The following is a 56,209-nucleotide window of genomic DNA, read 5'->3' as shown; positions in this document are numbered from 1 at the left end:
CACCAGCGGCACGACCGAGAACGAAGTGGACAACCGGGATGAGACGCCCGGAACTCACCCCTGCCCGCAGCCGATCACACCGCGCCCATCACGCCGACGCCACCCGCCGAAGGCTCATCGGTGGATCGAGGTTAAGAAGCTCCGAGATCAGATCGATAGTCATTCCACCTGCCGGGCCTCACGGCACCCGGTGACCCGCCGCACGGAAGAGCTCATACCACTCTGCGCGCGTCAACGGGATGTCCGAGCCGCGAGCCGCGTCGGCGACCCGCTCAGGGGTCGTCGTCCCGAGCACCACCTGGATGACCGCGGGGTGACGGGTGATCCACGCCGTCGCGATGGCAATCGACGGGACGTCGTATTGGGCGGCGAGCCGGTCGATCACCGCGTTGAGCTCGGCATACTCCGGCGACCCGAGGAAGACGCCGGTGAAGAACCCCGCCTGGAACGGAGACCACGCCTGGATCGTGATGTCGTTCAGGCGGCAGTAGTCGACGACGCCGCCGCCGTCCAGGTCGATCGACTGGTCGACGCCGACCATGTTCGCGGCGATGCCCTGAGCGATCACCGGGGCGTGGGTGATCGACAGTTGCAGCTGATTCGCGACGATCGGCTGTCGCACGGATGCGCGAAGCAGATCGATCTGGCGCGGGGTGTGGTTCGAGACGCCGAATGCCCTGACCTTGCCGGCGCCTTCCAGCTCGTCGAAGGCCCGGGCGACCTCGTCGGGCTCCACCAGCGCGTCTGGTCGATGCAGCATCAGGACGTCGAGGTAGTCGGTCTGCAGCGCACGAAGCGACCGGTGGACGGACGCGACGATGTGCTCGTAGGAGAAGTCGAAGTACGGACCGGACGGGACGATGCCCGTCTTGGTCTGCAGCACGACGGAGTCCCGCTCCGAGGGAGAGAGGCGCAGCGCCCCGGCGAACCGCTCCTCGCATTCGTGCAGGCGCCCGCCGTACACGTCGGCGTGGTCGAAGAAGTCGATGCCCGCGTCGCGCGCGCTGGCGACGAGCGTGCGGATCTCGTCGTCGGTCTTGCCCGCGATCCGCATAACGCCGAGGACGACGTTGGGCACGAGCCGGCCGGTCGGGCCGAGGGGGATGGTGCGCATGGCGCTGTCCTTCCGTTGGTGGGTCTAGAGGTCGGAGCAGGCGCGCGATTCGTCGCGCGCATCCGGTCGTAGCTCGCCGAGAGTACCGGCGACCCGGGCGGCGAGGGCCGTACGGCCGGCACCGAGGTACAGTCGCGGGTCGGATCGACCCGGCGCATCTGCGAGCGCGCGCCGGACGCCGTCGGTGAATGCGATATTGAGCTGGGTCCCGACGTTGACCTTGACGATGCCGTTACGTGTCGCGGCGAGGAGGTCGTCGGGGCGCACACCCGACGAGCCGTGCAGCACGAGAGGCACGGGGACGGCTTCATCGATCCGCCGCAGGAGTTCTAGGTCGAGGGTCGCCGATCTGTCATGCATGGCGTGCGTCGAGCCGATCGCGACCGCGAGCCCGTCGACGCCGGTGTCCGCGACGAACGCAGCGGCCTCGGACGCCGAGGTGCGCGCGCCCGTCTGATGAGCCCCCTTGCCGCCCACCTCGCCCAGTTCGGCCTCGACCCACAGCCCTTCACCGCGGGCGAAGGCCGCGGCATCCGAGGTGACGGCGACGTTCCGTTCGTAGGGCAGGGCAGCCGCGTCGATCATGAACGAGCTGAATCCCAGGTCCGCCGTCCGGCGGCACAGGTCGGTCTGCGTGAGGTGGTCGAGGTGCAGCGCGACGGGAACCCCCGCCGACTCGGCGACCGCACGCATCCCCTTGGCGATCGCGCGCGGGCCGCCGTGGTAGGCGACCGTGTTCTCGCTGAGCTGCAGGATCACCGCATCGCCGGCCTGCTCCGCGCCCGCGACGATGCCCTGAGCGTGCTCCAGCTGGATGACGTTGAACGCGGCGACCGCCGTGCCGGATCGCTGCGCTGCCTCGATGAGCTGCCGTGTCGTCGAGAGGGTCATCGTCGGCTCCTTTCCGGCGCCGCGAGCATCGCCGCGCCCTTTCCGGACAGCTCGGTCTCCGAAGCGAAGGAGACGGGGACGGAGAGGGCCTCGCGCCGTATCCTCCGCCACGCGGGCTGAGTGGCGGGCAGCCCGCCGATCACCACCTTCCGTGTCGCGATGCCCGAGGCCTCCGCCTGTCGTGCGATGAGAGCGGCGGATGCGTCGGCCTGGCGATGGAGCTCGTCTTCGAGCTCGCTCGCCGCGTGACTGCGTCGGCTGCCGGCTGGATCGTCCAGCTCAAGGTATAGCGGGTCGAGGCTCGCCAGGCCGTGCCGGGTGAGCAGGCCGGCGATCCGCCGGCCTGATCGGCGTGATCCATGCAGGTAGCCCAGGCCCGGCGTGACGAAGAATCCCCGCTCCAGCCCATCAGCCGGCCATGCGGCGACAGCCTCACGGTCCACCAACTGCAGCACCGACTCGGACGTGCCGACCGAGACGAAGACGTCGCCGGGCTCGGCGGCGCCCGCGGCCAGCGCACCGCAGAAATGGTCGTGACCGCCGGCGTGCACGACGATGTCGTGCGGCAGGCCCCAGGACGCCGCAGCAGCGGGCGAGATCGGACCGAGCGGTTCGCCCGATTCCACGAGCCGAGGGAGGCGACCGACCTCCTCGACGCGGTTCTCGGCGACGGCAGCGGCATCCCACTCGCCCGTTGGCGCGATGAAACCGGTCCTCGAGGCGTGCGACCGATCCATCACCGAGAGTTCGGCGGCCAGACCCGCCAGGCGCATCGCGATGTGGCTCCCCACATCGGTGAACCCCACGGCCCGCGCGACCAGTCCCGGGTCGTTTCGCCGAAGGAAGGCCAGATGCTCGCGGCTCAGCTGCTCACCGCTGCGAGCGTCGTCAGCGCGATCCAGTGCGTACCAGCACGGGGTCGGGCCGACCGATCGACCGTCGTCCCCCAGCAGCGCGATCTCCTCGCCGATCGACGCGACCGACACCGCCCGAATGCCTCGACGCAACTCGTCGGGCAGCGTCCGTGCCATCGCCCCGAGCGCATCCCAGACCGCGGCGTGGTCGCGGCGTTCGACGGGGCCCGGTACGACGGGAGTCCGCACCGACGCACCGCTCACGAGGACGTCGGCCTCGGCGTCCCACACGACGAGCTTGGTGCGGGTGGACCCGACATCGACGCCGAGGTACAGCGTCACGAGCGCACCTCGGCTGCGGAGACCTCGAGCGCCGAGAAGCGCACCTGCGCGGCGAGGGCCGCCAGCTCGGCCCCGGGCTGTAGTCCCGGCTCGAGCTGCGACGCGTTCACGGCGCCGCCGGCGGCCGCAGCGGCGAGCGAGTCCGCGAAGCTCCCACCCTGGCTCGCGGTGGCCAGAAACGCCGCGAAGAAGGTGTCGCCGGAGCCGGTCGCGTTGACCACGTCCACGCCCGGCGCGGTCACCGACCACATGCCGTCCGCGGTCGCCGCGAGGAAGTCCTTCGGCCCCATCGTGACGACGACGATCGAGACGCCGCCCGAGATCAGCGCGGCGACATGGCCGACGAGATCGGGGACATCCGGATCGCCTGACGCGCCGTCGCCGATCGCGGCGCGGAATTCCTGCCCGTTGCACTTCACGAGCCACGGTGTCGCGGTGACCGCGGCGCGCAGGACTTTGCCGCTCGCGTCGATCGCCGAGTACGCACCGGCCGCGTTCGCCGCCGCCACGATCCGTCCGTAGGAGTCCGCCGGCAGGTCGGGCGGCAGGCTGCCCGTGCACGCGACGATGCGCTCCGCCCCCAGCCGCTCGCTCACGGCATCCCAGAAGGTCTGCCTCTCGTCGTCGGTCAGCGGCGGGCCGGGCTCGTTGAACACGGTGGACCGACCGGTCTTCGACTCGACGATGACCGCGGTGATCCGCGTGTCCGCGGCGATGGACGTGTGACGGTCGTCGATCCCGAGCTCCCGGCACTCGGTCCGGGCGAGCTCGCCGGCAGCGCCGCCGAGGAAGCCGAACATCTCGACGTCAGCGCCGAGAACACGGGCGCTTCGCCCCACGATGAACGACTTGCCGCCGGCTCGGGCGTGCACGCGCCGCACCCGATGGACAGACCCGGGTTCGAGCTGACCGATCACCTCGAGCCGGTCCATCGCGGGGTTTGGCCCCACGATCATGAGGGGGTCACGTGCGCCCGTCGGCCAGCGGCGGGGATTTGGCGGGATGTTAGTGCTCGTCACGGTGAATACCTTTGGTTCAAATGTAAAACAAGCAAAACATAAGAAACCAAAGCTCGTCAACTCGACGCAAACTGCCGGAATATGGTCGTCAGCGAGCCGACATCGCTGTGATCACGGCGTCCTGGCACTGCCGATGCGCGGCGAGAGGCTCGCGCGAGTAGGCCGCGCCGAAGATCTCGAACGACATCATCCCGGTGTATCCGTGGGCGTCGAGCACGCTCAGGTAATGCCCGAGCGGAAGATCGCCGTCGCCCCACGCCCGGTGGCCCGACGGCGCCCCGTCGACGAGGTGGACGTGCGTAATGCGATCGCCGAACGCCTCGTAATAGCCCTCGACCGTGTCGCCACCCGCCGCCATGGCGACCGTGTCGAGGGCGATCGTCAGGTTGGGGTGGCTGACGTCGCGATCCAGAGCCGAGAGTGATGCCAGGTCGTAGACCAGGTTCGACTCGCTGCGCTGCAGGGACTCCACGACGCACCGCACGCCGAGCGTCGCGGCGTAGTCGGCGACCTCGTGGAGACCGTCGATGCTGCGCTTCCACGCCTCGGCGACCTCCTCGTCCTCGCGTCCGCGCCCGGGCGTGAGGAAGAGGACCTCGCCGTCGAGTTCGGCGCAAAGCTCGGCCGCGCGGCGGAACATCCGCACGCTCGAGGCGCGCAGCCAATCGATCCCGGATGCGAGGTTCACCGGGTACATGACCTGTTCGGGCGTCAGGCAGTACAGCCGCTGGTCCCGCTCGCGCAGCTGCCCGCGAATACGACGCACGTCCTCCGCGGTGGCCTCCGGGATGTGGAAATGGGGCGCGATGCCCCACAACTCGATGCGACGACGGTCGAGCTCCACCATGTCGTCGAGGAACCGCTCGAATGCGAAGTTCTGATAGACGAAGTTCGTTCCGGTGATCTGCTGGGGGGCAAGTGCCATGGTTTGGTCCGTTTCGCGGGTGGGTCAGTCGGTGGGAAGCAGCACGGCGTCGGAGATGTCCCACTCGAGCCACGCTTGGTCGCCTACGCCGGGAGTCGACGCCGACCGTGGTCCGCGCACGAGACCGGTCGTTCCGTCGGGCAGCCGGACCGTATGACGCCATGCCGTCCCGAGGTACGTCTCGGTGAGGACCGTGACGCGGACGCGCTCTCCCCCGCTGGTCGCCGTATCGGGACCGCCGGCGGTGAGCCGCAGGTTCTCGGGCCGGACGAGGATCGCTGCGGCACCCCCGTCAACGCTTCCGCGCGCGCGGATCCGCGCCGAACCCGATGTCAGCTCGACCTCTTCCCCGACGCGGGACGTGATCGCCCCGTGGAACACGGTCGACTCACCGAGGAAAGTGCCGACGAAAAGCGTGCTCGGGCGCTCGTAGAGCTCCTCGCCCGTGCCGACCTGCTCGATCACACCGTTGTTGAAGACGGCGATCCGGTCGGAGAGCGAGAGGGCCTCCTCCTGATCGTGCGTGACATAGACGAAGGTCGACCCCACCTCCTGGTGAATGCGCTTGATCTCGGACTGGAGCCAGTCACGCAGCTTCTTGTCGAGCGCACCGAGGGGCTCGTCCATGAGGAGCACCTGCGGCTGATAGACGAGGGCTCGCGCGAGCGCGATGCGCTGCTGCTGACCCCCGGACAGCTCGGAGGGGAGGCGATCCGCGAATTCGCCCATCCGCACCATCTCGAGGGCGTCCCGCACCATCGTCGCCCGCTGCGCCTTCGGCAGCCGGCGGCGGCGCAGCGGGAACTCGACGTTGGCGAAGACGTTCATGTGCGGGAAGAGTGCGTAGCTCTGAAAGACCATGCCGATATCGCGCTTGTGGGGCGGGACGGCCGCGACCGACCGCCCGCCGATCTCCAGCCGCCCGCTGGAGATGGAGGTGAAGCCCGCGATCATGTTCAGCGTCGTCGTCTTGCCCGAGCCGCTCGGCCCGAGAAACGTCATGAACTCTCCCGGACGGATCTCGAGATCGATGGACTTTACGACCGCAGTCGATCCGTACTTCTTCTCGAGGCCGAGGAGGGTGATGCCGCGACTCGGCGGGACTCGGTCTGTCGCCGCGACGGGTGCGGAAGCGGCGGTTGTCGAGGTGGTGCTCATGAGCGAGCCTTTCTCTTGCTTCGCGACAGCGTTTGCGCGGTTCCGATGATGACCACGGACAGCACAGTGACCAGCACGGCGACCGCTGCCACCGTCGGATCGGTGTCCTGCGTGACGCTCCGGTAGATCTTTACGGGCAGGGTCTGCAGGCCCGGCGACTGGATGAACAGCGAGACGATGACCTCGTCGAACGAGGTCACGAACGCGAATACGGCGCCCGCGACCACGCCAGGCGCGATGAGCGGCAGCGTGACACGGAAGAACGTCGTGACCCGATCGGCCCCGAGACTTGCGGCGGCGAGTTCGAGTCGGGAGTCGAGACCCTGGATGCTGGTCCCGACGTTGAGGATGACGAGCGGCAGCGCAAGCGCGGTGTGGGCCAGGACGAAGCCGGGGAAGGTGCCGAGGAGCCCGTACTGAAGGAAGACCGAGTAGAGGCCGATCGCCAGCACCACGCCGGGAACCATCATCGGCGTGAGCAGGTAGTTCTCGATGAGGGATCGCCCGCGGATCTTGACCTTCGACAGGCCGAACGCCGCGAGCGTGCCCAGCACCACTGAGATGACCGTCACGGTGAGGCCGATCTGGATCGAGAGCACGGTGGAGCGGATCCACGAGCGGTCCGTGAAGAAGTTCTCGTACCACTGGAACGAGAACCCCTGCGCGGGGAAGTTGAAGGACGCCTTCTCGCTGAACGAGATGGGCACCAGCACGAGGGTCGGCAGGATCAGCCATGCGACGAGCACAACCGCGAAGACGGTGAGGACGATCTTGAGTCTCATCGGTTTTGCGCCCCCGGGACGGTGAAGCCGCTCTTGGTGAGCTTTGTGACGAGGAACAGGGCGAGCAGCGCGGCGGCGAGCAGGCAGACGCCGAGGGCGGTGCCGCGACCCCACTCGAGGAAGCCGCTGACCTGAAGCTGAATGAGCGACGGGAACATCGGATCCTGGGGCGATCCCAGCAGCGAGGGGATGATGTAGAAGCCGAGCGCGAGGATGAAGACGGTGATCGAACCAGAGAAGATCCCGGGCTTCGACAGGGGCAGGAACACTTTGAAGAACGCCACCACCGGGCGCGCCCCGAGGCTCTGCGCGGCCGGGACGAGCCGCGGTTCGATGCGGGAGATCGAGGAGTACAGCGGCATGACCATGAACGGCAGCAGTACCTGCGCCATGCCGATCGCGACCCCGAGCGGGGTGCGGATCAGCTGAACATGGCCGATGCCCACGGTCTCGAAGAACGCGTTGACGGGCCCGGTGTCCTGGAGCAGGACGACCCAGGCCAGCGTGCGGACGAGGATGCTCGTCCACAGCGGCACCATCACGAGCAGCGTCATGACGGCGCGGGTGCGCTCCGACACGATCGTCATCAGGTGGGCGTAGGGGTATGCCAGCAGCAGGCAGATCAGCGTCACCGACAGGGAGATAACGACTGTCGTCAGCGCGGACCGCAGAGCGAGCGGCGAGGTGAAGACCCAGGCGTAGTTCTGCAGACCCGGCACCGGGTCGGTCACGCTGACCACGATCACGACGATGATCGGAAACGCGAAGAACAGCGTGATGAGGAGGAACGCAGGAGCGGTCAGGGAGAGGTGACGCGCGGTCTCGCGCCACCTCTCCCCTCCACGCGGGGAACCTGCGTCAGCGCCGAGCTGGATGCGCTCGGTATCGCTCTGGTTCACCGTTGCAGTCACTGGATGTCAGCTCCCGGCGACCCACTCGGTCCACTCGTCGGAGAACGCGTCCCAGTTCTCGACCCAGTAGTCGATGGAGACGGCGTGCCCCGTGTCGAGGTGGCTCGTCACGAGCCAGTCGGTCAGCGGCTCGGAGACCGTCGGCTCGGAGTTGACGTTGACCGGCGCGTACGAGGTCTGCTCGCTCTGGGCGGCCTGCTGGTCGGCACCGAGCATGTAGTTGATCGCTGCGAAGGTCGCGTCGAGATTCGCCGAGCCTTTCGGCACCGCGATGCCATCGATGGCGAGCACCCAGTCTCCCCACATCGGGACGATCGGCGCGCCGGCGTTCGCCGCGCCGTACCCGCGGCCGCTCCACACGAGCGCCATGTCGACCTCGCCGCTCTCGAGCTGCTGCTGCGACTGCGCGCCACTCGTCCAGGGGATGAGGTCATCGCCGAGGCTCGAGTACGCCTCGAGACCCGCGGTGAAGTCCTCCGGGGTGAGGGCGTCGAAGTCAGCGCCGTTGGCAAGCATGGCGAACTCGACGGCAGGAGCTTCCATCCAGGGGGTCACCGGGACACCGCGCTTGCCGGGGAACTTCTCGGTGTCGAAGAAGTCGGCCGCCGTCTGCGGGGCGTTGTCACCATAGACGTCCTCGTTGTACGCGACGGTGTAGCCGTAGAAGATGTTCGGGACCATGCAGTCACCGGCGAGCGTGCCCTCAGGCACCTGCGAGAGGTCGACCTTGTCGGGGTCGATCTCCTCGTAGAGGTCACCGCAGAAGCGCTCGACCTCGATCGACGATGACACGACCATGTTCCAGTCGACGTTGCCCGAGTCCACCATCGCCCGGAGCTTCGACAGCTCGAAGGCATCCTGCTCGACGATGGCGCCCGACTCCTCCGAGAAGGGCTCCCAGACCGCCTTCTCCAGACCCTCCTGTGCGATGCCACCGTTGCCGGCGTACACCAGGGTGATCCCGTCGAGCGCGCCCGACTCGATCTCGCCGGCCACGGCAGGCGCGAGGTCGAGGTCTTCGCCCGCCTCTCCTCCGGCGTTTGACGCGCAGCCGGCCAGTGCCACGGCCGTCACGAGCGCCAGGCCGGTTGCGGCCATCCTCTTCTTCATGCGGGAATCCATTGCTGCTCCTCACTCGGTACAACGCGCCGGCGGGTTCCGGTCACGCACGGGTCGGATACCACGTTGCGGCGGTTTCCGGGTAAAACAATCGAAATAAAGATAAACACGCGTAAACACTGACTGTCAAGCAACGTTTGTCGGTGTCGGCTCGAACTCCGAGAGGGCCCGCTCGTGACCGAAAGACCCGCGGTATCGGCACGTCCGCCCAGCGAATCGGCTGGCCGCGGCGAGGGCGGCCGGCACGTCTGCTCCGGCACGCAGCTGTGCCATCAGGCAGGTCTGAAAGGCGTCACCGGCGCCGATCGTGTCAACGACGGCGACAGGCGCCGCCGGCTGTTCGAACAGTCCGTCCTCCGACAGGGCGAGCGCGCCTTCGGCGCCGCGCGTGACGACAGAGAACTGGGCTCCCGCTGCGCGTGCCGCCTCCAGGAGCTCCACGCAGTCGTGGTAGGGAAGGTCGTCCCGGGAGAACGTTGCGACCTCGACGTATCGCAGGAGCGGGGCGGCGTAGTCCATCTCCCGCTTGGAGAAGTCGAACGAGATGGGAGCGAGACCATGAAGCCGGGAAAGCTCGTGGTCGATGTAGCTGGTGTGGCCTGTGTGTATCCAGTCCATGCCGGCGAGGAAGGCGAGGTCCTCGTCGGTCAGGTCGAGGGTCTCCACCGGCGGCACGTACCCGGTGAACCGGCGGTTGCCGTCCGGTTCGACGACGACATCGGTCGTCGGGTTCGGAGCGTCCTGACGTCGTGTACGGGAGACATCTACCCCCTCGTCCAGCAACGAGGACCGCACGAAGTCGGCGCTCGCGTCCGAGCCGAGGATGCCGATATAGGCCGACTCGACCCCGAGGCGGCTGGCGAACACAGCGGCATTCGTTGCGCTGCCGCCGGGGAACGCCAGTCCTTCCTCCGGGTAGCGATCGAGGACGTTGTCCCCGATCGCGCACATAAGGAGGGCCATCAGTATGCGACCTGATGCATGTAACGGCGCTCGTCGAGGTTGTGGCCCGTGACCGACTCGAAGTGGTCGGCGAGGCGCATGGTGATCGACGCCATGGGGATGTGCTGCACCAGCGCCCGATGCGCGGGCTCGATCCCGGGCAGGTCGAGCTGCTCGACATCCAGCACCCGGTAGTTCGCGTTGTAGCGGTCGAGGAACAAGATCGTGCGGTCGGCGTGCGCGCGTGTGCCATCGGCACCGGCGAACAGGATGTACGGCTGATTGTCCTGCGCGAGCTCGAACGGTCCGTGGAAGAAGTCGCCCGCGGTGAAATGCGTCGACTTCTTCCACTGCATCTCGACCAGGTAGCAGACCGAGAGCAGGTAGGCGAGGCCCGTGAGGTTGCCCGAGGCGAGGACGAAGACGTTGTCGGCGAAGCCGTACGCGGCCGCGATCTCGGCGAGATGTTCCTCGATGCCCTGCGTCGCCGTCAGCGTAGCGCCGGGGATACGGTCCAGCGCCGCGCGTCCGGCCTCGAGGTCGTCGGATATGCCGGCGGCCGCGAGGATCGAATACGCGAGCTCGGTGAGCAGCACGTACTTGGCGCTGGTGATGCTGCGGTCGCTGCCGTAGACGAGCGAGTGATCCGCGGCGGCGGCGAGCGCGTTGTCGGCGGTGATCGCGAGCGAGACGACGAGTGCGCCGCGCTCCTTGGCGAGCTCAGCGGCGCGGACCGTCTCGGGCGTGCCGCCAGAGTGGGATGCCGCGACCACGAGGTCGCTTGGTCCGACGCCGTCGGCGTACAGCGCCGTGAACTCGGCCGCGTTCAGGTTGTAGGTCGGGACGGGGAGACGCGACATCTGCAGCTGGAGCGCCACCGGCACCGAGGAGGCCCACGAGCCGCCCATGCCCACGAACAGGATCCGCGAGATGTTCCGCTCGGTCACGTCCCGCGCGATCCGCTCCGTGAGGCCGCGCTGGCCCACGGCTCCCTCGAGCGTCGGGACGAGGTCTGCCTCGATGGGGCGAAGTGACGAGAGGAGCTTGGTCATTACAAACCTTTCCGGCGGCGATTTGTGAGAACGTTCTCTCACCGCCACTGAACGTAACAGACCGACCCCGCAACGTCAACCGACTGCCCGAACCGAGATTCTTCAGCCGTACGGATGGGGCCGGATCGACACGCCGAGCACCATCGCGAGCACCGTGGACGGGAGGGGACGGAGGCTCGGCGGACGGGTCGGCTCAGCGGTTGGAGTGGCTCAGCGGACCGCGGCAACCGAACCGCGCTCGATGAACGCGGCGGGCATCGTCACGATCCGAGGCGGCTCGCTGTTGCCATCAATGCGGCTGAGCAGCATCCGGGCCGCCTCCTGCCCCATCGCGTATGCAGGCTGGTCGATCACCGAGATGCCGGATGACGCGAACTCGGTCCAGTCCTGGTTGTCGAAGCCGATGAACGACACGTCCTCGGGCACCCTCAGCCCCGCGGCGCGGATCGCGCGGTAGGCACCGAGTGACATCGAGTTGTCGGTCGTCACGATCGCCGTCGGCGGGTCGGATCTCAGGAGCACACTCGTCGCGATCTGGGCGGCCTCTACCGTGTACGCGCCGCTGCGGACCACGAGAGCAGGGTCGATCGGGAATCCGTGCGCTCGATGGGCACGCACATAGCCGGTGAGCCGGCTGATGCTCGGCGAGAGGTCGAAGGGGTGAACGGCCTCGTCACCCTGAGCCAGTGCGGCGAAGAGGCGTTCCACCGCGCTCTGCGGCGAGAACTCGCCGACGATCGCGATCCGCTCGTGCCCATCGTCGAACAATCGCGAGACCGCGGCCTCGACGGCGGTCGGGCCGTCGACGACGACCGCGTCGGTCTCCAGTCGCGAGCTCGCACGGTCGACCATCACGAGGGGGCGCTCCTCAGCCACCCACGCCCGCAGATGATCAACGCGATCCGGGTCGGACGGGGCCATGATGACGCCGTCTACTCGGCTGCTCTGGAGACTGCCGAACGACTCCACCTCGGTGTGCCAGTTCTCGTCGCTGTTAGTGATCAGGACCGTGTATCCCCGCCCGCGGGCGACATCGGTGATCCCGCGGACGACGGCGGCGAAGAACGGGTCGTAGACATCGGCGCAGATCACGCCGATGGACTGGGTCCTGCCCGTGATCATGCTACGGGCAAGCTCGTTCGGGCGGTAGTTGAGGCTCTCGGCCGCTCGCTTCACCGCCTCGCGGGTCGACTCCTTCACCCGTCCGTAGTTGCCGAGTGCCCGGGCAGCCGTCGCCGTCGACACTCCCGCTGCGCGCGCAACCTCGACGAGGGTAGGAGCGTGGCGAGGCATCCGTCGAGGCTATCAGCCGGGATCCGCCGCCCGCCCGGCGCGCAGGAGGCGCTCGGCTGCTGCGAGGCCTGATGCGGCGGCACCGTCGAGGTTCGCCGTCGTGGAGATGTGCTCACCGGCGAACGTCACCCGCCCCGCGATGAGCTCGTCGAAAGCGTGGACATCGCGCGGGTCCCAGCCCACGCGGGCGTGGCTGTACGCGCCACGGGCCCAATCATCCTCGCTCCACGCCGTGACCAGTGGCTCCCCCCGGACGACGAGGTCCGGCCGCAGCCCCCGCACGTCGTCGAGCCATCGCGCCCCGCCCCCGGCGTCCGCGTACACGCGCGCCGAGCGACCACCCGCGAACCCGGTGAGGACCGGCACGCGCGACTCGCCGGACTCGTCACGGGACTGCCAGGTCCACGCGAACTCGAACGGGGACTGCACGGCCGGATCGGCGACGTCACCCCCGAGCGGCACCGAGCATTTCGTCGCATCGCCCATCCCACGGGCGGCGAGGGCGTCGACGATGGGTCCGGGCAGGGCGAACTCGAGACCGAGCTCCTCGATCAGCGGAAGCGGGACGGCGATGACCAGCTCGTCGCCCTCGACCCGCCTCCCGTGCGCCGTTACGACGGTGACTACGTCCGGCGCGAGGCGGGCGGCCACGACCGGCTCGCCCAGCCGCACCGCGTCGCCGAGCCGACCCGCCATCGCGATCGCCAGCGACTGATTGCCGCCGCGCAGCCGGCCTGCATCGTCGATCAGCGCCTCCCCCCCGAGCGCGAGTGCGTGCGCGCTGACGCCGGCCGTGTCCGCCGCGACTGACGTTCCGAATCGGCGGAAGAGCGGATGCGCCTCGAACCCCGGTCCGAGCGCCGCCGCGAACGCGTCCCGTACGCTGGCGTTCACGCCGCGGGCGGAGAGCATCTCAGCCGACTCGCGCACCCGGTGCTCGGCATCCAGCAGCTCGCTCCATGAGATCCGCCGCCCGCGAAGGCTGCGTCGCTCGTAGGTCACGCCGTGCGACACGACCGGGATCCGGAACTCGGCCGCGAGCGCGCGGACGGTGTGCTCGCTCGGGAAGATGTACTCCCCGCCGCGTTCGACGACCGTGCCGTCCGGAAGCTCATGCGACCACGCGCGCCCGCCCACCCGGTCGCGGGCCTCGAGCACGGTGACGTCGCGGCCCGCGGCGTGCAGGCGGATCGCGGCCGCGAGACCGGCGTACCCCGCACCGATGACGATCGTCCTCACGCGGGTGCTCGCACTCAACGTGACGCCATCTCGCCGATTCGCGCCGCGATGTAGTCCAGGCTCTCGCGGTGGGCCGGCAGCGGATCAAGCGCGTCGAGCGAACCAAACAACTCCTGCGTCATCATTCCGTCGTAGCCGGCCTCGTCCAGTTCGGCGAGGTACTGCGCGAGGGGCAGCTTCCCACGTCCCCACGGCATGTGCCCGCTGGGCGCACCGTCGACGAGGTGGACGTGCCGGACGCGGTCGCCCAACACGCGGAAACAGTCCGCGATCGTCTCACTCGACATCGCCATGGCGACCGTGTCAATGACCGCGAACAGGTTGTCGCTCGCCACGTCGTTCAGCATCGCGTTCAGATCGCTCGAGTTGTTCACGAGGTTGGACTCCCGGCGCTGGAGCGGCTCGAGCAGGCACCGTACGCCGAGCGTCGCGGCATATTCGGAGATCTCCTCGAGGCCGTTGCGCGAGCGGTCCCACGCCTCCTCGCGGGAGAGGTCCTCTCGACCGGTTCCCGGCACCAGGAAGAGGAATTCCGCTCCAAGGCCGGCAGCGACCTCGGCCGCGCGACGGTACGTCGCGATCCCGCCGCGACGCTCCCACCCGGCTTCTGATGCCAAGTTGACCGGATACATGATCTGCTCCGGGGTGAAGCAGTGGACGGACATGCCGCGGTCCTCAATCCGCCAGCGCATCCGCTGCACGTCGCCGTCCTCGAGCGCGGGCACGTAGAGGTCGGGTGCGATGCCCCACAGCTCGAGCCGGCGGCGGCCGAGCGCCTCCATATCGTCGAGGAACCGACCGAATGTGAAGCGTTGGTAGAGAAAGTTGGTGCCGGTCATCTGGTCGAGCGAGATGCTCATGCGCCCACCCCCTCGGCGACGGCGAAGCGGCCCAGCTCGAACGCTGTGATGTCGGCGAAGGGTTGCTCACCGAGCGCGAGCTGCGCGCCGAGTTCGCCCGAGGCCGGCGCATACTTGAAACCGTGCCCGGAGCAGGCCGAAAGTACGACGACGTTCGGCCAGTCCGGCGGTGTCCCGATCACGAACCGTTCGTCGGGCGCCCAAGTGACCATGCACGGCACCGCGACGGAGGGCTCCGGGTTGAGCCCTGGAAAGCCAGACCGGACATAGTCGGTGATCGCCGCCACCTCGTCGGACGTCGTCGGACGTCCGTTCTCGGTCGCGTCCGTTACCGGGATCCCGTAACGTCCGTGCAGCCCGATCTTCACTCCCCGATCGCTCACCTGCGGGAAGCCCCAGCCGATGCGGCCGTCGGGGAGCTCGCGCATGAACACCGGGAAGCGCGATGCGTCGAGGGGCACCCCGCGCTCCGTCGGGGCGAACCACGTCGCGCTGATCCGCACCGGATCCACCGGGACGGAATCGGGGAGCTCCTGCGGTATCCACGCTCCCGCGCTGACGATGACCCGCCGGAAGCGGCGGTGCGTCCCGTCGACGCGCAGCACCACGCCTTCGGGTCCCTCATCACGGACCAGCGTCACCGGGGTGTCGAAGTGCGTACGCGCGCCCAGGGCTTCGGCGCGCCCGATCGCCGCCCGGATCGCCTCCTCAACCAGCAGGTAGCCGGCATGCGGATCGACAAGGGCGACCTCGCCGTCATCCACAGCATGAGCGGGGAACCGCCGCCGCACCTCGGCGGCTTCGATCTCTTCGTACGGCATGGCGTGCGCGTCCGCAAGCGCACGAGCACGTGTGACGTAGGGTCCGTCCCTGAGCCCGATGACCAGCCCGCCACTCTCGACGACGAGGTCATCGCCAGACTCCTGCTCAAGCACCCGCCACAGTTCCTCGGCTCGTGCGGCCAGTGGCTTGTAGGGCAGAGGCTGGTCGCCAATGATCTTGTTCATCCGGGTCTCGCCGTGCGAGGACCCGCGCGCGTGCGCCGCCCCGAAACGCTCGAACCCCACCACGTTCGCTCCCCGCGACGCGAGCCGCCACAGCGCCATGCTGCCGACGGCACCGAGCCCTACTACCGCGACATCTTCCATCTGCTGAATCGCCTTTCGCTGCTTTGGGTGTGGCCCCGGCGTCAGAGCGACGGGCCGGTCAGGCCAGTCGATTCTAAAGCAGAATATGGACAGAAAAGCAAATGGAAAAACAGAATCCGAGAGTTAGGGAGTCGCGACCACCACGCGCTCGACCGCGCCCTCAAGCGCGCTGATCTGGTCAGGAGCGGTGCCGCTGTCGGTGATTAGCGTGTCGATGTCGCTCAGGTCGCCATACTTGCAAAGTGAGACCGAGCCGATTTTGCTGTGGTCGGCGAGCACGACCGAGCGACGCGCGGAGCGGAGCATGGCGCGTTTGGTTTCCGCTTCGGCGAAGTCGGGGGTCGTGAGGCCGCGCTCGACGCTGACCGCATTTGTCCCGAGAAAGGCGACGTCGACGGAGAGGTCGCTGAGCGCTCGAACTGCAAGCGCATCCACGGTGCCCATCGTCACCGGACGCAGTCGTCCGCCGATCATGACAACGGTGCATGCCGGGCGGCTGCTTAGCAGCATACCGATCGGGAGGGAGTTGGTGACAACCGTCACGCGCAGATCCGGCGGCGCCAGTTCAACCATGCGATACGTGGTGGTGCCGGCCTCGACGAGTACGACGCTCTCGGCCGCGAGCATGCTCAGCGCAGCCGTGGCGATCGCCGTCTTCTCCGACTGAAGCGAAGTACGCGTCTGCAAGCCGGGCTCAAACGAGAGGCTTTCGAGCGCGAGCGCGCCACCGTGCACACGGCGGATGAGCCCCTGGCTCTGAAGCGCGTCGAGATCCTTGCGGACCGTCTCGGCGGTCACGGCGAGCGCACCGGCGATCTCACGCACCCCTGCGCGACCGTCGCGCCGCACGACATCGAGGATGATGTTCTGCCGCTCGGGCGCGGAACGTACGTCAAACGTTGGCTTCATATGGATGCTCCGCGCTTCGATCGTCGGATACGGGACAAGTTAGCAGTGACACGTCAACGGTACGCTTCCGCAGTGGGACTGTTGTCGGACTGTCGCCGGGGCGGAGCATCTATCCCTGCTTTACCTCGGTCGCCCAGACCATGCGAGGCCAGCCGCCGCCTGACCACGTCTGTGTTCCTGTTGAGATTCCTCGAGAGTTCTGATGACCATCACATGGGCCCGCTTCGCTTGTGGAGGCGGGGCGTGCGTTGGACCTATCAGCAAGTTCGCCCAGTCCCTGTCAGTTGCGCATGTCGGGGAACCACCCCGCAGGCGGCTCGATGTAAGGCAGCGCTCTCCGAGTTCGCACGTGTCTTTGGAGCGCGAAGGCCCCGTCAGGGCTGAGCAGGATCGTCATGTGGTGATCAGCGTGGTCGCGCACCAGGTGCTCGCACCGGTCGCCGGATCTCGGCGCAGGTGTTCCCAGATCCGCCACAGTACTTCGAGGCGCGGACAGCGTCCCACGCTGGTCGACGTGGTGCGCCGATCGTAGTCGCCGATCATCTGGGACAGCTCGCCGAGGAACCCCGGCCCCTTCACTCCCCCGCCGTAGACTGCGACGTTCGACGCGCTCCCCAGCTTCCGCATCCCCTCACGGATGCACAACCTGCACGCCCTGCGACCAGGATTGCAGGATCGTCTTAAGCTCCCGCGGGAGCCGTGCTGGCCGTATAGGTCCGGGGGGGTCGTGCCAGCGGCACACGTTCGCGGCCTCGTCCAGGAAGCCCAGCATGGGCGTCTGTAGCCGGCCTCCGGGTTGCGTGATGGCGTACTCCTCGTCGGCTTCTACGGTTGCGCGGTCCGTGCGATGACCAGCGGCCCGGCGGTGCCGCGTCCCTCTTTGAAGAGCTCTACAGCGTGTCCGTGCTCCGGACGAACGAGTGCGGGGCGAACTGGGGTCGCAGATCCTCGGCACGGCCGTGCGGGGTCATCCATTCGGCGATCGCGCGAACCTTCAGACACGACGCCATCTGCCCGGCCGTGCCGTACACGCTGTCGCGCCGGCGGGACTCGCCGTTGACCTGTCCCGACACCGCGTCGAACATCTGGTCGCACCCATGTCGACGGAGAACGCGCACCGGCTCGTCAGCGCCCGGCGTGGTGGTCCAGGTGAACTCGGGTCATCGGCAGTTCTTCCAAATCCGCGGCGAGCAGGGAGCCGGCGAGAAGATCCTGGCCGGCGTTGTCGAAATAGGCATCCCCGCGACTGTCGCCCGAGCTCGGAATCCGTATCGCGCGGGGCGCCGTTCAGCGGCGGACCGACGTCGTCGACACAAACCCTGCGCCGACCGGCGGGGCCGGATCCGTTCGGTAGGACGTCGGCGTGAGCGCCGCGCGGATGCGACGTTCGGTGTCGGCCGCCCGCAGGGACTGGGCCTGCTCGTATGCTCGGACGAGGTCGGGAATCTCTTCGCTTCGAGCCCGATATCTATCGGCGAGGTGCGCGCGCGCTTCGCGCAGTCCGTCGTCCGCGGTGGCGCTGCGGAGGTGCCCGGTAGCAGTGCCGCTGGCGATGCGGGCGTCAAGGTCTAGCAAAGTGTGCCAGGTGCTACGCAGCCAGTCGGTGGCGAGTGGCACGCCCGCCACGCCGTCCTCTACAACCTGCAACGCCTCGCCGTCCTGCACGGTGACGAGGAGGCGATCGTCCGCACCCACGGCGGAGACATGCCGCGCGCACACCTGCACGCCGCCGCCGCCAGAGCGCTACGTGAGGCCGAGCTGCTCGACCGCGCGACTGTCATCGCACACGAGGGCATGACCCTCCCCGGCGGAGCGCACCAACAGCAGGTGTGCGGCGAGCTCTGGGCGGCGCTGGCGATCGAAACCGGAGTGGATGCCGCGGACGCAGCTTCGGAGGTGTTCGAACGATGGCCCACAGCGAGCAACGCGGAAGCATGGCAGGCAGCCTCAGGACAGAATTGGCCGGCGATCCGCGAGCACGCGATCGAGCGGATGCACGAACGCCCCTGGGAGCTGATCGCGTACCTGATAGATGCCGACGACGTCGCGCGCGCATGGACCGAAGCGCTCCGAGCATCCGCGAACAGCAAGTCTCTCCACGCATCGCAGTGGGACGACCTCGTCGGCCGATATAGCAAGATCGACCCCGTGGCCGTGCTCCCCGTCATGGCGCAGCTCATCGACGACCGCCTCATCGAGGCGAACACCCGCGCCTACCCCGGCGCCGTGCGAAGGATGACGAAACTACGCGCCGCGGCCCGCGCCGCCGGACGCCCCGAGATCGCCGACGACTACCTCGCTGACGTACGCCGCCGCAACGCCCGGCGCCCGTCCCTGATCAAGCGAATGGATGCCGCCGGACTCTGACCCATCAGAGGCATCGCGGCAGAACCCATCCCGAGGAGACGGAGGGATTCGCGCTCCCGGTCTCGCGCTCACACGGTCGATACGAGGCGACGGAGTAGCGCGAAGTAAGCAGAACGCTCAGCAGTACGCCGCAGAACCGTGAGAGTGCTCAACATGGACCACGTCGAGAACGTGGCAGAAATGGCAGTTTTCGTGGCAGAAGCGGATGAAAATAGCCTCTGATCTGGCATTTTTAGGGCGGAGACGGAGGGATTTGAAATCGCGCCGATGGCAATTGGGCTGATCGAAATCGCATGAATGCGCGGAATCTGATGTCGCGATAGGCCCCTCGATCAGGTGAGTTGAGTTCAATTTGTGGCAAAAACGTGGCAGCGGTGGCGCCACCTACGCCCGCGGTCCCTCACGGCCGAGCAGATCTGGTCCCCCGGCATCTGCTAGCTCCTCGAGCACGCTAATGCGCTCGTCGTCCACGTCATGTTCCTCATCTTCAACGACTCGCATATCGATCGGGGCTTCTGCGATCAACTGTGGATACTTCTCGGCGAGGAATCGGCGCCTGTACGCGACGTCCGCCGCGTCGAAGATTCCCTCCAACGTCGCCCAGTTGAATGTGCCACCGAGCAGGATGCCCACGACCGGGACGAACTTGCCCAAACTCTTCTTCGTGAGACGAACCCCGAATGCCTTCGCGAACTGTCCACTGACTTTGGAGATCACGCTCTTGTTGAGTGCGTCCCACGTCTTGCCACGCACGAGGGCCTGGGTGAGCCGAGAGACATCCGCCAGGGCTGCAGTCTTGGCGGTCGCAGAAACGGCGGTCCCGGTATTCACAACCGATAGAGCAAAGATTTTCTCGTTCGGGTCTTCGGGGTCGTAGCCATACAGCAGGGCGACGTGTCCGACGGCTCGCGTGGCGAGCGTGAGCACGGCGGCCGCATCGGCGGCAACCGCACCAACGACCGCTCCGGCAGAGGGTGCGGCTCCCGCGCCCGCGGACGCCACGGTGACCAGCTGACCACCCGAGATTACGAGTCCGGTGCCCGCGCCTGAGAGCGCCGCGATACCTGGATAGTAGAGGTCCGTACCGTGGCGGCCGACCTTGTCTACCTGCTTCAGATCCAGACGTCGTACATCCGCCAGATCCTCGACCTCGTGCCCCTTGCGCTTGTGGAGATCGACCACTCGCTTTGCCGACAGGCCCGCGCGCGAAGCACGCGCGGCCGTTGTCTTTGCGGAATCGAGCGCCGCCCCAGCCCAATCCGCGACACCATCGGGCACCGCATCGCTCACCCTCGCCGCTGCGGCTCCAACCTTCCTAGCGCCCTTCGCAACGGTCTTCCTGCTGTGAGCAACGGCGCTCGCGACCTTCGGGCGATCCTCAAGGTAGTCGGTCGCCTTGCCCCCGACGGAGATCGCACCCTTCACCACCTTGTCGTTGAAGTCTCGAAGCGTCGCAGACAGCGGCCTCCCCTTACTGGTAGGTCCGATTGTTGAAGAGTGCACTTTTCGCGCCTTTTTCATCGATGATGCGGAGGTCACGCGCGAAGGGTGTTGGCGGCCCCTGCCTGAGCCGGTAGGTGAACATCCGGTGACAAAGCCCTCGCAGGCTCGCGGACTGATTCGATATCTGTCAATATAGAAGCATGTCGAATCAAGAAGTCGAGCTGGTCATCGTCGGGTCCGGTCCCGCGGGATACATGGCGGCGGTCTACGCGGCGCGTGCGGGTCTCGCGCCGGTGGTGATCGCGGGTTCGGTGACTGCGGGCGGTGCGCTGATGACGACGACGGAGGTGGAGAACTTCCCGGGCTTCGTCGATGGCGTGCAGGGGCCGGAGCTGATGGAGTCGATGCGGGCGCAGGCCGAGCGGTTCGGTGCTCGGATCGTCTACGAAGATGCGGTCCGCCTCGAGCTCGACGGCGACGTGAAGACCATCGAGACCGGTGCCGGGGCGACGTATCGGGCGCGGGCGGTGGTCCTGACGATGGGTTCCGCGTACCGCAAGCTCGGCCTTCCCGAGGAGGAGCGCCTGTCGGGGCACGGGGTGTCGTGGTGCGCGACGTGCGACGGGTTCTTCTTCCGCGAGCAGGAGATCGTCGTGGTCGGCGGCGGGGACTCCGCGATGGAGGAGGCCCTGTTTCTCACCCGGTTCGCGTCGAAGGTGACCGTCGTGCACCGCCGGGACGAGTTCCGCGCGTCGAGGATCATGGCGCAGCGCGTGCTGGAGGACCCGAAGATCGAGGTCGCCTGGAACAGTGAGGTCGCCGCGATCCTCGGCGATGAGCAGGTCACCGGGCTCACGCTGCGCGACACCGTCACCGGGGCCGAGCGCACGCTCGACGCGACGGGGGTGTTCGTCGCGATCGGGCACGACCCGCGTTCCGAGCTCGTGACCGGGCAGGTCGACACCGACGCGGACGGGTATGTGCGGGTCGCGCACCCGTCGACGCGGACGAACCTGGCCGGGGTGTTCGCGGCCGGGGATCTCGTCGATCACACGTACCGGCAGGCGATCACCGCCGCGGGCACCGGCTGCGCGGCCGCGCAGGACGCCCAGCACTACCTGTCGAACCTCGCACCCGCCACCGTTTCCGAGCTTGCTTTGGAGGTCTCCGCATGAGCACCGTCACCCCTGTCACCGACGCTACTTTCCGGGCTGAGGTGATCGAGTCCGGGCTGCCCGTCGTGGTCGACATCTGGGCGACCTGGTGCGGCCCGTGCAGGGCGATCGCCCCGATCCTGGACCAGCTCGCCGTCGAGTACGCGGGCCGGGTGAAGATCGTGAAGGTCGACGCCGACCAGAACCCCGAGACCGTGGCCGCGGCAGGGGTGACCTCGATCCCGACCCTCGGGTTCTACCGGGACGGGGAACGCGTGGACGTGCTGATCGGCGCGCACCCGAAGCCCGTCTACATCGCGAAGATCGAGGAGCTGCTCGCATGACCGACACCTTGACCCGGACCGCCCCGAAGCGGCTCTCCACCCTCGACAAGTGGCTTCCGCTGTGGATCGGCCTCGCGATGGTCGTCGGCCTCCTGCTCGGCCGTTTCGTGCCCGCGCTCTCGGACGCGCTGTCCGCGATGGAGGTCGGCGGGATCTCGATCCCGATCGGGCTGGGCCTGCTGGTGATGATGTACCCGGTGCTCGCGAAGGTCCGCTACGACAAGATCGCCGCCGTGACCGGAGACAAGAAGCTTCTTGTCTCCTCGCTGCTGCTGAACTGGCTGGTGGGGCCTGCGGTGATGTTCGCGCTCGCGTGGATCTTCCTGCCGGACCTGCCGGAGTACCGGACCGGGCTGATCATCGTGGGTCTCGCCCGCTGCATCGCGATGGTCGTGATCTGGAACGATCTCGCGTGCGGTGACCGGGAGGCGACCGCGGTGCTGGTCGCGATCAACTCGGTCTTCCAGGTCGTGATGTTCTCGGTGCTGGGCTGGTTCTACCTGACCGTGCTGCCGGGCTGGCTGGGCCTGGACGCGCAGGGTCTGGAGATCTCGGTCTGGCAGATCGCGCTGAACGTTCTCGTCTTCCTCGGGATCCCGTTGGCGGCCGGGTTCGCGTCCCGCTTTGTCGGCGAGAAGCGCAAGGGGCGCGACTGGTACGAGGAGAAGTTCCTCCCCAGGATCGGGCCGTGGGCGCTCTACGGGCTGCTGTTCACGATCGTGCTGCTGTTCGCCCTGCAGGGCGAACAGGTCACCTCCCACCCGATGGACGTCGCCCGCATCGCGCTGCCGCTGCTGGTCTACTTCGCGCTGATGTGGTTCGCCGGGATCCTGCTCGGCAAAGCCCTCGGCCTGGGCTACGCGCGCTCCACGACGCTCGCGTTCACCGCCGCGGGCAACAACTTCGAGCTCGCCATCGCGGTCGCGATCGGCACCTTCGGCGCGGCATCCGGCCAGGCCTTGGCCGGGGTCGTCGGCCCGCTCATCGAAGTGCCCGTGCTCGTGGGCCTGGTCTACGTCTCGCTCTGGGCCGCGAAGGCCTGGTTCCACACCGACCCCTACGCCACCGAATCGAGGACGTCATGACCGACACGACCGTCATCTCTGACGCCGACGCGTGCGCACCGTCCACGGCGCATGCGATCGGCACCGAGGCCGCCACGACCGTGGCCGGGGCGCTGAAAGCGCTCGCTGACCCGCTGCGGCTGCGGATGCTCTCCGCGATCGCGACCGACCCGCGCGGCGAGTCCTGCGTGTGCGACCTCGCGGACCTCGCCGAGGTGTCCCAGCCGACCGTGTCGCACCACTTGAAGGTGCTGAAGGAGACCGGGATGCTGCTGTCCGAGCGGCGCGGCACCTGGGTGTACTACCGCATCGCCCCGGGCAAGCAGCGCGCCGTCGCGGCCCTGCTCGACGCGTTCGCTCCCGCCGCGGCCGTCACCGACGAGCCCGAGGACACCGCAGCACGGGCCGAGGCCCTGCAGCAGATGGACGCCCGCGTGACCCGCCTCGCCGATGAGCTCGCCGACGAGCTGACCGGGCTGAACCGGGATCTCGTGATCGCGATCGTGCGCGAGTCCTACGCCGGCCTGGTGCGTTCGGCGAAGCTGACGGCGCACATGATCCCGCTGACCGAACGGTTCGCCCGGCAGCGCCTGGCCGACCTGACGCGGGACCGTTCGGCCGGGGTGCCGCAGGTGCTGTTCGTCTGCGTGCAGAACGCGGGCCGCTCGCAGCTCGCCGCCGCGATCGTCAACCAGCTCGCAGGTGGCAAGGTCGTCGCGCGGTCCGCTGGGTCGACGCCGGCGGTCGACGTGCATCCGCACGTGAGGTCGCTGCTCGTAGAGATCGAAGGCGAGCAAGACGCCGGGGATGCGTTCCCGAAGCCCCTCACCGACGACGCTGTGCGCGCGGCCGACGTGGTGGTCACCATGGGCTGCGGGGACGTCTGCCCGATCATCCCCGGGGTCCGGTACGAGGACTGGGCCGTCGGCGACCCGGCTCTCGCTTCCCCGGAAGGGGTCGACGCGATCCGCCACGACATCGAGGGCCGCGTCCGCGACCTCCTCGCCACCCTCACCGACTGAAAGAAGCGAACAACAATGACCGACCAGAAGCCCTCCGTCCTCTTCGTCTGCGTCCACAACGCCGGCCGCTCCCAGATGGCCGCCGGTTATCTCCGCGAGCTCGCGGGCGACCGCGTCGAGGTCCGCTCCGCCGGGTCCATGCCCGCCGACCAGATCAACCCCGTCGCGGTCGAGGCGATGCGCGAGGAAGGCATCGACATCACCGCCGAGCAGCCGAAGGTGCTCACCACCGAAGCGGTGCAGGACTCCGACGTCGTGATCACCATGGGTTGCGGCGACGCGTGCCCGTTCTTCCCGGGCAAGCGGTACGAGGACTGGAAGCTCGAGGACCCGGCGGGGCAGGGCATCGAGTCGGTGCGCCCGATCCGCGACGACATCAAGGCCCGCGTCGAGACTCTCCTCGCCGAACTACTCGCCTGACGAGCTGCGAGCACCGGAGGGGCAGAGGCCAATGGCCCTGCCCCTCCGGTGTGTTTCCGGGTCCGCGAACTTTACGGCGAACACCGCTTTGCCGTGAGGTGTGACCCAGTGATCGCGTCACCGGTCGTTCTCGCTCTACCGGGATGCGCCTCGCAGCGCTGCTTCGATCTGCTCCTGCGTGGGCGCTCCGGCGTACCCGCTTCCTGTCGCGTAGACCCGGCACGCCAGCGAGCGAGCCGGGGTCGTCGGGAACAGGTCGACGCCGTCGAGGAGGATCGTGGGCGAGCCTCCGAACTGGGTGTTCGCCGCCTCGGCCTCCGTTCGGATCGTCACCAGCTCTACAGGAACGCCCCCGAGCCCGAGAGCGTCCAGCGCTGCGCGTGCGTTGGTTTCGGCGATGTCCGTGTTCGGGCAGTCGACGATGTGCAGGAGTTCGACCTTCATGCGCTCGGCTCCTTCCGAGTCCCGGCGGCGCGCAGGCCGTTGAGGATGACGACGACCTCGGCGATCTCGTGCACCAGGACCACGGCGGCGAGGCCCAGGACGCCGAACAGGGCCAGCGGGAGCAGCACGGTGATGATCAGCAGCGACAAGATGATGTTCTGGTTGATGATGTGCCGCCCCCGACGGGCGTGGTCGAACGCGCGCGGCAGAAGCCGCAGATCGTGACCGGTGAAGGCCACGTCGGCCGACTCGATCGCGGCGTCGGAGCCCGTCGCGCCCATCGCGATCCCGATGTCCGCGGCGGCCAGCGCAGGGGCGTCGTTGATGCCGTCGCCGATCATCGCGACCGGCCCCTTCGCACCGAACTCTGCGATCGCGGCGGCCTTGTCCTCCGGGCGCAGCTCGGCGCGCACGTCATCGATCCCTGCCTGCGCAGCGAGAGCGCGGGCGGTGCGGGCATTGTCGCCGGTGAGCCGTGGTCCAGTTGGCAGACGATACGGAGCAGCGGTCTACCCAATTGGAAGACTCCGATGAGAACGCACCGATAATCGCGGTCGACTTTTCGGGGGCGGACTTACGGCGCATGAATTTCTCGAACGCTGACCTTTCTGGCGCTAACTTCAGCGACGCCAACCTCGAAGATGCCAACTTCAAAGGCGCCTGCCTCATCGGCGCGGACTTCACCAAGGCGCGACTCGGTGGGGCCAACCTCGAGGGAGCGAACTTGAGCGGAGCGCACTTCGAAGGCACGTCACTCTCGCGAGAGCAGGCCTTCAGCTTCTACGGCGCCAGACTCACCAAGGCAGTGCTCGACGGGGCGACCCTCAACTTCGCTGGCTGCGACCTTCGCGATGCAAACCTCAGCCACACCAACCTGCAGGGCGCGGACTTCACGAAGGCGCGACTCGGTGGGGCCAACCTCGAGGGAGCGAACTTGAGCGGAGCGCACTTCGAAGGCACGTCACTCTCGCGAGAGCAGGCTTACAGCTTCTACGGCGCCAGACTCACCAAGGCAGTGCTCGACGGGGCGACCCTCAACTTCGCTGGCTGCGACCTTCGCGATGCAGACCTCAGCCACACCAACCTGCAGGGCGCGGACTTCACCAAGGCGCGACTCGGTGGCGCCAACCTCTCCAAGGCCGACATGCGTCGAGCAAACCTCACCACGGTGGATCTGAAGGGGACCAAGCTCGACGGCGCGGACATGCGCGGAGCGATCCTCAACGGATCTAGCGTGAATCTCGCCTCCACCACCGATACCCGCTGGGTCTAGCAGCCACAACTGAACGACCGGGTCGGAGAACCACGTTCCGGAAGGCCGGCCGCGAAGCCGTCGCCGCTGTTGCGCCGACCGTCATGTCCCCGCTGTCATCTCTCAGGACTGCCGTGTCTCAGGACATCGGTGACGATTCGTGGCAGAAACGTGGCAGAAGCGGTTTCGGCACCCCGGCTGGAAAGCAGAAAACCCGCGAAATTCCGCGGGTTTCGAGCCTGAATCTCAGAGCGGAGACGGAGGGATTTGAACCCTCGGTCCCCGTAAGGGGACTCCACCTTAGCAGGGTGGTGCACTAGGCCTGACTATGCGACGTCTCCAGGCGTTCAGCTGCCGGAGCCGCGCGAACGCACCCGGCAATCATAACCGGTCGCGGCCCTCCGACCGAACCACGCGAGTGCGGCGATCAGCGCTGCGCCTGCGTGCAGGTCACCTGCTTGGCGGTCTGCCCCGTGATCGTCGGCGGCAGAACGACGGGCGCCTCCGTCGCTCCGGCATCCGGCACCACCGCATCCGTCGCGGTCGGATCGGGCGTCGCAGTCGGATCGGTCGTCGCCTGGTCGGCCTCGCCGACCACGGCGGTGCCGTAGCCGTCGCTCGTCGACCCGGTGAGCTGGATCGGCTGGTTGGCGGCGAGCGCGTCGAAGAGCACCGACGCGGCATCCTCGAGCGGCACGACACGCGAGCCATCGGACGCATACGCGGTCGGATACTGGACGAAAGCGATGTCCTCATACGGCACGGCACGCAGAGCCATCGCGATCTGCACCATCCGCTGCGGGTTGGCGAGGGACTTGCTCAGCACGAGCTGGTTGTCGTTGACCTGCTGCACCGCCGTGGTCGCGAGATTGAGCAAGGTCGCGGGGTTGCCGAGCACGCCGCCGGACTGCAGCTTCCGCACGAGAGAACTCATGAACTGCTGCTGGTTCGAGATGCGCCCGAGGTCGGAGCCGTCGCCGATGCCGTGACGGATGCGCAGGAACTGCAGCGCTTCGACCCCTTGCAGGGTGTGCTCCCCCGCCGTCAGATTGAGTCCCGTGTGCTCATCGCTGATGTCGTCTGCGACACAGACGTCCACGCCACCGATCGCATCGGACATGTTGATGACGCCGGTCCAGCGGATCGCGCCCGCGTATGTGATGTCGACACCCGTGAGCTGCTCGACCGTCGCGACCGAGCACGCCAAGCCGCCGTACATATACGAGACGTTCAGCATCTGCGCGCTCATCGCCGAATACTGAGTGCCGTCCTCGCCTGTGCACGCCGGGATCGGCACGATCATGTCGCGCGGGAACGAGACGACAGTCACGCGCCGCGGCTCGTCGCTGATGTGCACGAGCATCGTCACGTCGTTGCGCTCTCCCTCCGTGTCGCCGTTCTGACACGCGCCCGACAGCGCCGCGTTGGCCCCGTCGCACGAGTCGGTGCCCACGAGCAGCAGATTGACGCCGCCCTCGATCTCTCCGATCGACGGCGGGAGCTGGGAGTCGTCGTCGCCGATCGACACACCGGCCGCTTCGACGGCACGCGCGGCATCCCACACCGCGAACGCGCCGACCGCACTCACACTGATGACAGCGACCGCGACGATCGCGCCGAGCACCGTCAGCACCTGCAGAAGGGGGTTCGGGGAACGGAGGATGCCGTGCCGGGCAACGGGCGTCCGTCGCGCGCGATCACTGCGTGCGCTCACGGGTGTCCTTTCGACGAAAAGCGGAGGGTGTGGGATTCGAACCCACGGGACATTGCTGCCCACTGGTTTTCAAGACCAGGTCCATCGGCCGCTCGGACAACCCTCCCCGTACAGCAGGGAGAGTCTAGTCGAGCCCGACCCCTCATCTTCCCGTGCGCGCCTGAGCGGCCCCTGTACGGACGGTCAGAGGGCGCGGAGCACGTCGGCGACGCCGCCGGAATGGACGGATGCCGTCGTCTCCCCCGCCTCGCGACGCACTTCGTCGGGCCCCTGGCCCATCGCGATCGCCCGGCCGCCATGCTCGAGCGCCCACCGGAACATTCCCACGTCGTTGCGCCCGTCGCCCATGACGAGCACGCGATCGGCGGGGATGCCGAGCCATGTGCGCACCTTCTCGAGCGCGGTCGACTTGTCCACCCCCTGCGGAGCGATGTCGAGCCACGCCGACCAGCCGACGGCGTACGACACCTGGGTGAGCCCGATCCGATCGACGAGCGACAGGAAATCCCCGTCGGACTCGTCCGGCGAGACGACCACGACGCGGCATACGGGCTGCGCCGACAGCTCGGCGAACGTCACGCGCCGAGCGTGGACCAGGTTCCAGTCGTCCATCGGTTCGGTGTACAGCCGCGCGCCGTCGGCGAGTTCGACGAGGTACTTCGCGTGCGGAAGGTGATCGCGCAGGTGTGCCAGGACGTCGGCGGGGTCGAAAGTCTCGACGTGGAAGCGCTCGTACACGCTCTCCTCGCCCAGGTCTCCCGAGACGCGCTTCATGATGACGGCCCCGTTCGAGCAGACCGCGTACTCCGGCGCGAGGTCCAGGACGTGCTGGATGCCGCGAGTCCCCTCCCACGACCGCCCCGTCGCGAGCATGACCTCGTGCCCCGCACGATGCGCGTGGGCGATCGCCTCGACGACACCCGGGCTCAGCGTCTCGTCCTCGAGCAGCACAGTGCCGTCGACGTCGAGCGCGATGAGGAGAGGTTCGGTGCGGACCGCGGGATTCTCGGCATCCGCGGCGATCCCCTCGACGAGCTTCGCCGCCTTCCGCGGCTTCACGACCTCGATGGAGCCCGTCGGCGGCAGCGGGGACTCGCCGCCCGTCACGCTATCGGCTCCGCGACCGCGATCCCGCCGAGATACGGTCGCAGCACCTCGGGGATCACGACCGACCCGTCCGCCTTCTGATGCGTCTCCAGGATCGCGACGATCCACCGCGTCGTCGCGAGCGTGCCGTTGAGCGTCGCGACCGGCGCCGTCTTCGCGTCCGGCGCGGGGCGATACCGCACGTCGAGGCGGCGCGCCTGGTAGCTCGTGCAGTTCGACGTCGAGGTGAGCTCGCGGTACGCGCCCTGCGTCGGCACCCAGGCCTCGACGTCGTACTTGCGCGCGGCCGAAGAGCCGAGGTCGCCCGCCGCGACGTCGATGACGCGGTAGCTGAGGCCGAGATCCTGCAGCATCTGCTCCTGCAGCGCGACGAGGCGCAGGTGCTCCGCCTCGGCATCCTCCGGCGTCGTGTAGACGAACATCTCGAGCTTGTTGAACTGGTGCACGCGGATGATGCCGCGCGTGTCCTTGCCGTACGACCCCGCCTCGCGGCGGTAGCAGGTCGACCAGCCCGCGTAGCGCTTCGCGCCGGATGCCAGATCGAGGATCTCGCCCATGTGGTAGCCGGCGAGCGGCACCTCGCTCGTCCCGACGAGGTACAGGTCGTCGGCCTCGAGCTTGTAGACCTCGTCGGCGTGCTGGCCGAGGAACCCCGTGCCGCGCATGATCTCGGGCCGCACGAGCGTCGGCGGGATCATGGGGATGAAACCGGCATCCACGGCGCGCTGGAGCGCGAGAGACATGAGGGCGTATTCGAGGCGTGCGCCGATACCGGTGAGGAAGTAGAAGCGCGACCCCGACACCTTGGTGCCGCGCTCCATGTCGATCGCGCCGAGCTTCTCGCCGAGGGCGAGGTGGTCGAGCGGCTCGAAGTCGAAGTCGCGCGGTTCGCCGTGCGTACGCAGGGTGACGAAATCGTCTTCGCCGCCGGCCGGCACTCCGTCGATGACGATGTTCTCGATACGCCCGAGGGTGGCCTCGGCCTCGGTCTCGGCGTCGGTGACCGCCGCCTGCGCGGCCTTCACGCGGTCGCTGAGATCTTTCGCCTGCGCGACGAGCGCGGGCTTGTCCTCTTTCGGGGCCTTCGCGACGAGCTTTCCGTGCGCGTTCTGCTCGGCGCGCAGTTCCTCGAATGCGGTGATCGCGGCGCGACGCACGCGATCGGCCTCGAGCGCGGCATCCACCGTCTCCGGCGACTCGCCGCGTGCCTCTTGCGAACGCTTGACGAGGTCGGGGTTGTCGCGGAGGAGAGCCAGATCGATCACCCGATCAGTCTAGGCTTCAGCCATGACCGATGCCCGAAGCGCCGCCTCCGACGAGCGACGTGCGGCGCTCGTCTACAACCCGACCAAGGTGGACGCCGAGGCGTTGCGCCGCGAGGTGACCGATCGGGCGGCATCGTCGGGCTGGGGCGAACCCCTCTTCTACGAGACGACGGTCGACGACCTCGGTGACGGCGTGACGCGCGAGGCACTGGATGCCGGGGCGACGGTCGTGCTCGTCGCCGGCGGCGATGGCACCGTCCGCGCCGTCAGCCAGGCGATGGCCCGCTCCGGCGTGCCGCTCGCGATCGTTCCGAGCGGGACCGGCAATCTGCTCGCCCGGAACCTCGACCTGCCGCTGGCCGACCCGGCCGCGATGGTCGGCGCGGCGTTCGACGGCGACGTGCATGCGATCGACATCGGCTGGGCGAGCCTCGTGCGCGCCGACGGCCGCAAGGAGGAGCACGCATTCGTCGTCATGGGCGGTATGGGCCTCGATGCCGCGATGATCGCGAACACGCGCGGCGACCTGAAGAAGAAGGTGGGCTGGGTCGCCTACGTCGACGGTGCGGCGAAGTCCCTGGTCAAGGCCAAGCCGTTCCCGATCATGTACCAGGTGCTCGGGCATCGCATGCACCGCGCGCACATCCAGAGCGTGCTGTTCGCCAACTGCGGGTCACTCCCGGCGGGCCTCGAACTCATCCCCGAGGCCTCCGTCGCCGACGGCGACCTCGACGTGGTCATCTTCCAGCCCAAGAACCCGATCGGCTGGCTCGCCGTGTGGCGTCGCGTCGCATGGGACAACAGCGTGCTGCGGAAGTTCCGCGCCGGGCGCCGCATCCTCCGCCTGCGCACGAAGGACAACTCCGTGCGCTACGCGAAGGGAACGGGTGTCGAGCTCGCCGCGGCAGCCGCGCAGCCCATCCAGCTCGACGGTGACGAGTTCGGTGAGGCGACGGCGGTGAGCGCCCGTGTGGATGCCGGGGCGCTGCGCCTGGCCGTGCCCGCCGGGCACACCGTGCCGGGTCTGTAGCCGCGTCGTCAAGGGGGTGCGCGCACGGCATCCCCACCGGCACGATGGACGCCATGTCCTCGCCCTCGATCGTCTGGTTCCGCGACGACCTGCGCCTCGCCGACAACCCGGCCCTGCGCGCCGCGGCGGATCGCGGCGAGCCCGTCCTCGGCGTGTACCTCCTCGATGAGGTCTCGCCCGGCATCCGTCCGCTCGGCGGCGCTGCTCGGTGGTGGCTGCATCACAGCCTCAGCGAGCTCGGCGAGCGGCTCCGCGAGAAGGGATCCGTGCTGATCCTCCGTCGCGGTGCGGCCGCCGACGTCCTGCCGACACTCGTCGAAGCCGCGGGCGCGGGCGCCGTGTACTGGAATCGGCGCTACGGAGGCGCCGAGCGCGCCGTCGACGCAGGACTCAAGGAGTCGCTCCGCGAGGGCGGCGTCGAGGTGTCGTCGTTCGCGGCATCCGTGCTGTTCGAACCGTGGACGGTGCGGACGGGCGCCGGCACACCGTACGGGGTCTTCACGCCGTTCTGGAAGGCGTGCCGTCAGCTCCCGCCACCGCGCCAGCCGTTGCCCGAGCCGCGCGAGCTGCGCGGGCCGGGACGGCACCCGGCATCCGACGACCTCGACGAGTGGGGACTGCTGCCGACGACGCCCGACTGGGCGGCGGGCCTCCGCGAACGATGGCAGCCCGGTGAGGTCGCCGCGAAGGCCCGCCTCCGGGAGTTCCTGCGGCACGATGCCGACGACTACGACCGGGCGCGGGACGAGCCCGCGGGCGGTGCCACCTCTCTGCTGTCTCCGCGGCTGCGCTGGGGTGAGCTCAGTCCCTACCAGGTCTGGCACGCGGCGGTGGCGTCCGATGCGCGCGTGGGCGGATTCCTCTCCGAGCTCGGCTGGCGGGAATTCGCGTGGCATACCCTGTTCCACTTCCCCGATCTCGCGACGCAGAATCTCCGGTCGGCCTTCGACGCGTTCCCCTGGCCGCGCCTGCGCCCCGCTCATCTGCGCGCGTGGCAGCGCGGCGAGACGGGCTATCCGCTCGTCGATGCCGGCATGCGCGAGCTCTGGCTGTCCGGGTACATGCACAACCGGGTTCGGATGGTCACGGCATCCTTCCTCATCAAGAACCTGCTCATCGACTGGCGTCACGGCGAGGAGTGGTTCTGGGACACGCTCGTCGACGCGGATGCCGCGAGCAACCCTTTCAACTGGCAGTGGGTCGCCGGATCGGGCGCCGACGCTGCGCCCTACTTCCGCATCTTCAACCCGGAACTGCAGGCGAAGAAGTTCGACCCGGACGGACGCTACGTCCGCGAATGGGCGCCGGATGCCATCGGCGACGACGCCCCCGAGCCGATGGTCGATCTCGCCGAAACGAGGAAGGCGGCTCTCGACGCCTACGAGGCGGTCAAGCGGGCGGGGAATGCCGGCTGAGCCTCGCCGGTTGACGTGAGCGATGACTCCCGCGCTCTCCGTTCTCGACCTCGTTCCCGTCCGCACCGGCCAGACCAGTGCGCAGGCCGTGGCCTCCTCCCTCGCGCTCGCCGCCCGCGCCGACGAGCTGGGATACCGCCGCTACTGGTTCGCGGAGCACCACAACATGCCTGCCGTCGCCTCGACGACACCGCCCGTCCTCGCCGCGGCGGCGGCGGCGCGCACGACGAGCATCCGCGTCGGCTCGGGTGGGGTCATGCTCCCCAACCACGCCCCGCTCGTCGTGGCGGAACAGTTCGCGGCCCTCGAGGCGATCGCCCCGGGTCGCGTCGACCTCGGCATCGGGCGCGCTCCGGGCAGTGACCCGGTGATCACGCAACTGCTGCGCATGAGCGGCACGACGAGCGACGTCGACCGCTTTCCCGACCACATCCGCGACATCCTCGCGCTCACGTCGGCGGAGGGCGCCGGGTACCGCCTCGCAGGTCGCCCCGACGGCGACGACCACTACGGCGTGCACGCGACGCCCGCCGCGACCGGCGCGCCCGAGCTCTGGCTGCTCGGGTCGTCGGACTACTCGGCGCAGCTCGCGGCGGCCTTCGGACTGCCGTACGTGTTCGCGAACCACTTCTCCGGTGAAGGCCTCGAGCGCGCGCTCGAGCTGTACCGGCGGAACTTCCAGCCGTCCGCGTACCTCGACGCACCGCGCACCTTCCTCACCGCGAACGCCGTCGTCGCCGACACCGCCGCCGAAGCCGACGAGCGGATGCTGCCGCAGGCGCGCATGATGGCGCGGCTGCGCGGCGGGCGCCCGCTCATCGCGCTCGAGACCGTCGAGCAGGCGCGGGACGCGGAAAGCTCCGACCACCTCGCCGCACCGCTCATCGACGCGCTGCGCCGCCGCTGGTTCGTCGGCGCAGCTGCGGACCAGCGTGACCGCCTGGCCTCCTTCGCCGCTGCGCACGGCGTCGACGAGATCATGATCTCGCCCGTTGCCGGTGCTTACGACGGCGAGGCGATGGAAGCCGCGACCGGCCGCGTGCGCACGCTCGAACTCCTCGCGGCCTGACCCCTCTCCAACGGGGGTGCACTCGTTCCCACCGGGGGTGCACTCGTTCCCACCGGGGGTGAATCCATCGCGAGCCCTGAATGCACCCTCGCGCGAAACGAATGCACCCTCGCGGGGGGTGGCGGAGCGGGGGCGCGGCGCGGGTCAGGCGTCGGGTTCGCCGGAGATGAGGCCCCGCAGCCAGTCGCGCGCCTCGATGAACACATCGTCGGAGTAGCGCTCGGGGTAGTGCACGATCGCGCGGTCGGCGCGCGGATACGACCCGAGGTAGATGACCTTCGGGCTGAAGCGGCGCAGGCCCAGGAGAGCGTCCGCCATGCGCTCGTCCTGCACGTGCCCGTCGGCGTCGATCACGAACCGGTACCGTCCGAGAGCGTCGCCGATCGGCCGTGAGGCGAGCAGCGACAGGTTGATGCCGCGCGTCGCGAACTGCTCGAGGAGCTCCAGCAGCGCGCCCGGGTACTCCTCGGGCAGCTCGACGATGAGGGAGGTCTTGTCGGCCCCCGTCGGCGCGGGCGCCGGGGCCGTGCGGCTCACGAGCACGAACCGAGTGACGGCATTCGCGTTGTCGCCGATGCGCTCGGCGAGCATCTCGAGGTCGTAATGATCGAGGATGCCGGGGGGTGCGATCGCGGCATCCGCGTCAGAGAGGCCGTCGACGATCCCGACCGCCGCTGCGACGTTGGAGGCGGCGGGGAGGTGTGCGTGCTCGGGGAGCTCCGCCGAGAGCCACCGCAGGCACTGCGCGTAGGCGACCGGGTGGGCGGCGAGGAGCTTCACATCCTCGAGGCGTGTACCGGGGCGGGCCACCAGCACGAAGTTCACCGGCACGAGATACTCGCCCACGATCCGCAGGCCCGGCATCGTGGCAAGTGCGTCCTGAGCCGTCGAGACACCGCCGTCGACGGAGTTCTCGATCGCGATCATCGCGGCATCCGAGCGCCCCTCGACGACGTCCGCGAGCGCCTCGCCGACGTTGCGCACGGGGCGCCAGATCTGGTCGCGAGCCTCGGGCACCTGGCTGAGGGCGGCCTCGGTGAAGGTGCCGGCAGGCCCGAGGTAGCTGTACGTGCGGCGCGTCCGCGTGATGTCGGGTGCGGCGGAATCGAGGCTCACGGTGGTCAAGCCTAGCCGCGCGAGTCCCCCGCGCCGACGGCGGGCGCCCCGTATCCTGAACGACATGACGACTCCCCGCCTCCGCCGTCTCCTCCCCGTCGCCGCGCTCGTCGGGGCAACTCTGCTCACGCTGGGACTGAGTGCGTGCGTGCCCGAGTCGGCCTCGCCGAGCCCGTCGGGATCCTCGGCGTCGACGCGGCCCTCCGCTTCGGCATCCGGCGCGGCGACGGCGGCGCCCACCGCGTCTCCATCGGGCGACGCCGCCGCGTGCCTCGTCGGTACGTGGACGATGGGCCAGAGCGACCTCGAAGCCTTCTACAACGACGTCAACGGCGCTCTCGCGGGCGCGGGTGTCAGCTTCACGCCGCAGGGGTCCGCGACCCTCGCCCTCGGCGCGGACGGCGCCTTCACGTGGACCCCGGCGGTGCAGCTGGATGCCGCCGTCTCGGGCACGACGATCGTCGTGACCATCGGTGGCAACATCACGGGGAGCTACTCGGCGACGAGCGACCGCATCACGACGGCGAATCAGTCGACCGACAACCTCCAGGTCAGCGCCACCATCGACGGAGCGGAGACCGACGCGGGCAGCGTCACGCAGGAGATCGCCGGCGCGCCCGTCTCCGACGCGTCGTACACGTGCGCCGGCGACACGCTGACTCTCGTGTCGCAGATCGGCGGCTCGCCTGCGACGTCCGTGCTGCACCGCGGCTGAGCGCAGCTGAGGCTGCGCCGCTGCTGACCGCGTTGAGCCCGGCCGATGCAGGCCGGCGCCGGCAGTGACAGACTGTCGGCATGAGCCGCGCAGGACAGCCCGCAGAAGCCTCCGACCTCATCGACATCGATGAGCTGATCGCCGCCTACTACGATCGCAAGCCCGACCCGGCGATCGCGTCCCAACGCGTTGCATTCGGTACGAGCGGCCATCGCGGATCGAGCCTGTCGTCGAGCTTCAACGAGGACCACATCCTCGCGACGACGCAGGCGATCGTCGACTACCGCGCCGCGCAGGGCATCACGGGACCGCTGTTCCTCGGGCGCGACACCCACGGACTTTCCCTCCCCGCCGAGCGCAGCGCGATCGAGGTGCTCGTCGCGAACGGCGTCGACGTGCGCACTGATTCCCGCGACTCGTGGGTGCCGACCCCTGCCCTCAGCCACGCGATCCTCACGTACAACCGCGAGCGGGCTGCCGACGATCCCGGGCGCGCGGACGGCATCGTCGTGACCCCGTCGCACAATCCGCCCCGTGACGGCGGCTTCAAGTACAACCCGCCGCACGGCGGCCCGGCCGACACCGACGCGACCGGCTGGATCGCCGATCGCGCCAACGCCCTCATCGAAGCGGGGCTCGACGGCGTCCACCGCACGCGATTCGCCGACATCGACGCCGACACGATCGGGTCCTACGACTTCCGTGAGGGATACGTCGCCGACCTTGCGAACATCATCGACGTCGAGGCGATCAAGAAGGCCGGTGTGCGGATCGGTGCCGACCCGCTCGGCGGGGCGTCGGTCGAGTACTGGGCTCTCATCGGCGAGCGCTACGGCCTGGACCTCACAGTCGTGAACCCCGAGGTCGACCCGACGTGGCGGTTCATGACCCTCGACTGGGACGAGAAGATCCGCATGGATCCGTCGTCGCCCTCGGCGATGGCATCCCTCGTCGCGCGGCGCCACGAGTACGACATCCTCACCGGCAACGACGCCGATGCCGACCGCCACGGCATCGTGACTCCGGATGCCGGGCTCATGAATCCCAACCACTACCTCGCCGTCGCGATCGACTACCTCTACGGTCACCGCCCGAACTGGTCCGCCGACGCCGCCGTCGGCAAGACGCTCGTCTCCTCGATGATCATCGACCGCGTCGCCGCGGCGCTCGGGCGCACTCTTCTCGAGGTCCCGGTCGGTTTCAAGTGGTTCGTGCCCGGCCTGCTCGACGGATCCGTCGCGTTCGGCGGCGAGGAGTCGGCCGGCGCGTCGTTCCTGCGGTTCGACGGCACCGTCTGGACGACCGACAAGGACGGCATCCTGCTGTGCCTTCTCGCCTCCGAGATCCTCGCCGTCACCGGTAAGACGCCCTCGCAGCGGTATGCGGAGCTCGAAGCGGAGTTCGGCGCGTCGGCATACCAGCGTGTGGATGCCCCCGCGACCCCCGCGCAGAAAGCGGCGCTCTCGAAGCTCGCGCCCGACGCCGTCGCCGCGACCGCGCTCGCGGGCGAGCCGATCACGGCGAAGCTCTCGCACGCGCCGGGCAACGGAGCGGCGATCGGCGGCCTCAAGGTGCAGACCGAGCACGCGTGGTTCGCGGCGCGCCCGTCGGGCACCGAGGACGTGTACAAGCTCTACGCCGAGTCGCTGCGCGGCCCCGAGCACCTCGCAGAAGTGCAGGCGGAGGCCCGCGCCGTGGTGGCGGAGGCGCTCGGCAGCGCCTGAGACGCGCAGTCCAGCCGGGCACGCCGCGCGCATCGGGCAGGATGGATGACATGACGACGTGGCTTGTGACCGGCGGAGCCGGCTATATCGGGGCGCACGTGGTGCGCGCACTCCAGGCGGCGGGTATCACCCCCGTCGTCGTCGACGACCTCTCGAGCGGGCACGCGGGGTTCGTCCCCGAGGGCGTGCCGTTCGTGCGCGGCACGATCCTCGACCGCGAGCTGCTCTCGGCGACGCTTCGCGCTCACGAGGTCACGGGTGTCATCCACGTCGCCGGCTTCAAGTACGCGGGCGTCTCGGTGCAGCGCCCCCTGCACACGTACGAGCAGAACGTCGAGGGCACGCGCGTCGTCCTCGCCGCCATGGCGGATGCCGGTGTCCACAACATCGTGTTCTCCTCCTCCGCGGCCGTCTACGGCACCTCCGACGTCCCGCTCGTGACCGAGGATCTGCCCAAGCGACCCGCGTCTCCTTATGGCGAGTCGAAGCTCATCGGCGAGTGGCTCCTGCGCGATCAGGGCATCGCGACGGCATCCGACGACAATCCCCTGCGGCACACGTCGCTGCGGTACTTCAATGTCGTCGGCTCCGCCGATCCCACCGTCTACGACACGAGCCCGCACAACCTCTTCCCGATCGTGTTCGAGAAGCTCCTCGCCGGCGAGACCCCGCAGATCAACGGCGACGACTACGACACCGCCGACGGCACGAACGTCCGCGATTACGTCCACGTCGGCGACATCGCCGCCGCCCACGTCGTCGCCGCGCAGCGCCTCGAGTCGGGCGCGACCGTCGAGCCGGCGTACAACCTGGGTTCGCAGAACGGCCTCAGCGTGAAGGAGATCATGGATGCCATGGCCCGGGTCACCGGCATCCCCTTCACGCCCGTCATCGGTCCGCGCCGCGCCGGCGACCCCGACCGCATCGTCGCGACCGGCGAGCTCGCCGCGCGGGACCTCGACTGGCAGAACCGCTACACCGTGGATGAGATGGTGCGCACCGGCTGGGAGGCGCGCCGCGCCGCCGGCTGAGTCCGCTCCAGTTCAGGGTGGGCCGGGGATGCCCGCGACGCTGGGGCACGTACTCCGCAGAATGACACGAACTCCGCAGCCGACCACGGGATCGGCTGCGGAGTTCGTGACATCTTGCGGAGTCCGGAGTGTCGTGAGCGGCGGGCGATAGTCGGCGGCATCCGCGACATCGTCGAAGCCGACGACGGCGACGTCTCGGGCACGCGTCGACCGCGGCCGCGCGTCGTCCTGCGGGGCGAGCACTTCACGGCGTTCGTGCCATTCGCCGCCCGCTGGCCGATCGAGCTGCACGTCCTGCCGCACCGTCACGTGCCCGACTTCGCCGGTTTGACGGATGCCGAGCGCGACGAACTCGCACCCTTCTACCTGTGGCTGCTGCGCGGCATCGACGCGCTCTACGACACCCCGACGCCGTACATCGCCGCCTGGCATCAGGCGCCGGTGCACGTCGGCCGCGATACGGTCCGCCTCACCCTGCGCCACTGTCCGCGCACCGCCCCTGCGGGGGCTGACACCTCGATCAGATCGTCGACCATATGCCGCTGCTCCCTCGCATCGCAATTCCGAACGCTGTTCGGGAATCAGGGTACACAGGAGACGTGCGCATGCGGCATCCGTCGACGCATGACCGCGATCGCCTCAGCGCTGTCGTCGACGAGCAGCGCGCTCCGCCCCAGCGCGTGGGCGACCGCGCCGGTCGTGCCGCTGCCGGCGAAGAGGTCGAGCACGCGATCGCCGGGGCGGCTGGATGCCTGGACGATGCGCCGAACGACGCCCTCCGGCTTCTGCGTGGGGTAGCCCGTCCGCTCGGCACCTGCGGTCGGCACGATCGTGTGCCACCACACGTCGGTGGGGAGTTTGCCGCGCTCGGCCTTCTCCGCGGTGACGAGCCCGGGCGCCATGTAGGGCTCGCGGTCGACGGCATCGGAGTCGAACCAGTACCGCTCGGGGTCCTTCACATAGACCAGGATCGTGTCGTGCTTGGTCGGCCAGCGCCGCTTCGACTTCGCACCGTAGTCATATGCCCAGATGAGTTCGTTGAGAAAGCACTCACGGCCGAAGATCTCGTCGAGGAGGACTTTGGCGTAGTGCGCTTCGCGATAGTCGAGGTGCAGGTAGAGGGTTCCGTCCTCGGTCAGCAGGCGCCGCGCCTCGCGCAGCCGGGGCTCGAGGAACGCACCGTAGTCGTCGAAGCGGTCGGCGTAGACGCGCGCGCCGTCGCGATGGCGCGCGTATCCGGTGCCGCGAAACCCGCTCTGGGTGGCGCGGTCGCCCGCCCGCGGTTCGACGCCGTCGGTGCGCGTGCGCGTGCGCCCGGTGTTGAACGGGGGATCGAGGTAGATGAGCGGGAAGCCGGCGTCCGGCAGCGACCGCGCGACGACGAGGTTGTCGCCGTGGATGACCTCGACGGTCACGGAACCCTGCGTCACGGAACCCGGTGCAGCCAGGCGTCTGTGGCGAACTTGGATGCCACGAGCGCCTCCGCCTCGGCATATTCCCCTTCGGTGATATGACCGGGCTGTGCGCCGTAGAGGTTCGCGAAGGTGTCCTTGAGTCGCTCGATGATCGCCTCGCGCGGGAGCCCCGTCTGCGAGCGGAGAGGATCGACGCGTTTCGCGGCGGAGGTGGTGCCCTTGTCGCTGAGCTTCTCACGACCGATGCGCAGCACCTCGGTCATGACCTGACCGTCCATGTCGTAGGACATCGTCGCGTGATGCAGCACGCCACCGCCGGCGAGCCGCTTCTGTGCCGCGCCGCCGATCTTGCCCTTCGAGGAGGCGATGTCATTGAGCGGTTGATACGTGGCATCCACGCCCAGTGAGCGCAGCGCCTGCAGCACCCAGTCGTCGAGGAACGCGTAAGAGTCGGCGAAGGTCATTCCCGCGACGAGGGATGCCGGGACGTACAGGGAGTACGTGACGATCGATCCCGCACCCATCATCATCGCGCCGCCGCCGGAGATGCGCCGCACGACGTCATAGCCGTGGCGAGCGGCCCCCTCGGGGTCGACTTCATTGCGATACGACTGGAACGAGCCGATCACAACGGCGGATTCGTTCCACTCCCAGATCCGCAAGGTGGGGTTGCGCAGCCCCGCACCGACCCGGCCCGTGAGCACCTCGTCGAGCGCGAGATTCATGCGCGGCGAGACCGCCTTCTCATGCACGATCTCCCACGTGAAGTCCTTCCACCCGGGAGCTGTGACGAGAGCGCGACGGACGGCGGTGCCGACCGACTCCGGCGTGAAACCGAGCAGCTGCGCTCCCTCGGGGAGGGCGGCGCGGACGGCCGCGGCGATACCCGCGGCATCCGTCTCCACCGGCAGCCCGGTGACGGCGGCGTCGATGTCCTGCAGGGCGTCGTCGGGTTCGAGGAAGAAATCGCCGGCCAGATGGAAGTCGGCGATGCGGCCGTCCTGCGTCTCGAGATCGACGACGACGAGCTTTCCGCCCGGAACCTTGTACTCACCGTGCATGATTCCAGCCTAGGCGCGGGTCACGCGCGAGCGGGCACCCGTGCGTCCAACCAGGTGACGAGGTCGCTGACGACCTCGTCTCGCGAGACGTCGTTGAAGATCTCGTGTCGCGCGCCGGGGTAGACGAGCGTCGTCACGTCGGTGAGTCCGGAGCGCGTGCGGTAGGCATCGGCGAGGCGATGGACGCTGCGCGGCCCGCCGACCGTGTCGTCGCGCCCGACCATGAGCAGCACCGGAACATCGCGCGGGAGGTTCTTCGAGGGAGCGCCGAAGAGCCGCAGGCCGTCGATCGGTCCGAAGAGCTTCAGCACCGAGTCGCTCGTCGTCAACGGATCGTCGAGGAACGCGCGACCGACGGAGAGATCGGATGAGAGCCACTCGGTGCCCATCGCGCCCGGGCCCTTCCACGGCGCGTTGAGGTCGCCCGCGTTGAGCGAACCCGGACGGCGCAGTGCCGACCCGCTGAGGACGACGGCGTCGTACGCATCCGCGTGCTCGTCGAGGAGCATCTGCGCGAGGAACGACCCCCAGGAGTGGCCGATGAGCACGAGCGGAAGGTCGGGGTTCTCGCTGCGGATGAGCTCGGTGAGCTGCCAGCACGCTTCCTTCGCGGCGCGCAGACCGCCGCGGCCCAGCTTGCCGAGGCGGCGGTGGTCGCCGTCGTGCTGGCCGAGTCCCGTGCGCCCGTGACCGCGATGGTCGTCGGCGTAGACGATGTAGCCCTGGGAGACGAGTTCGGCGATGAGGTGCGCGTAGCGCCCCGCGTGCTCGCCGACCCCGTGCAAGAGCTGCACGACGGCACGCGGCTCCGTCGCCGCCGGGTAGTGGTCGAAGACGATGCGGACACCGTATCCGTCGGTGAACGCACGCTCGGTGGAGGCAGACATGGCGCGAGTCTAGTGACGGCGGCGTCCGCACACGCATCCTCTTACATCAGAGCATTTAGCTAGCTAAGCTAGCGATTTATGAAGGACCTCTCGTCTCGCCGATGGATCGGCCTCGTCTTCATCAGCCTCGCCGTTGCGCTCATCATCGTGGACTCGACGATCGTCAACGTCGCCGTCCCCGCGATCGTCGAAGACCTCGGGATCTCCTCGACCCAGGTGCAGTGGGTGCAGGAGGCGTACACGCTCGTGTTCGCGTCGATGCTGCTGCTGTTCGGGTCGCTCGCCGACCGGTTCGGACGCCGTCGCATCCTGCTGACCGGCGTCGTGCTGTTCGCGGGCGCCTCGGTGGCCGCCGGTCTGGCGGGTTCGGGCGACCTCCTCATCGCCGCACGGCTCGTCCAGGGCGTCGGCGGGGCGATGATGCTGCCGAGCACCCTCTCGCTGCTGAACGCCACGTTCCGCGGGCGGGAACGCGGTATCGCGTTCGCTGTCTGGGGGTCCACGATCGGCGGCATGGCGGCCGTGGGCCCGCTCCTGGGCGGGTGGCTGACGACCGACTTCTCCTGGCGGTGGGCGTTCGGGATCAACGTGCCCCTCGGCATCCTGATCTTCGTGGGCGTGCTGCTGACCGTGGCGGAGTCGCGGGAAGATGCCGCAGGCCGAGTCGACGTCGTGGGCGCCGTGCTGTCCGTGCTGCTCTTCGGCACGCTCGTCTTCGGCCTCATCGAGGGGCGCACGCTCGGGTGGTGGGAGGTGGACGGCGACTTCACCTTAGGAACCTGGACGTGGCCGTGGAGCATCTCCCCCGTCCCGATCGCGTTCGCGGTGACGATCGTCGCCCTCGTCCTCTTCGTCCTCTGGGCCCGGCATCGCTCGCGCGCGGGCAGAGCGACCCTTCTCGACCCGAAACTTTTCTCGATCTCGACGTTCCGCAGCGGCAACCTCGCGGCGCTCGTCGTGGCGCTCGGCGAGTTCGGCATCATCCTGTCGCTGCCGATCTGGCTGCAGTTCGTGCTGGGTTTCGACGCGCTGCAGACGGGCCTCGTGCTGATCGCCCTTGCGGTGGGATCTTTCGTCGCGAGCGGATTCGCCGGGGCATCCAGCGGCAAGGTCAGCCCCGTGCTGATCGTGCGTCTGGGCCTCGTGGCCGAGATCGTCGGCATCGCGTGGGTGGGACTCGTCGTCGGGCCTGACGCGGCGTGGGGGTGGCTGCTGCCGGCGCTGTTCGTCTACGGCTTCGGCGTCGGGCTCGCTACCGCGCAGCTCACCGGCGTGATCCTCCAAGACGTTCCGGTGCAGCTGTCGGGTCAGGGCTCGGGCACGCAGTCCACGGCCCGGCAGGTCGGCTCCGCGCTCGGCATCGCGATCCTCGGGACGGTGCTGTTCTCGTCGACGGCCGGCATCCTGTCGTCGTCCCTGGACGACCGCGGGGTACCGGCGTCCGAGCGCGATCAGATCGTGTCGGCGGTCGTCGACAGCGCCGGCGCCGCAATCGCGGGGCTCGAGCAGAACCCGCAGACGGCGGATGCCGCAGCCGACGCCAAGGCGGCCTTCTCGGACGGCACACGGCTGTCGGCGTTCACCGCCGCCGGCTTCCTCGCGATCGGTCTGCTCGCCACGATCCCGCTGGGGCGCGCATCGCGGCGTGAGCGGGTCGAAGCGGAGGTGTGAGAAGTGGCAGGTCTTCATCACGTCGAGGTGTGGGTTGACGACCTGACGTTCTCCGCAGGCGGGCGCGACCGGTACCCGCACGCCGGCGGCCCCGATCACGACGCGGGACGGGTGGAGAACTCTGCCGGCTTCAAGGCCGAGATCGTCGCCGATCGGATGTGACACGACAGCGACTGAACCTCCCACTGGCGGGGCGGATCAGAAGGGTGGGACGTCGTCTGGTTCTCGCGCGGCGGCGGGGTAGCGCGCCCAGGACGGTGGAACGGTCGGGGTTGTGGCCGCGGCGAGGATGACGGGTGGCGCGTCGTTCCGGTGTTTTCGTCCGGTCGGGGACGTGAACTCGAGGGTTCCGCCGCCGCGATGAGTGATGGTCCACGGCGACGCGTGTTTCACGGTGTGATGGCTGCGGCAGAGCATTTCGAGGTTGTCAGGACGTGTTCTTCCACCGTGTTCGAACGCGATCGTGTGGTCGATGTCGGCGCGGTGCGCGGGTCGGCGGCATCCCGGCCAGCGGCAGTGCTGGTCGCGGGCGGTGATGAGGCGACGCAGGCTCGTGCTGGGCCGGTAGGTGTCGACGTGGAGAGGCTCTGCGGTGATCGGGTGGGTCATGACGCGGTGCCAACAGGGGGCCGTTCCGGCGAGAGCGCGGGCGGTGTCGGTGTCGATGGGGGTGATCCCATCGAGGAGGGCGGGTTCATCGCCCTGGCCGGTGAGGGTGAGGACCGGGATGGTGATGTTCACGGTCGCCCGGATCGCACCGGGCCCGGTGTCGCCGGGCGCGGTGGGGGTCGCGGTGAGGAGGAGATCGCACATGATGTCCGCGCGGCGCTGGTCGAGGCTTCGCTCGTCCGGTTCGGCTGTCTCGTCTCGGTCCTCGGACGCATCTTCAGGGTCGCGCTCTGCGTCGGCAGGTCCGGCCTCGGTGGGACCGGACGCGGCAGCAAGATCGGCGTCGATCTCACCCTGGGTGATGCCCATCATGGTGAGGCGTGCATAGATGCCGTGGATCAGAGCAGTGGGGGCGTCGAGGAGAAGTCTGCTGAGGCCGTCGTCGAGGTCGTAGGTGCGTACGCGTCGCTCCTCGAGGGCGCGACGGTGGTTCGCGGCGACGACGTCGGGTTGGAAACGTGTGGCGATCGCGCGAGCGTAGTCGCGGACGGCGGGGGCGGTGTCGGTCTCCGCGATCGGGAGCACCGCCTGTTCATATGCTTCCCGATTCTCGGGGGTCAGAGGCATCCCTGCGTCGATGATCGCGGACGCGTGGCGTTCGTCGACCCGCCCTTCCCGCAACGCCGCCAACGTGGCGGGATAGGTGCCGACGAGGGCGGCGCCATCGCCGAGCCAGGTAGAGACGGTGCGCTCGGTGACGTGCAGCGCCGCGGCGAGTTCGGTGAGCACTTCGCGCAGCGGGACCGTGTCGCCGAACCCCCCGCCCGGGCGCGCCGCGGCGCGTTGTGCGACCCGCAGGGCCACGAGGTCGAGGGCCGCCGCGCACACCTCCGCGCGCTCCGCATGCAGCCGGGACATCTCCGCCCGGTTCGCTTCGGCCCGCGCCACCACAGCGGACAGCTCGGCGTAGTGCGGGTCCATGACGTGCCGATCGTCGACCGTCCGATCTCCACGGTCGTGGGGGTGGAAGGTGACCATGGGAGCTCCTGACACGTCAAACGGACTGTGTCTGGAGGCCTCGTCCAGAACCGTGTGCTCGTCTTTCAGAGCTCGATCGCCAATCTCGACGGCGCTTTTACTTAGCAAGGCTAATGAGCTATGCTAAGGAAAAGTATGGATCCTCAACACACCTCCGCAGACCCCGCGACCGAGGCATCCGATTTCCGCATGGCGACGTTCCGCCTCGCGCGGCGCCTGCGTTCGCAGCGCGCCGTCGACACCATGAGCGACGGGCAGTTCGCCGTGCTGGCGGCGCTCTCGAGCCACGGACCGCACACTCTCGGTGAGCTCGCCGACCGCGAGCGCGTCTCGGCGCCGTCGATGAACCGCACGGTCAACTGCCTGGAAGAGTCGGGCTATCTCTCGCGCACACCCGATGAGACCGACCGACGCAAGGTCAACATCGCCCTCACCGACGCGGGGCGCGGCGTCGTCGCCGAGACCGTTCGCCGCCGCGACTCCTGGCTCGAACAGGCGCTCGCCGAGCTGACCGACGCGCAACGCGCCACTTTGCACGCCGCCGCGGCGATCATGCGAGAGGTCGCGGCCCGATGAGTGCGATGTTCCGCTCCTTCTCGGTCTTCAACTACCGCGTCTGGTTCATCGGCGCGCTCGTCTCCAACGTCGGGCAGTGGATGCAGGGCACGGCACTCAGCTGGGTCGTGCTGACGCAACTGACCGACAACGACGCGGGCGCCATGGGCATCACGATGGCACTGCAGTTCGCCCCACCACTCCTGCTCGTGGGCATCACCGGCTGGGTCGCCGACCGGTTCGACCGGCGACACCTGCTCTTCGTGACGCAGTCCCTGCTCATGGCGATCGGCGCGCTCATCGGCATCCTCATCCTCTCCGGTGTGATGACGCTGCCGCTCATGTACCTGTTCGCGTTCCTTCTCGGCATGGTCGCCGCGTTCGACAATCCGGCGCGTCAGGCGTTCGTGTCCGACCTCGTCGCCCGCGAGAACGCATCGAACGCTGTCGCATTGAACGCGGCATCGTTCAACAGCGCCCGCATGATCGGTCCGGCCGTCGCGGGCATCATGATCGTCGCGGTGGGAACGGGATGGGTCTTTCTCGTCAACGCCGCGACGTTCCTCGCCATGATCGTCGCGCTCCTGCTCATCCGCCGGAACGAGCTCATCCCGCGCGTCAAGGCCCCGGGAGCCGCGCGGCTCGCCGACGGTTTCCGCTACGTGCGGCGGCGGCCCGACCTCATGGTGACGTTCGCGATGGTGTTCCTGCTCGGTGCGTTCGGCATGAACTTCCCGATCTTCGCCTCCACGATGGCGATCGAATTCGGGAAGGATGCCGACGGCTACGGCCTGCTCTCCTCCGTTCTCGCCATCGGATCGCTGACCGGCGCTCTTCTGGCAGCGCGCCGCGAGCGCGCGCGCATCCGCATGGTGATCGTCGGAACGGGGCTGTTCGCCGTCGCCGCCGGAGTGAGCGCCTTCATGCCCACCTATGCGCTGTATGCCGTGACTCTCATGTTCACGGGCTTCGCCGTGGTGACGACGATGACGACCGCGAACGGGTACGTGCAGACGACGACCGATCCGGCGCTCCGCGGGCGCGTGCTCGCCCTGTACATGGCGATCCTCATGGGCGGGACCCCGATCGGTGCGCCGATCGTGGGCTGGATGGCCGACACGTTCGGCCCGAGGGCCGCGATCCTCCTCGGCGGGGCGGCCGCGTTCGTCGCGTTCGCGATCGGATTCGGCTGGCTGCTCGTGTCGGGGCGGCTGCACCGCCACGAGACCCGGCGCTTCGCCCTCACCCTCGACGAGACACGCCCTATCGGGATCATCGGGGCGGTCGCTCCGGAGGAATTCAGCGACGAGGTCGCCGGTACGACGCCGATCCGCCTCCCCGAGATGGACGTGCCCGAGGTCGCGACCGACCGTACGCGGCGGGCGTGAGCGCCCTGTCCAGGTTCTGACCGCGGCGCCGTCAGCCGCCGACGTGGAATCGCGAACCGCGACCAGGCGGCTTCGCCTTCCGGCCCCTGCCGGAGAAGTTCAGTGGAGCGAGGCATCCGCCGAGGTGCGCACCCACTCAAGGAACACGACCTCGAGCCCCGCCCGGGTCGGAGCACAGACGAATGGACCCGCCGAGGCTCGCGCATCCGCGGGGAATGGGGCCACACGGACGAGGCGCAGCGCTTCGCCCTCGATGCCTGCGCGCACGACGAGCGCATCGCGGAGCCGGCTCACCCGAACCCGCAGCCGGTGACCGGACCACTCCGGCACCGCGCCTACCGACCAATCCGACAGTCCGTCGGTGACGACAGCGCCCACCCCGAGCACGCCGTCGGCCCATTCGACTCCCGCCTTGATCCACCGCTCCGCGCTCTCACGGACGAAGATGCCTGCCTGGTCGAACTGTGAGGAGAAGTCGGCGGCGAAGGAGACCTCCATCGCGTCACCGACGTCGAACGCGGTGAGGAGCGCATGCTCGGTATCGTGCACGAACCCGTACGCCGTCTGTCGCCAGGCGTCGCTCCCTTCCTTCGCGATCACGCGCAGCGCCGCACCGTCGACGGTCGCGGCGGCCGGCGGGGTCGTCCACGCGCCGGCTGACCACTCGATGCGCTCGTTCCCGCCGGCATCCTCGCCCGCGTGTGAGCGCGCAACTGCGCCGTCCATGCCGAACATCGTATCCAGAGCCGGCCCGGCGGCGATGCGGGGAGCAGGCATAATGGTGTTACGGCGCCACGCGCTCCGCAGTCCCGTCGGCCGGGGCAGAAATAAGGAGAAGACTGATGCCGTACCGCAGCAGGGCCACCGTGCAAGGGTGGGTGGACGACTACATCGTCGAGCACCCCACGGTCTCGAACGTGGTCAGCGTCCTCGAGAAGGATTTCACTCCCGGACCCGACTCGGGACTGGTCGTCATCTCATTGCGCAACGCGTCCACGGTGACCTACATCCAGCCCCTGGTCGATGATCGCGGGCCGCGCTGGCTCGTGACGTTCGAACCCCGCGCGGATGCCTTCGACCTGGATGCCGAGGGTGTCGCGCGACTCTCCGCCGATCTTGCCGTCGTCTCCGACATCTGCGGCTACCTGCAGGAGCGCACGGAGCAGGCGATGGCTTCTGCGACGACGTCGCAGGACTGACCCGGATCAGAGCACGGGCAGCGTCAGCACTGCGGTGACGAATGCCCCGAGCGCGACCATCCCGCTGATCGCCGCAGCGAGGTGGAAGCCCGCCTCCGCGCGCGGAGACATCATGGGTTCAGACGCAGCCGGGGCGGTCTCGACGGCTCGCTGCGCCGCCGCCAGCGTCGGGTACCTGCCGACAGGGGTCGAACGACCGTCGAATCCCACGAAATGGCCGTCGCGCGTGCGCTCCGCGTAGCCGACGTACTCCCCCGCCCGCGAGGCCACATGAAACCCCGACTCCACCCGCGCCCAGGTCACGCGCGCGGGAAGGAGCCCGCGCGCCGGCAGAACGCTGGTCACGCGACGACCGCCAGATCGGGCCGCTCCGCGCGCGCTGCGGCATCCACATCGATGACGATGCCCATCGAAGAGGCGGCCGCTTGCGCCAGCTCGTTGACGTACGCAGGGTCCAGGCGAATCGGATCGGCGCTGTCGAAGTCGAAGCGGAGCGGGATCGCGCAGTGCACCCACAGCGTCGACCGACCATGCTCAGCGGAGGAGAACGACACGGCGAACCCCTCCGACCGGCGCAGCTTCGCGGTGGCGACCACCTTGAGGTGCGCGAGCTCCCCGTCCTCGACGGTGATCGGCTCGGACGTGTTTCCGTAGTACAGACGGCCCATGATGACTCCTCGAGGTCGGTTGCTCGTTAGGTTATTCCGAAGGTAAGTAGTTAGTCAAGCGAGATATCTACCGAGCAAAGTCTGATCTGAGTTATATTGATGTCACCTGATCTTCAGGGGGTGGAACATGATCGGCTCGGCCAGCGCACACGACGTCAGAAGCGCACTCTCTCGATATCGCGCAGCCGACATCGAGATGCACGAACGCGTGCGCGCAACAACGTCTCTCGGCGAGAACGAACTGCGGATACTGCAGCTTCTTCTCGCGCGTCGACGCGACGGGGTTGATGTGAAGCCGAGCGATATCTCGCGACACCTCGGCATCAGCTCCGCTTCGACGACGGCCCTGATCGACCGCCTCGAGCGTCAGGGAAACGTCGAGCGACGCACCCACCCGACTGACCGACGGAGCATTCTCGTCGCCCCCACGGAGCGCGCCGTCAGCGAGGTCGCCGACGTGGTCGACGCGTACGACCGGAGAATCGGCACCGCGATCGCCGGGCTCAGCGAGCCCGACCGGATGGCGATCGTCACCTTCCTCGATGCCGTCGCGGCGGCGGCGGACGAGGTCGCCCGCTCCCGCGCGCGCAGCTACGCCTGATCGACTCGCCTGAGCGACCCGCTCAGGCGTCGATCGTGTCGACGGCCTCGCGCATGTCATCGAGGAACGCGATGACCGTCGCGCGCTCATCGGCACTCATCTTGCGCACGACCCCCATCATCCGCTCGTGCATGGCCCCGAGAGTGTGGCGGACCTCGGTCTCCGACTTCTGGCTCGACGCGATGAGGACGCTGCGACGGTCGTCGGGGTTGGGCGTACGGGTGATGTGCCCAGTCTTCTCCAGGCGGTCTAGGAGCGCCGTCGTCGATGCGGACGTGATGCCGAGGTAGCGGCTGATGGTGACGGGCGTGACGCGCTCGTCCCTCTGCTGGGCGCGAGCAAGGAAGCGCAGGACGAGGAGCTCGTTCTCGCCCATGTCCATCGACTGCTGCGTCCGCCGGCGCATGGCGACCTCGGCGGCACGGTAGGAGCGCATCGCCTCCATGACGGAGGTCGAACGCGCATCGTCGTCGGCGTACCAGTAGGACCCCGGGCGGCCCTCAGACGTACTCATGCGGATATTCTCGCGCGGCCGTCGGGTGAGCGCACGTCGAAGGTGACATCTGGACGGGAGTTCGCGCACGCGGTACCCTCCCGCCGCATCGGAACGGTGGACTCCTCTCTCGGCGCGCGCTATCCTCGTTCCAGTTAATGATTCATAACCGAATCGAGGATGCCGTTGTCCGACTCTCGACCCGAGGGCTATCGCACGCTCGTCACCGAGCTGCGCACACATCGGGCGCACGCCGTGCAGCCAGGTCCGGACAACCCACGGTGGGAGGCATCCCGCGCACGCCACATCGCGCGCGGCAAGCTGCTCGCCCGCGACCGCATCGACGCGCTACTCGACCGCGGCTCGCCCTTCCTCGAGCTTGCACCGCTCGCGGCGTGCGACCTCGGCGACGATTGGCCCGCCGCCGGGGTCATCGCCGGAATCGGCCTCGTGGAGGGGCGCCACGTGATGGTCGTCGCCAACGACGCGACCGTCAAGGGCGGCACGTATCATCCCCTGACCGTCAAGAAGCACCTGCGTGCGCAAGAGGTTGCCGGGGAGAACCGACTGCCGTGCCTCTACCTCGTCGACTCCGGCGGGGCGTTCCTGCCGATGCAGGACGAGGTCTTCCCCGATCGTGACCATTTCGGGCGCATCTTCTACAACCAGGCGCGGCTGTCGCGCGACGGCATCGCGCAGATCGCCGCCGTCATGGGGTCGTCCACAGCCGGCGGGGCATATGTTCCCGCGATGAGCGACGAAACCGTCATCGTGCGCAACCAGGGCACGATCTTCCTCGGCGGCCCGCCCCTCGTCAAGGCCGCCACCGGTGAGATCGTCAGCGCCGAGGAACTCGGCGGCGGAGTGACGCACTCCCGCATCTCGGGCGTCACCGACCACCTGGCCGAGAACGATCACCACGCCCTCGAGATCATGCGGAGCATCGTGGCGACCGTGCCCCGACCCGCCCCGCTGCCGTACGACCTCGGCCCCGCCGACCCACCGCTGCACGATCCCGATTCGCTCTACGACGTCGTCCCCGTCGAGCTCACAACCCCGTACGACGCCCGCGAGATCATCGTGCGTCTCGTCGACGGCAGTCGCTTCGACGAGTTCAAGCGCGAGTACGGCGAGACCCTCGTCACCGGATTCGCGCACATCCACGGGCATCCCGTCGGCATCGTCGCGAACAACGGCGTCCTCTTCGCCGAGTCGGCGATGAAGGGGGCGCACTTCATCGAGCTGTGCGACCAGCGCGGCATCCCCCTGCTGTTCCTGCAGAACATCACGGGCTTCATGGTCGGGCGCGAGTACGAGCACGGCGGCATCGCCAAGCACGGCGCCAAGATGGTCAACGCCGTCGCCTGCGCCCGCGTGCCGAAGCTCACGGTCGTCGTCGGCGGCTCGTTCGGCGCGGGCACCTACTCCATGTGCGGACGGGCCTATTCGCCACGGTTCCTGTGGCTGTGGCCGGGAGCGCGCGTGTCGGTGATGGGCGGCCCGCAAGCGGCATCCGTCCTCTCCACGGTGCGCGCGGAACAGCTGGATGCCGCGGGGACCCCCTGGACCGACGAAGAGAGGGCAGCATTCGAGCAGCCCATCCGCGATCAGTACGAACGCCAGGGCAGCCCCTACTACTCCACTTCGCGCCTGTGGGATGACGGCGTGATCGAACCCGCGCAGACCCGCGACGTCCTCGGCCTCGCGCTCGACGTCGTCTCGCGCGCCCCGATGCCCGATGCCGGCTACGGCGTCTTCCGGATGTGATCCCCATGACCACGATCGACACTCCCGTCATCACGAAGGTCCTCATCGCCAACCGCGGCGAGATCGCGGTGCGCATCATCCGCACACTCCGCAGCGTCGGCATCCGCTCGGTCGCGGTCTACAGCGACGCCGACGCCGGCGCCGTGCACGTGCGCCTCGCCGACGAAGCCGTGCGGCTCGGGCCCGCTGCGGCTGCGCAGAGCTACCTGTCGATCGAGCGGGTGCTGGATGCCGCGCGTCGCACGCGCGCCGACGCGATCCACCCGGGGTTCGGCTTCCTCGCCGAGAACGCGGAGTTCGCACGTGCGTGCGCCGACGCGGGGATCGTGTTCATCGGCCCGAGCGCCGAGGCGATCGAGATCATGGGCGACAAGATCTCCGCCAAGCAGACAGTCGAGGCCCGGGGCGTGCCCACGGTGCCCGGGCTCGCACGGCCCGGCCTCACCGACGAGGAGCTGATCGCGGGCGCCGCGGGAGTCGGCTTCCCCGTGCTGATCAAGCCCTCCGCGGGCGGCGGCGGCAAAGGCATGCACGTCGTCGAGCGCGACGCAGACATCGCCGCCGCCGTTGCGGCGGCGCGGCGGGAAGCCGCGGCATCCTTCGGCGACGACACGCTCTTTCTCGAGCGGTACGTCACCAGCCCTCGGCACATCGAGGTGCAGATCATCGCCGATACGCACGGGAACGTCGTGCACCTCGGCGAGCGCGAGTGCTCGCTGCAGCGGCGGCACCAGAAGGTCGTCGAGGAAGCGCCCTCGCCGCTGCTCGATGAGACCACCCGCGCACGCATCGGCGCGGCGGCCTGCGAGACGGCCCGAAGTGTCGGCTATGTCGGCGCGGGGACCGTCGAGTTCATCGTTCCCGGTGATGCACCGGACGAGTTCTTCTTCATGGAGATGAACACGCGCCTGCAGGTCGAGCATCCTGTCACGGAGCTCGTCACGGGCGTCGACCTCGTCGAGCTGCAGCTGCGCATCGCCGCGGGCGAGCCCCTGCCGTTCACGCAGGAGGACGTCACCCTGACAGGCCACGCGATCGAGGTTCGGGTCTACGCCGAGGATCCTCGGGCGGGATTCCTGCCGACAGGCGGCCACGTGGAGCGGGTCGTACACCCCTCTGGCACCGGGATCCGGGTCGACACCTCGCTCGAGGACGGCGTGGACGTCTCGACCGATTACGACCCGATGCTCGCGAAGATCATCGCGTGGGGGCCCGACCGCGAGGAAGCACGGCGGCGTCTTGTCACGGCGCTGGAGAACACCGCGATCTTCGGTTTCGAGACGAATCTCACCTTCCTGCGGCTGCTCCTCGAAAGGCCGGAGGTCGTCGCCGGAGACCTCGACACCGGCCTCATCGCACGCGTCTTCGACGACCTCGCCCTCCCCGAGATTCCCGAGCGCGTCTTCGCGGAGGCGGCGCTGCTGATGCGCACCCGGAACGCGACCGATGCGGCCCCCGTCGCGACGGGACCGTGGACACGCGCCGACGGTTGGCGACTCGGATCCGCGGCGCCGAGCGTCTTCGACCTCGAGGCCGGCGGCGCCGGTGAGCGCGTGCGGGTATGGGCATCGTCGTCCGGAACCGAGTTGCGCGTCGCTGTCGGCGACGGCGACGCGCAGACCGCGACGGTCGCGGTCGAGGGCGCTCGGGCAACCGTGAGCATCGAGAATCTGACGCGGTCTTTCCCGTTCGCGCCGGTGCCCGGCGGGATCTGGCTGCCCGGCGACGGCGAAGCGGTGCACGTGCGTGAACGACACGCCTCGTACGGAGCGGATGCGGCATCCGACGCCTCCCCGACACTCGTCTCGCCTCTCCCCGGGACGGTCGTCATGGTCTCCGTCGACGATGGCGCTCGGGTCGAGGTAGGCGACGCCATCGTCGCCGTGGAGGCGATGAAGATGGAGCACGTGCTGCGCGCCGCGGTCGCCGGTACCGTGAGACTCGACGTCGCGGTGGGCGACCAGGTGGCGCGCGGCGGGGTCGTGGCGCGGATCGAGGTGGAGGACGCATGAGCGACGAGCAGGAACCCCGGAGGATCACGCAGCGCGGGCTCTACTTCGAAGAGTTCGAGGAGGCTGCCGTCTACGTCCACGCGCCCGGCCGTACCGTCACCGAGGCCGACAACGTGCTTTTCACGACGCTGACGATGAACACGCAGTCGCTGCACCTGGATGCCGCGTGGTCGGCGGAGACGGAGTTCGGCGAGCGCCTCGTCAACTCCATGTTCACGCTCTCGACGATGGTCGGCCTCTCCGTCGCCCAGCTCACCCAGGGCACGATCGTCGCGAACCTCGGGTTCGAATCGGTGCGCTTCCCCGCACCCGTCCGCGTCGGCGACACGCTCTACGCCGAGACGCTCATCGCCGGCAAGCGCCCGTCGTCGTCGCGGCCGGGGCAGGGCATCGTCGAGTTCGCGCACACGATGCGGAACCAGCGCGGTGAGGTCGTCGCCGAAGCGACCCGCACGACCCTCATGCGGTGTCTTCCCGCCTCAGGGGAGGATGCCTCGTGACCACTGCCATCGTCGGGCCCGCACTGCTGTTCTGCCCAGGCGACCGGCCGGAGCGCTATGCGAAGGCGGCGGCCGCCGCCGACACCGTGATCGTCGATCTCGAAGATGCGGTCTCCCCCGCCGACAAGCCGCGCGCGCGCGACGCCCTCGTCGCGGCGGCCGACGCGGCATCCCTCGATCCCACGAGAACGATCGTGCGGGTCAACCCCGCCCCGACCGAGGAGTTCGCGCGCGACCTCGAGGCCATCCGCCGGACGCCGTACACGACCCTCATGCTGGCCAAAGCCGAGGGCACCGCGCAGCTCGACGCCCTGGCCTCCGCCGGCACCTTCGGGGTGGTCGCCCTGTGCGAGACGGCGCTGGGCGTCGTCAACGCCGCCCAGATCGCGGCCCACCCCGCCGTCATCGGCATGATGTGGGGCGCAGAGGACCTCATCGCGAGCATGGCGGGGCGCACGAGCCGGTTCGCCGACGGGCACTATCGCGATGCCGCACGGTACGCCCGCTCGACGGTCCTCCTGCACGCCCGTGCCCACGGGAAGGCTGCGATCGACGCGGTGCACATCGACATCGCCGACGTCGACGGGCTCCGCGCCGAGGCGGAAGATGCCGCGGCCTCCGGCTTCCAGGCGACGGCGTGCATCCACCCCTCGCAGGTCGCCGTGATCCGGGGCGCCTACGCCCCGACCGCCGAGGAGCGGGCGTGGGCCGAACGCCTCCTCGACGAGGCGACCCGCCAGAGCGGGGTCTTCCGCTTCGAGGGGCGCATGATCGACGAGCCGATCCTGCGCCAAGCGCGCGAGCTCGTGCGCTGACATCCGCTCTCACCCACCCACGCCGGACGGGCTATACCTCGCTGGTGATCGTGACCCGCACGTGGAGTTCGCCCTTCACAGGCCCGGCGTAGACGCCGCGCAAGGGCGGCACGTCGTTGTAATCACGACCGCGCCCCACGAGCACATGCCGGTCGCCGATCTCGGTGCCGTTGGTCGGGTCGTAGCCCTGCCATTCGCCGCCGAACCACTCGACCCACGCGTGCGACTCTCCCGTCACCGGCACGCCGACCTCGGGGTGCGGGTTCGGGTGCAGGTATCCGGAGACGTACCGCGCCGGGATGCCGACCTCGCGCAGGGCCCCCAGCGTGATGTGGGTGATGTCCTGGCAGACGCCCTTGCGCTCGACCCACGCCTCCGCAGCCGTCGAATGCACGCCCGTGACGCCCGGCATGTATTCCACGGCGTCGCCGATGGCCGCGGCGATCGCGAGAGCCGCCCGCCCCGGATCGGCGTGCTGCGAGGCGATCGAGCGCGCGATGTCTGCGACGTCGGGGTGCGGCGCGGTGCGCGCGGACTGCCCGAGCATCTCGATCGTCGCGACCGCCCGCCCCGCCTCGCGCTCGAGACGATCCCACGGGATGTCGACGAACTCGATCGGCCGGGGCCGCACCTCGACGAGCGAGCGCGATGTGATGTCGAGCGCGCTGTGGCCCGCGAGCACGTCGAACGCGGCGACGCGCGTGCCGAAGTAGTCGGTGTAGTAGTTGACGCTCGTGGACGGCTCGATGTCGAGCTGCGAACTCAGCACGAACTGCGCATCCGTCGACCCCGGCAGCATGCGCGCCTCGTTGTAGGACGCCCCGACGTCTCCTGGATACGTGAATCCGGTCGCGTGCTCGATGCGCAGTCGGCGGACGCCCTGCGATGAGCCGGCTGTCTGGCGAAGGGTCATGAGGTCTCTCCGATCCAGCTGGGCTCGGCGTGCGTCGGGAAGAACCGGTCGCGGATCGCCTCCGACGCCTGCCGCGTCACCTTCTGCACCTGCTCCATGTGCTCCGGCAGCTCCGCGAGGATCTCCTCGATCGGGCGGTACTCCAGGTCGTTGCGGATGCGCCCGAGCGCCCGCAGCACGGTGTTCGAGTGCCCGACCCGGTCGGCAACCGGATCGATCGCGCTCATGCAGTTCTCGGCGACCGTGATCGAGTGGATCACCGACCGCGGGAACAGCCGGTCGAGCAGCAGGAACTCGGCGGCGTTGGCGGCACTCGGCATCCCGCGATACGTCCGCAGGTACGCCTCGTAGGCGCCGCAGGAG

55 protein-coding genes, 2 tRNA genes and 3 pseudogenes (1 of these 60 running past the window's edge) are annotated in these 56,209 nt (G+C 68.8%); 24 read left to right on the top strand and 36 right to left on the bottom strand.

The features are described 5' to 3' along the window. Positions 1-178 precede the first annotated feature (178 nt). From WFI52_RS10760 to WFI52_RS10680, 17 genes are all read right to left on the bottom strand, one after another. Positions 179-1,114 (bottom strand): aldo/keto reductase, encoded by a 936-nt coding sequence (locus WFI52_RS10760; RefSeq protein ID WP_336626312.1) that lies wholly within the window; start codon positions 1,112-1,114, stop codon positions 179-181. A 24-nt stretch (positions 1,115-1,138) separates the two neighbouring features. Next, positions 1,139-2,005, bottom strand: a complete 867-nt coding sequence (locus WFI52_RS10755; RefSeq protein WP_336626313.1) for a class II fructose-bisphosphate aldolase — start codon at positions 2,003-2,005, stop codon at positions 1,139-1,141. After that, positions 2,002-3,201 carry an FGGY family carbohydrate kinase gene (locus WFI52_RS10750; protein ID WP_336626314.1) on the bottom strand — a complete coding sequence of 400 codons (1,200 nt, stop codon included), beginning with the start codon at positions 3,199-3,201 and terminating at the stop codon, positions 2,002-2,004. Before WFI52_RS10750 ends, WFI52_RS10755 begins: the two co-directional genes overlap by 4 nt. Next, positions 3,198-4,220 carry a 1-phosphofructokinase family hexose kinase gene (locus tag WFI52_RS10745; protein ID WP_336626315.1) on the bottom strand — a complete coding sequence of 341 codons (1,023 nt, stop codon included), beginning with the start codon at positions 4,218-4,220 and terminating at the stop codon, positions 3,198-3,200. The genes WFI52_RS10750 and WFI52_RS10745 overlap by 4 nt, the downstream gene beginning before the upstream one ends. 88 nt (positions 4,221-4,308) lie before the next feature. Next, positions 4,309-5,145 (bottom strand): sugar phosphate isomerase/epimerase family protein, encoded by an 837-nt coding sequence (locus WFI52_RS10740; RefSeq protein ID WP_336626316.1) that lies wholly within the window; start codon positions 5,143-5,145, stop codon positions 4,309-4,311. A 24-nt stretch (positions 5,146-5,169) separates the two neighbouring features. Next, entirely contained in the window at positions 5,170-6,303 is a 1,134-nt protein-coding gene (locus WFI52_RS10735; RefSeq protein ID WP_336626317.1) for an ABC transporter ATP-binding protein, read from the bottom strand. Then, the gene (locus WFI52_RS10730; protein WP_336626318.1) at positions 6,300-7,085 is read right to left on the bottom strand and encodes an ABC transporter permease; all 786 of its coding nucleotides are present in this window, start codon (positions 7,083-7,085) and stop codon (positions 6,300-6,302) included. Before WFI52_RS10730 ends, WFI52_RS10735 begins: the two co-directional genes overlap by 4 nt. Next, positions 7,082-7,984 (bottom strand): ABC transporter permease, encoded by a 903-nt coding sequence (locus tag WFI52_RS10725; protein ID WP_336626319.1) that lies wholly within the window; start codon positions 7,982-7,984, stop codon positions 7,082-7,084. Before WFI52_RS10725 ends, WFI52_RS10730 begins: the two co-directional genes overlap by 4 nt. Before the next feature lie 18 nt (positions 7,985-8,002). Beyond that, positions 8,003-9,106: an extracellular solute-binding protein gene (locus WFI52_RS10720; protein ID WP_336626320.1), complete on the bottom strand. Its 1,104-nt coding sequence runs from the start codon at positions 9,104-9,106 to the stop codon at positions 8,003-8,005. A 135-nt stretch (positions 9,107-9,241) separates the two neighbouring features. Next, positions 9,242-10,078 (bottom strand): PfkB family carbohydrate kinase, encoded by an 837-nt coding sequence (locus tag WFI52_RS10715; RefSeq protein WP_336626321.1) that lies wholly within the window; start codon positions 10,076-10,078, stop codon positions 9,242-9,244. Then, positions 10,078-11,109, bottom strand: a complete 1,032-nt coding sequence (locus WFI52_RS10710; protein WP_336626322.1) for an SIS domain-containing protein — start codon at positions 11,107-11,109, stop codon at positions 10,078-10,080. Before WFI52_RS10710 ends, WFI52_RS10715 begins: the two co-directional genes overlap by 1 nt. Before the next feature lie 210 nt (positions 11,110-11,319). Then, a complete protein-coding gene (locus WFI52_RS10705; protein ID WP_336626323.1) occupies positions 11,320-12,402 on the bottom strand; it encodes a LacI family DNA-binding transcriptional regulator in 1,083 nt (360 codons plus the stop codon). 12 nt (positions 12,403-12,414) lie between these two features. After that, a complete protein-coding gene (locus WFI52_RS10700) occupies positions 12,415-13,641 on the bottom strand; it encodes a flavin monoamine oxidase family protein (protein WP_336626324.1) in 1,227 nt (408 codons plus the stop codon). A gap of 14 nt (positions 13,642-13,655) precedes the next feature. Beyond that, the gene (locus tag WFI52_RS10695; protein ID WP_336626325.1) at positions 13,656-14,501 is read right to left on the bottom strand and encodes a sugar phosphate isomerase/epimerase family protein; all 846 of its coding nucleotides are present in this window, start codon (positions 14,499-14,501) and stop codon (positions 13,656-13,658) included. Then, positions 14,498-15,649: an N-methyl-L-tryptophan oxidase gene (gene solA / locus WFI52_RS10690; protein WP_336626326.1), complete on the bottom strand. Its 1,152-nt coding sequence runs from the start codon at positions 15,647-15,649 to the stop codon at positions 14,498-14,500. The genes WFI52_RS10695 and solA overlap by 4 nt, the downstream gene beginning before the upstream one ends. Before the next feature lie 123 nt (positions 15,650-15,772). Further along, a complete protein-coding gene (locus tag WFI52_RS10685; protein WP_336626327.1) occupies positions 15,773-16,558 on the bottom strand; it encodes a DeoR/GlpR family DNA-binding transcription regulator in 786 nt (261 codons plus the stop codon). 890 nt (positions 16,559-17,448) lie between these two features. Then, complete coding sequence (locus WFI52_RS10680) at positions 17,449-17,643, bottom strand: hypothetical protein (RefSeq protein WP_336626328.1); 195 nt, start codon at positions 17,641-17,643, stop codon at positions 17,449-17,451. A 493-nt stretch (positions 17,644-18,136) separates the two neighbouring features. On the opposite strand from WFI52_RS10680, the gene WFI52_RS10675 reads away from it, so the two are divergent. Next, complete coding sequence (locus tag WFI52_RS10675; RefSeq protein ID WP_336626329.1) at positions 18,137-18,925, top strand: hypothetical protein; 789 nt, start codon at positions 18,137-18,139, stop codon at positions 18,923-18,925. Positions 18,926-19,309: 384 nt separating this feature from the next. Here the strand turns inward: WFI52_RS10675 and WFI52_RS10670 are convergent, their stop codons facing one another. Beyond that, the gene (locus WFI52_RS10670) at positions 19,310-20,464 is read right to left on the bottom strand and encodes an EcsC family protein (RefSeq protein ID WP_336626330.1); all 1,155 of its coding nucleotides are present in this window, start codon (positions 20,462-20,464) and stop codon (positions 19,310-19,312) included. 104 nt (positions 20,465-20,568) lie between these two features. Here WFI52_RS10670 and trxB point away from each other — a divergent pair, with 104 nt between their 5' ends. Genes trxB through WFI52_RS10645 form a run of 5 tightly spaced genes read left to right on the top strand, consistent with a single transcriptional unit; the run spans position 20,569 to position 24,372 of the window. Next, a complete protein-coding gene (gene trxB / locus WFI52_RS10665) occupies positions 20,569-21,543 on the top strand; it encodes a thioredoxin-disulfide reductase (RefSeq protein ID WP_336626331.1) in 975 nt (324 codons plus the stop codon). Continuing rightward, the gene (gene trxA / locus WFI52_RS10660) at positions 21,540-21,866 is read left to right on the top strand and encodes a thioredoxin (RefSeq protein ID WP_336626332.1); all 327 of its coding nucleotides are present in this window, start codon (positions 21,540-21,542) and stop codon (positions 21,864-21,866) included. Before trxB ends, trxA begins: the two co-directional genes overlap by 4 nt. Beyond that, complete coding sequence (gene arsB, locus WFI52_RS10655; RefSeq protein WP_336626333.1) at positions 21,863-22,951, top strand: ACR3 family arsenite efflux transporter; 1,089 nt, start codon at positions 21,863-21,865, stop codon at positions 22,949-22,951. Before trxA ends, arsB begins: the two co-directional genes overlap by 4 nt. Next, positions 22,948-23,952, top strand: a complete 1,005-nt coding sequence (locus WFI52_RS10650) for a metalloregulator ArsR/SmtB family transcription factor (RefSeq protein ID WP_336626334.1) — start codon at positions 22,948-22,950, stop codon at positions 23,950-23,952. Before arsB ends, WFI52_RS10650 begins: the two co-directional genes overlap by 4 nt. 15 nt (positions 23,953-23,967) lie before the next feature. Then, entirely contained in the window at positions 23,968-24,372 is a 405-nt protein-coding gene (locus tag WFI52_RS10645) for an arsenate reductase ArsC (protein ID WP_336626335.1), read from the top strand. A gap of 135 nt (positions 24,373-24,507) precedes the next feature. Here WFI52_RS10645 and WFI52_RS10640 read toward each other — a convergent pair whose 3' ends face one another. Both WFI52_RS10640 and WFI52_RS10635 read right to left on the bottom strand, forming a co-directional pair. Further along, positions 24,508-24,816 (bottom strand): hypothetical protein, encoded by a 309-nt coding sequence (locus WFI52_RS10640; RefSeq protein ID WP_336626336.1) that lies wholly within the window; start codon positions 24,814-24,816, stop codon positions 24,508-24,510. Beyond that, positions 24,813-25,289, bottom strand: a pseudogene (locus tag WFI52_RS10635) (HAD-IC family P-type ATPase); the annotation flags it as partial. The gene WFI52_RS10640 and the pseudogene WFI52_RS10635, both read right to left, overlap by 4 nt. A gap of 44 nt (positions 25,290-25,333) precedes the next feature. Between WFI52_RS10635 and WFI52_RS10630 the strand changes: the two are divergent. Further along, positions 25,334-26,089 carry a pentapeptide repeat-containing protein gene (locus WFI52_RS10630; protein ID WP_336637411.1) on the top strand — a complete coding sequence of 252 codons (756 nt, stop codon included), beginning with the start codon at positions 25,334-25,336 and terminating at the stop codon, positions 26,087-26,089. Positions 26,090-26,320: 231 nt separating this feature from the next. Here the strand turns inward: WFI52_RS10630 and WFI52_RS10625 are convergent. The 5 genes from WFI52_RS10625 to serS all read right to left on the bottom strand — a co-directional run bounded on the left by WFI52_RS10625 (position 26,321) and on the right by serS (position 30,154). Beyond that, a tRNA-Ser gene (locus WFI52_RS10625) sits at positions 26,321-26,409 on the bottom strand. An 86-nt stretch (positions 26,410-26,495) separates the two neighbouring features. Next, on the bottom strand, positions 26,496-27,782 hold the full coding sequence (locus WFI52_RS10620) for an LCP family protein (protein ID WP_336626338.1): 1,287 nt from the start codon (positions 27,780-27,782) through the stop codon (positions 26,496-26,498). A gap of 21 nt (positions 27,783-27,803) precedes the next feature. Beyond that, positions 27,804-27,888, bottom strand: a tRNA-Ser gene (locus WFI52_RS10615). Between the two features lie 77 nt (positions 27,889-27,965). Further along, positions 27,966-28,889 (bottom strand): HAD family hydrolase, encoded by a 924-nt coding sequence (locus tag WFI52_RS10610; RefSeq protein ID WP_336626339.1) that lies wholly within the window; start codon positions 28,887-28,889, stop codon positions 27,966-27,968. Continuing rightward, positions 28,886-30,154 carry a serine--tRNA ligase gene (serS, locus tag WFI52_RS10605; protein WP_336626340.1) on the bottom strand — a complete coding sequence of 423 codons (1,269 nt, stop codon included), beginning with the start codon at positions 30,152-30,154 and terminating at the stop codon, positions 28,886-28,888. Before serS ends, WFI52_RS10610 begins: the two co-directional genes overlap by 4 nt. A gap of 22 nt (positions 30,155-30,176) precedes the next feature. On the opposite strand from serS, the gene WFI52_RS10600 reads away from it, so the two are divergent. From WFI52_RS10600 to WFI52_RS10590, 3 genes are read left to right on the top strand one after another with little or no spacing between them, the layout of a single operon-like run. Then, on the top strand, positions 30,177-31,184 hold the full coding sequence (locus WFI52_RS10600; protein ID WP_336626341.1) for a diacylglycerol/lipid kinase family protein: 1,008 nt from the start codon (positions 30,177-30,179) through the stop codon (positions 31,182-31,184). Positions 31,185-31,237: 53 nt separating this feature from the next. Continuing rightward, a complete protein-coding gene (locus WFI52_RS10595; RefSeq protein WP_336626342.1) occupies positions 31,238-32,599 on the top strand; it encodes a cryptochrome/photolyase family protein in 1,362 nt (453 codons plus the stop codon). Between the two features lie 22 nt (positions 32,600-32,621). Then, on the top strand, positions 32,622-33,668 hold the full coding sequence (locus WFI52_RS10590) for an LLM class flavin-dependent oxidoreductase (RefSeq protein ID WP_336626343.1): 1,047 nt from the start codon (positions 32,622-32,624) through the stop codon (positions 33,666-33,668). A 144-nt stretch (positions 33,669-33,812) separates the two neighbouring features. Here the strand turns inward: WFI52_RS10590 and pheA are convergent, their stop codons facing one another. Beyond that, positions 33,813-34,784: a prephenate dehydratase gene (pheA, locus tag WFI52_RS10585; protein ID WP_336626344.1), complete on the bottom strand. Its 972-nt coding sequence runs from the start codon at positions 34,782-34,784 to the stop codon at positions 33,813-33,815. A 64-nt stretch (positions 34,785-34,848) separates the two neighbouring features. Between pheA and WFI52_RS10580 the strand changes: the two genes are divergently transcribed. The 4 genes and pseudogenes from WFI52_RS10580 to WFI52_RS10560 form a co-directional block, all read left to right on the top strand. Next, the gene (locus WFI52_RS10580) at positions 34,849-35,499 is read left to right on the top strand and encodes a hypothetical protein (protein ID WP_336626345.1); all 651 of its coding nucleotides are present in this window, start codon (positions 34,849-34,851) and stop codon (positions 35,497-35,499) included. 80 nt (positions 35,500-35,579) lie between these two features. Next, positions 35,580-37,223 carry a phosphoglucomutase (alpha-D-glucose-1,6-bisphosphate-dependent) gene (gene pgm / locus WFI52_RS10575; protein WP_336626346.1) on the top strand — a complete coding sequence of 548 codons (1,644 nt, stop codon included), beginning with the start codon at positions 35,580-35,582 and terminating at the stop codon, positions 37,221-37,223. 50 nt (positions 37,224-37,273) lie between these two features. Continuing rightward, positions 37,274-38,254: a UDP-glucose 4-epimerase GalE gene (gene galE / locus WFI52_RS10570; protein ID WP_442927746.1), complete on the top strand. Its 981-nt coding sequence runs from the start codon at positions 37,274-37,276 to the stop codon at positions 38,252-38,254. A 216-nt stretch (positions 38,255-38,470) separates the two neighbouring features. After that, positions 38,471-38,734 (top strand): annotated as a pseudogene (locus WFI52_RS10560) (galactose-1-phosphate uridylyltransferase); the annotation flags it as partial. Positions 38,735-38,835: 101 nt separating this feature from the next. Here WFI52_RS10560 and WFI52_RS10555 read toward each other — a convergent pair. The 3 genes from WFI52_RS10555 to WFI52_RS10545 are packed head-to-tail and all read right to left on the bottom strand — an operon-like array spanning position 38,836 to position 41,617. Continuing rightward, positions 38,836-39,669, bottom strand: coding sequence for a DNA-methyltransferase (locus WFI52_RS10555; protein WP_336637410.1), 834 nt, complete (start codon positions 39,667-39,669; stop codon positions 38,836-38,838). Between the two features lie 11 nt (positions 39,670-39,680). After that, on the bottom strand, positions 39,681-40,730 hold the full coding sequence (locus tag WFI52_RS10550; RefSeq protein WP_336626349.1) for a lipoate--protein ligase family protein: 1,050 nt from the start codon (positions 40,728-40,730) through the stop codon (positions 39,681-39,683). A gap of 20 nt (positions 40,731-40,750) precedes the next feature. Next, complete coding sequence (locus tag WFI52_RS10545) at positions 40,751-41,617, bottom strand: alpha/beta hydrolase (protein WP_336626350.1); 867 nt, start codon at positions 41,615-41,617, stop codon at positions 40,751-40,753. A gap of 78 nt (positions 41,618-41,695) precedes the next feature. Between WFI52_RS10545 and WFI52_RS10540 the strand changes: the two genes are divergently transcribed. Together WFI52_RS10540 and WFI52_RS10535 are read left to right on the top strand one after the other, a co-directional pair. Continuing rightward, on the top strand, positions 41,696-43,288 hold the full coding sequence (locus WFI52_RS10540) for a DHA2 family efflux MFS transporter permease subunit (RefSeq protein ID WP_336626351.1): 1,593 nt from the start codon (positions 41,696-41,698) through the stop codon (positions 43,286-43,288). Between the two features lie 66 nt (positions 43,289-43,354). After that, positions 43,355-43,450 (top strand): annotated as a pseudogene (locus WFI52_RS10535) (VOC family protein); the annotation flags it as partial. Between the two features lie 36 nt (positions 43,451-43,486). On the opposite strand, the gene WFI52_RS10530 reads toward WFI52_RS10535, so the two are convergent. Next, positions 43,487-44,935 (bottom strand): HNH endonuclease signature motif containing protein, encoded by a 1,449-nt coding sequence (locus tag WFI52_RS10530; RefSeq protein WP_336626352.1) that lies wholly within the window; start codon positions 44,933-44,935, stop codon positions 43,487-43,489. A gap of 135 nt (positions 44,936-45,070) precedes the next feature. On the opposite strand from WFI52_RS10530, the gene WFI52_RS10525 reads away from it, so the two are divergent. Beyond that, a complete protein-coding gene (locus WFI52_RS10525) occupies positions 45,071-45,511 on the top strand; it encodes a MarR family winged helix-turn-helix transcriptional regulator (protein ID WP_336626353.1) in 441 nt (146 codons plus the stop codon). Next, entirely contained in the window at positions 45,508-46,878 is a 1,371-nt protein-coding gene (locus WFI52_RS10520; protein ID WP_336626354.1) for an MFS transporter, read from the top strand. Before WFI52_RS10525 ends, WFI52_RS10520 begins: the two co-directional genes overlap by 4 nt. A 99-nt stretch (positions 46,879-46,977) precedes the next feature. Here the strand turns inward: WFI52_RS10520 and WFI52_RS10515 are convergent, their stop codons facing one another. After that, a complete protein-coding gene (locus tag WFI52_RS10515; protein WP_336626355.1) occupies positions 46,978-47,604 on the bottom strand; it encodes a DUF1349 domain-containing protein in 627 nt (208 codons plus the stop codon). 116 nt (positions 47,605-47,720) lie between these two features. Here WFI52_RS10515 and WFI52_RS10510 point away from each other — a divergent pair, with 116 nt between their 5' ends. Further along, positions 47,721-48,077, top strand: coding sequence for a protein-L-isoaspartate carboxylmethyltransferase (locus tag WFI52_RS10510; protein ID WP_336626356.1), 357 nt, complete (start codon positions 47,721-47,723; stop codon positions 48,075-48,077). Positions 48,078-48,083: 6 nt separating this feature from the next. Here WFI52_RS10510 and WFI52_RS10505 read toward each other — a convergent pair whose 3' ends face one another. Both WFI52_RS10505 and WFI52_RS10500 read right to left on the bottom strand, forming a co-directional pair. Next, a complete protein-coding gene (locus WFI52_RS10505) occupies positions 48,084-48,422 on the bottom strand; it encodes a peptide ABC transporter permease (RefSeq protein ID WP_336626357.1) in 339 nt (112 codons plus the stop codon). Further along, positions 48,419-48,745 (bottom strand): DUF7882 family protein, encoded by a 327-nt coding sequence (locus WFI52_RS10500; protein WP_336626358.1) that lies wholly within the window; start codon positions 48,743-48,745, stop codon positions 48,419-48,421. The genes WFI52_RS10505 and WFI52_RS10500 overlap by 4 nt, the downstream gene beginning before the upstream one ends. Before the next feature lie 127 nt (positions 48,746-48,872). Here WFI52_RS10500 and WFI52_RS10495 point away from each other — a divergent pair, with 127 nt between their 5' ends. After that, positions 48,873-49,346, top strand: a complete 474-nt coding sequence (locus WFI52_RS10495; RefSeq protein ID WP_336626359.1) for a MarR family transcriptional regulator — start codon at positions 48,873-48,875, stop codon at positions 49,344-49,346. 22 nt (positions 49,347-49,368) lie between these two features. Here the strand turns inward: WFI52_RS10495 and WFI52_RS10490 are convergent, their stop codons facing one another. Beyond that, entirely contained in the window at positions 49,369-49,860 is a 492-nt protein-coding gene (locus tag WFI52_RS10490) for a MarR family winged helix-turn-helix transcriptional regulator (RefSeq protein ID WP_336626360.1), read from the bottom strand. Between the two features lie 165 nt (positions 49,861-50,025). On the opposite strand from WFI52_RS10490, the gene WFI52_RS10485 reads away from it, so the two are divergent. Genes WFI52_RS10485 through WFI52_RS10470 form a run of 4 tightly spaced genes read left to right on the top strand, consistent with a single transcriptional unit; the run spans position 50,026 to position 54,933 of the window. Next, a complete protein-coding gene (locus tag WFI52_RS10485; protein ID WP_442927744.1) occupies positions 50,026-51,606 on the top strand; it encodes a carboxyl transferase domain-containing protein in 1,581 nt (526 codons plus the stop codon). Between the two features lie 5 nt (positions 51,607-51,611). Then, entirely contained in the window at positions 51,612-53,618 is a 2,007-nt protein-coding gene (locus WFI52_RS10480; RefSeq protein ID WP_336626362.1) for an acetyl/propionyl/methylcrotonyl-CoA carboxylase subunit alpha, read from the top strand. Continuing rightward, on the top strand, positions 53,615-54,118 hold the full coding sequence (locus WFI52_RS10475; protein WP_336626363.1) for a MaoC family dehydratase: 504 nt from the start codon (positions 53,615-53,617) through the stop codon (positions 54,116-54,118). The genes WFI52_RS10480 and WFI52_RS10475 overlap by 4 nt, the downstream gene beginning before the upstream one ends. Then, positions 54,115-54,933, top strand: a complete 819-nt coding sequence (locus WFI52_RS10470) for an HpcH/HpaI aldolase/citrate lyase family protein (protein ID WP_336626364.1) — start codon at positions 54,115-54,117, stop codon at positions 54,931-54,933. Before WFI52_RS10475 ends, WFI52_RS10470 begins: the two co-directional genes overlap by 4 nt. Before the next feature lie 31 nt (positions 54,934-54,964). On the opposite strand, the gene WFI52_RS10465 is transcribed toward WFI52_RS10470, so the two are convergent. Both WFI52_RS10465 and WFI52_RS10460 read right to left on the bottom strand, forming a co-directional pair. After that, complete coding sequence (locus WFI52_RS10465) at positions 54,965-55,846, bottom strand: transglutaminase family protein (RefSeq protein WP_336626365.1); 882 nt, start codon at positions 55,844-55,846, stop codon at positions 54,965-54,967. Then, positions 55,843-56,209, bottom strand: the 3' portion of a protein-coding gene (locus WFI52_RS10460; RefSeq protein WP_336626366.1) for an alpha-E domain-containing protein. Its footprint extends 566 nt past the window's final position; only the last 367 of its 933 coding nucleotides appear in the window; the start codon falls outside the window, past its right edge; its stop codon occupies positions 55,843-55,845. The genes WFI52_RS10465 and WFI52_RS10460 overlap by 4 nt, the downstream gene beginning before the upstream one ends.

The organism is Microbacterium sp. MMO-20, from assembly GCF_037147735.1.
GTDB lineage: Bacteria > Actinomycetota > Actinomycetes > Actinomycetales > Microbacteriaceae > Microbacterium.
This window is presented reverse-complemented; position numbering and strand designations above follow the sequence as displayed.

Bases quoted from the DNA above. Each gene is read 5' to 3' on its own strand.
- WFI52_RS10760 (WP_336626312.1), bottom strand. From the start codon at position 1,114: ATGCGCACCATCCCCCTCGGCCCGACCGGCCGGCTCGTGCCCAACGTC.
- WFI52_RS10755 (WP_336626313.1), bottom strand. From the start codon at position 2,005: ATGACCCTCTCGACGACACGGCAGCTCATCGAGGCAGCGCAGCGATCC.
- WFI52_RS10740 (WP_336626316.1), bottom strand. From the start codon at position 5,145: ATGGCACTTGCCCCCCAGCAGATCACCGGAACGAACTTCGTCTATCAG.
- WFI52_RS10735 (WP_336626317.1), bottom strand. From the start codon at position 6,303: ATGAGCACCACCTCGACAACCGCCGCTTCCGCACCCGTCGCGGCGACA.
- WFI52_RS10730 (WP_336626318.1), bottom strand. From the start codon at position 7,085: ATGAGACTCAAGATCGTCCTCACCGTCTTCGCGGTTGTGCTCGTCGCA.
- WFI52_RS10720 (WP_336626320.1), bottom strand. From the start codon at position 9,106: ATGAAGAAGAGGATGGCCGCAACCGGCCTGGCGCTCGTGACGGCCGTG.
- WFI52_RS10715 (WP_336626321.1), bottom strand. From the start codon at position 10,078: ATGGCCCTCCTTATGTGCGCGATCGGGGACAACGTCCTCGATCGCTAC.
- WFI52_RS10710 (WP_336626322.1), bottom strand. From the start codon at position 11,109: ATGACCAAGCTCCTCTCGTCACTTCGCCCCATCGAGGCAGACCTCGTC.
- WFI52_RS10705 (WP_336626323.1), bottom strand. From the start codon at position 12,402: ATGCCTCGCCACGCTCCTACCCTCGTCGAGGTTGCGCGCGCAGCGGGA.
- WFI52_RS10695 (WP_336626325.1), bottom strand. From the start codon at position 14,501: ATGAGCATCTCGCTCGACCAGATGACCGGCACCAACTTTCTCTACCAA.
- solA (WP_336626326.1), bottom strand. From the start codon at position 15,649: ATGGAAGATGTCGCGGTAGTAGGGCTCGGTGCCGTCGGCAGCATGGCG.
- WFI52_RS10685 (WP_336626327.1), bottom strand. From the start codon at position 16,558: ATGAAGCCAACGTTTGACGTACGTTCCGCGCCCGAGCGGCAGAACATC.
- WFI52_RS10680 (WP_336626328.1), bottom strand. From the start codon at position 17,643: ATGTTCGACGCGGTGTCGGGACAGGTCAACGGCGAGTCCCGCCGGCGC.
- trxB (WP_336626331.1), top strand. From the start codon at position 20,569: ATGTCGAATCAAGAAGTCGAGCTGGTCATCGTCGGGTCCGGTCCCGCG.
- trxA (WP_336626332.1), top strand. From the start codon at position 21,540: ATGAGCACCGTCACCCCTGTCACCGACGCTACTTTCCGGGCTGAGGTG.
- arsB (WP_336626333.1), top strand. From the start codon at position 21,863: ATGACCGACACCTTGACCCGGACCGCCCCGAAGCGGCTCTCCACCCTC.
- WFI52_RS10650 (WP_336626334.1), top strand. From the start codon at position 22,948: ATGACCGACACGACCGTCATCTCTGACGCCGACGCGTGCGCACCGTCC.
- WFI52_RS10645 (WP_336626335.1), top strand. From the start codon at position 23,968: ATGACCGACCAGAAGCCCTCCGTCCTCTTCGTCTGCGTCCACAACGCC.
- WFI52_RS10640 (WP_336626336.1), bottom strand. From the start codon at position 24,816: ATGAAGGTCGAACTCCTGCACATCGTCGACTGCCCGAACACGGACATC.
- WFI52_RS10600 (WP_336626341.1), top strand. From the start codon at position 30,177: ATGACCGATGCCCGAAGCGCCGCCTCCGACGAGCGACGTGCGGCGCTC.
- WFI52_RS10595 (WP_336626342.1), top strand. From the start codon at position 31,238: ATGTCCTCGCCCTCGATCGTCTGGTTCCGCGACGACCTGCGCCTCGCC.
- WFI52_RS10590 (WP_336626343.1), top strand. From the start codon at position 32,622: ATGACTCCCGCGCTCTCCGTTCTCGACCTCGTTCCCGTCCGCACCGGC.
- WFI52_RS10580 (WP_336626345.1), top strand. From the start codon at position 34,849: ATGACGACTCCCCGCCTCCGCCGTCTCCTCCCCGTCGCCGCGCTCGTC.
- pgm (WP_336626346.1), top strand. From the start codon at position 35,580: ATGAGCCGCGCAGGACAGCCCGCAGAAGCCTCCGACCTCATCGACATC.
- galE (WP_442927746.1), top strand. From the start codon at position 37,274: ATGACGACGTGGCTTGTGACCGGCGGAGCCGGCTATATCGGGGCGCAC.
- WFI52_RS10550 (WP_336626349.1), bottom strand. From the start codon at position 40,730: ATGCACGGTGAGTACAAGGTTCCGGGCGGAAAGCTCGTCGTCGTCGAT.
- WFI52_RS10545 (WP_336626350.1), bottom strand. From the start codon at position 41,617: ATGTCTGCCTCCACCGAGCGTGCGTTCACCGACGGATACGGTGTCCGC.
- WFI52_RS10540 (WP_336626351.1), top strand. From the start codon at position 41,696: ATGAAGGACCTCTCGTCTCGCCGATGGATCGGCCTCGTCTTCATCAGC.
- WFI52_RS10530 (WP_336626352.1), bottom strand. From the start codon at position 44,935: ATGGTCACCTTCCACCCCCACGACCGTGGAGATCGGACGGTCGACGAT.
- WFI52_RS10525 (WP_336626353.1), top strand. From the start codon at position 45,071: ATGGATCCTCAACACACCTCCGCAGACCCCGCGACCGAGGCATCCGAT.
- WFI52_RS10520 (WP_336626354.1), top strand. From the start codon at position 45,508: ATGAGTGCGATGTTCCGCTCCTTCTCGGTCTTCAACTACCGCGTCTGG.
- WFI52_RS10515 (WP_336626355.1), bottom strand. From the start codon at position 47,604: ATGGACGGCGCAGTTGCGCGCTCACACGCGGGCGAGGATGCCGGCGGG.
- WFI52_RS10510 (WP_336626356.1), top strand. From the start codon at position 47,721: ATGCCGTACCGCAGCAGGGCCACCGTGCAAGGGTGGGTGGACGACTAC.
- WFI52_RS10500 (WP_336626358.1), bottom strand. From the start codon at position 48,745: ATGGGCCGTCTGTACTACGGAAACACGTCCGAGCCGATCACCGTCGAG.
- WFI52_RS10495 (WP_336626359.1), top strand. From the start codon at position 48,873: ATGATCGGCTCGGCCAGCGCACACGACGTCAGAAGCGCACTCTCTCGA.
- WFI52_RS10490 (WP_336626360.1), bottom strand. From the start codon at position 49,860: ATGAGTACGTCTGAGGGCCGCCCGGGGTCCTACTGGTACGCCGACGAC.
- WFI52_RS10480 (WP_336626362.1), top strand. From the start codon at position 51,612: ATGACCACGATCGACACTCCCGTCATCACGAAGGTCCTCATCGCCAAC.
- WFI52_RS10475 (WP_336626363.1), top strand. From the start codon at position 53,615: ATGAGCGACGAGCAGGAACCCCGGAGGATCACGCAGCGCGGGCTCTAC.
- WFI52_RS10465 (WP_336626365.1), bottom strand. From the start codon at position 55,846: ATGACCCTTCGCCAGACAGCCGGCTCATCGCAGGGCGTCCGCCGACTG.